At 66.7% G+C, this 56910-nt stretch carries 53 protein-coding genes and 1 rRNA gene (1 of these 54 only partly in view); 29 read left to right on the forward strand and 25 right to left on the reverse strand.

Features of this window, described 5'->3' with window-relative positions; genetic code table 11:
• Positions 1–78: ribosomal RNA gene (gene rrf, locus E1263_RS15320) — 5S ribosomal RNA — on the forward strand; the annotation flags it as partial.
• A 118-nt stretch (positions 79–196) separates the two neighbouring features.
• Here rrf and E1263_RS15325 read toward each other — a convergent pair.
• The 7 genes from E1263_RS15325 to E1263_RS15355 all read right to left on the reverse strand — a co-directional run bounded on the left by E1263_RS15325 (position 197) and on the right by E1263_RS15355 (position 11362).
• The gene (locus E1263_RS15325; RefSeq protein WP_132167976.1) at positions 197–847 is read right to left on the reverse strand and encodes a hypothetical protein; all 651 of its coding nucleotides are present in this window, start codon (positions 845–847) and stop codon (positions 197–199) included.
• 198 nt (positions 848–1045) lie between these two features.
• Positions 1046–2881, reverse strand: a complete 1836-nt coding sequence (locus tag E1263_RS43640; protein WP_132167977.1) for a glycoside hydrolase family 76 protein — start codon at positions 2879–2881, stop codon at positions 1046–1048.
• A gap of 1 nt (position 2882) precedes the next feature.
• Positions 2883–5624, reverse strand: a complete 2742-nt coding sequence (locus tag E1263_RS15335) for an AbfB domain-containing protein (RefSeq protein ID WP_132167978.1) — start codon at positions 5622–5624, stop codon at positions 2883–2885.
• A gap of 108 nt (positions 5625–5732) precedes the next feature.
• On the reverse strand, positions 5733–8849 hold the full coding sequence (locus E1263_RS15340) for a coiled-coil domain-containing protein (protein WP_132167979.1): 3117 nt from the start codon (positions 8847–8849) through the stop codon (positions 5733–5735).
• Positions 8846–9550, reverse strand: coding sequence for a hypothetical protein (locus E1263_RS15345; RefSeq protein ID WP_132167980.1), 705 nt, complete (start codon positions 9548–9550; stop codon positions 8846–8848). Before E1263_RS15345 ends, E1263_RS15340 begins: the two co-directional genes overlap by 4 nt.
• Positions 9543–10175 carry a hypothetical protein gene (locus tag E1263_RS15350; protein ID WP_132167981.1) on the reverse strand — a complete coding sequence of 211 codons (633 nt, stop codon included), beginning with the start codon at positions 10173–10175 and terminating at the stop codon, positions 9543–9545. Before E1263_RS15350 ends, E1263_RS15345 begins: the two co-directional genes overlap by 8 nt.
• On the reverse strand, positions 10172–11362 hold the full coding sequence (locus tag E1263_RS15355; protein ID WP_132167982.1) for a hypothetical protein: 1191 nt from the start codon (positions 11360–11362) through the stop codon (positions 10172–10174). Before E1263_RS15355 ends, E1263_RS15350 begins: the two co-directional genes overlap by 4 nt.
• 296 nt (positions 11363–11658) lie before the next feature.
• Here E1263_RS15355 and E1263_RS15360 point away from each other — a divergent pair, with 296 nt between their 5' ends.
• The 4 genes from E1263_RS15360 to E1263_RS15375 all read left to right on the forward strand — a co-directional run bounded on the left by E1263_RS15360 (position 11659) and on the right by E1263_RS15375 (position 14371).
• Positions 11659–12456: a TrmH family RNA methyltransferase gene (locus tag E1263_RS15360; RefSeq protein ID WP_132167983.1), complete on the forward strand. Its 798-nt coding sequence runs from the start codon at positions 11659–11661 to the stop codon at positions 12454–12456.
• A gap of 39 nt (positions 12457–12495) precedes the next feature.
• Positions 12496–13476, forward strand: a complete 981-nt coding sequence (locus tag E1263_RS15365) for an SGNH/GDSL hydrolase family protein (protein WP_238161261.1) — start codon at positions 12496–12498, stop codon at positions 13474–13476.
• Entirely contained in the window at positions 13473–14111 is a 639-nt protein-coding gene (locus tag E1263_RS15370) for a hypothetical protein (RefSeq protein WP_202868892.1), read from the forward strand. The genes E1263_RS15365 and E1263_RS15370 overlap by 4 nt, the downstream gene beginning before the upstream one ends.
• Before the next feature lie 62 nt (positions 14112–14173).
• Positions 14174–14371 (forward strand): hypothetical protein, encoded by a 198-nt coding sequence (locus E1263_RS15375; protein ID WP_132167984.1) that lies wholly within the window; start codon positions 14174–14176, stop codon positions 14369–14371.
• Here the strand turns inward: E1263_RS15375 and E1263_RS15380 are convergent.
• Genes E1263_RS15380 through E1263_RS15390 form a run of 3 tightly spaced genes read right to left on the reverse strand, consistent with a single transcriptional unit; the run spans position 14368 to position 19279 of the window.
• The gene (locus tag E1263_RS15380) at positions 14368–15276 is read right to left on the reverse strand and encodes a hypothetical protein (RefSeq protein WP_132167985.1); all 909 of its coding nucleotides are present in this window, start codon (positions 15274–15276) and stop codon (positions 14368–14370) included. The genes E1263_RS15375 and E1263_RS15380 overlap by 4 nt on opposite strands.
• A complete protein-coding gene (locus tag E1263_RS15385) occupies positions 15276–16490 on the reverse strand; it encodes an SWIM zinc finger family protein (RefSeq protein ID WP_132167986.1) in 1215 nt (404 codons plus the stop codon). The genes E1263_RS15380 and E1263_RS15385 overlap by 1 nt, the downstream gene beginning before the upstream one ends.
• Positions 16487–19279 (reverse strand): DEAD/DEAH box helicase, encoded by a 2793-nt coding sequence (locus tag E1263_RS15390; protein ID WP_132167987.1) that lies wholly within the window; start codon positions 19277–19279, stop codon positions 16487–16489. Before E1263_RS15390 ends, E1263_RS15385 begins: the two co-directional genes overlap by 4 nt.
• A 133-nt stretch (positions 19280–19412) precedes the next feature.
• Here E1263_RS15390 and E1263_RS15395 point away from each other — a divergent pair, with 133 nt between their 5' ends.
• Positions 19413–20402 carry a zinc-binding dehydrogenase gene (locus E1263_RS15395; protein WP_132167988.1) on the forward strand — a complete coding sequence of 330 codons (990 nt, stop codon included), beginning with the start codon at positions 19413–19415 and terminating at the stop codon, positions 20400–20402.
• Here the strand turns inward: E1263_RS15395 and E1263_RS15400 are convergent.
• On the reverse strand, positions 20368–21702 hold the full coding sequence (locus E1263_RS15400) for a GGDEF domain-containing protein (RefSeq protein WP_132167989.1): 1335 nt from the start codon (positions 21700–21702) through the stop codon (positions 20368–20370). The genes E1263_RS15395 and E1263_RS15400 overlap by 35 nt on opposite strands.
• A gap of 120 nt (positions 21703–21822) precedes the next feature.
• Between E1263_RS15400 and E1263_RS15405 the strand changes: the two genes are divergently transcribed.
• A complete protein-coding gene (locus E1263_RS15405) occupies positions 21823–22020 on the forward strand; it encodes a DEAD/DEAH box helicase (protein WP_132167990.1) in 198 nt (65 codons plus the stop codon).
• A 118-nt stretch (positions 22021–22138) separates the two neighbouring features.
• On the opposite strand, the gene E1263_RS15410 is transcribed toward E1263_RS15405, so the two are convergent.
• Complete coding sequence (locus E1263_RS15410) at positions 22139–23383, reverse strand: MFS transporter (protein ID WP_132167991.1); 1245 nt, start codon at positions 23381–23383, stop codon at positions 22139–22141.
• A gap of 420 nt (positions 23384–23803) precedes the next feature.
• Between E1263_RS15410 and E1263_RS15415 the strand changes: the two genes are divergently transcribed.
• Both E1263_RS15415 and E1263_RS15420 read left to right on the forward strand, forming a co-directional pair.
• Positions 23804–26356, forward strand: a complete 2553-nt coding sequence (locus tag E1263_RS15415; protein WP_132167992.1) for an MXAN_6230/SCO0854 family RING domain-containing protein — start codon at positions 23804–23806, stop codon at positions 26354–26356.
• A gap of 105 nt (positions 26357–26461) precedes the next feature.
• Complete coding sequence (locus E1263_RS15420) at positions 26462–26965, forward strand: hypothetical protein (protein ID WP_132167993.1); 504 nt, start codon at positions 26462–26464, stop codon at positions 26963–26965.
• Here the strand turns inward: E1263_RS15420 and E1263_RS15425 are convergent.
• Positions 26962–27717, reverse strand: coding sequence for a FadR/GntR family transcriptional regulator (locus E1263_RS15425; protein WP_132167994.1), 756 nt, complete (start codon positions 27715–27717; stop codon positions 26962–26964). The two genes, E1263_RS15420 and E1263_RS15425, sit on opposite strands and share 4 nt — an antisense overlap.
• Positions 27718–27921: 204 nt before the next feature.
• On the opposite strand from E1263_RS15425, the gene E1263_RS15430 reads away from it, so the two are divergent.
• From E1263_RS15430 to E1263_RS15465, 8 genes are read left to right on the forward strand one after another with little or no spacing between them, the layout of a single operon-like run.
• Positions 27922–29433, forward strand: coding sequence for an ABC transporter substrate-binding protein (locus E1263_RS15430; RefSeq protein ID WP_132167995.1), 1512 nt, complete (start codon positions 27922–27924; stop codon positions 29431–29433).
• 4 nt (positions 29434–29437) lie between these two features.
• Positions 29438–30388, forward strand: a complete 951-nt coding sequence (locus E1263_RS15435; RefSeq protein WP_132167996.1) for an ABC transporter permease — start codon at positions 29438–29440, stop codon at positions 30386–30388.
• A complete protein-coding gene (locus E1263_RS15440; protein ID WP_132167997.1) occupies positions 30385–31203 on the forward strand; it encodes an ABC transporter permease in 819 nt (272 codons plus the stop codon). Before E1263_RS15435 ends, E1263_RS15440 begins: the two co-directional genes overlap by 4 nt.
• Positions 31200–32153: an ABC transporter ATP-binding protein gene (locus tag E1263_RS15445; RefSeq protein ID WP_132167998.1), complete on the forward strand. Its 954-nt coding sequence runs from the start codon at positions 31200–31202 to the stop codon at positions 32151–32153. Before E1263_RS15440 ends, E1263_RS15445 begins: the two co-directional genes overlap by 4 nt.
• The gene (locus E1263_RS15450) at positions 32146–33003 is read left to right on the forward strand and encodes an ATP-binding cassette domain-containing protein (protein WP_132167999.1); all 858 of its coding nucleotides are present in this window, start codon (positions 32146–32148) and stop codon (positions 33001–33003) included. The genes E1263_RS15445 and E1263_RS15450 overlap by 8 nt, the downstream gene beginning before the upstream one ends.
• Entirely contained in the window at positions 33000–34433 is a 1434-nt protein-coding gene (locus tag E1263_RS15455; protein WP_132168000.1) for an aldehyde dehydrogenase family protein, read from the forward strand. Before E1263_RS15450 ends, E1263_RS15455 begins: the two co-directional genes overlap by 4 nt.
• A 14-nt stretch (positions 34434–34447) precedes the next feature.
• Positions 34448–35248, forward strand: a complete 801-nt coding sequence (locus E1263_RS15460; RefSeq protein ID WP_132168001.1) for an SDR family NAD(P)-dependent oxidoreductase — start codon at positions 34448–34450, stop codon at positions 35246–35248.
• A 51-nt stretch (positions 35249–35299) separates the two neighbouring features.
• On the forward strand, positions 35300–36688 hold the full coding sequence (locus tag E1263_RS15465; RefSeq protein ID WP_132168002.1) for an amidase: 1389 nt from the start codon (positions 35300–35302) through the stop codon (positions 36686–36688).
• Here the strand turns inward: E1263_RS15465 and E1263_RS15470 are convergent.
• Complete coding sequence (locus E1263_RS15470) at positions 36685–37569, reverse strand: NAD(P)-dependent oxidoreductase (protein WP_132168003.1); 885 nt, start codon at positions 37567–37569, stop codon at positions 36685–36687. The genes E1263_RS15465 and E1263_RS15470 overlap by 4 nt on opposite strands.
• Before the next feature lie 111 nt (positions 37570–37680).
• Between E1263_RS15470 and E1263_RS15475 the strand changes: the two genes are divergently transcribed.
• From E1263_RS15475 to E1263_RS15490, 4 genes are all read left to right on the forward strand, one after another.
• Positions 37681–38061, forward strand: coding sequence for a winged helix-turn-helix transcriptional regulator (locus E1263_RS15475; RefSeq protein WP_132168004.1), 381 nt, complete (start codon positions 37681–37683; stop codon positions 38059–38061).
• 6 nt (positions 38062–38067) lie between these two features.
• Positions 38068–39906, forward strand: coding sequence for a ligand-binding sensor domain-containing protein (locus E1263_RS15480; protein ID WP_132168005.1), 1839 nt, complete (start codon positions 38068–38070; stop codon positions 39904–39906).
• 127 nt (positions 39907–40033) lie between these two features.
• Positions 40034–40876: a chitosanase gene (locus E1263_RS15485; RefSeq protein ID WP_272949669.1), complete on the forward strand. Its 843-nt coding sequence runs from the start codon at positions 40034–40036 to the stop codon at positions 40874–40876.
• 29 nt (positions 40877–40905) lie between these two features.
• A complete protein-coding gene (locus E1263_RS15490; protein WP_132168006.1) occupies positions 40906–41883 on the forward strand; it encodes an iron-siderophore ABC transporter substrate-binding protein in 978 nt (325 codons plus the stop codon).
• Here E1263_RS15490 and E1263_RS15495 read toward each other — a convergent pair.
• The 4 genes from E1263_RS15495 to E1263_RS15510 form a co-directional block, all read right to left on the reverse strand.
• Positions 41880–42500, reverse strand: coding sequence for a TetR/AcrR family transcriptional regulator (locus tag E1263_RS15495; protein ID WP_202868893.1), 621 nt, complete (start codon positions 42498–42500; stop codon positions 41880–41882). The genes E1263_RS15490 and E1263_RS15495 overlap by 4 nt on opposite strands.
• 91 nt (positions 42501–42591) lie before the next feature.
• Positions 42592–43452: a L,D-transpeptidase gene (locus E1263_RS15500; RefSeq protein WP_132168007.1), complete on the reverse strand. Its 861-nt coding sequence runs from the start codon at positions 43450–43452 to the stop codon at positions 42592–42594.
• A 139-nt stretch (positions 43453–43591) separates the two neighbouring features.
• The gene (locus E1263_RS15505; protein WP_132168008.1) at positions 43592–44005 is read right to left on the reverse strand and encodes a hypothetical protein; all 414 of its coding nucleotides are present in this window, start codon (positions 44003–44005) and stop codon (positions 43592–43594) included.
• A 2-nt stretch (positions 44006–44007) separates the two neighbouring features.
• Complete coding sequence (locus E1263_RS15510) at positions 44008–44712, reverse strand: SEC-C domain-containing protein (RefSeq protein ID WP_132168009.1); 705 nt, start codon at positions 44710–44712, stop codon at positions 44008–44010.
• 118 nt (positions 44713–44830) lie between these two features.
• Between E1263_RS15510 and E1263_RS15515 the strand changes: the two genes are divergently transcribed.
• Together E1263_RS15515 and E1263_RS15520 are read left to right on the forward strand one after the other, a co-directional pair.
• Positions 44831–45718, forward strand: coding sequence for a LysR family transcriptional regulator (locus E1263_RS15515; protein ID WP_132168010.1), 888 nt, complete (start codon positions 44831–44833; stop codon positions 45716–45718).
• A 50-nt stretch (positions 45719–45768) separates the two neighbouring features.
• The gene (locus E1263_RS15520; protein WP_165956623.1) at positions 45769–47196 is read left to right on the forward strand and encodes a plasmid pRiA4b ORF-3 family protein; all 1428 of its coding nucleotides are present in this window, start codon (positions 45769–45771) and stop codon (positions 47194–47196) included.
• A gap of 45 nt (positions 47197–47241) precedes the next feature.
• Here the strand turns inward: E1263_RS15520 and E1263_RS15525 are convergent, their stop codons facing one another.
• Together E1263_RS15525 and E1263_RS15530 are read right to left on the reverse strand one after the other, a co-directional pair.
• A complete protein-coding gene (locus E1263_RS15525) occupies positions 47242–48216 on the reverse strand; it encodes an aldo/keto reductase (RefSeq protein WP_132168012.1) in 975 nt (324 codons plus the stop codon).
• Between the two features lie 79 nt (positions 48217–48295).
• A complete protein-coding gene (locus E1263_RS15530; protein WP_238161262.1) occupies positions 48296–48733 on the reverse strand; it encodes an SgcJ/EcaC family oxidoreductase in 438 nt (145 codons plus the stop codon).
• Positions 48734–48806: 73 nt separating this feature from the next.
• Here E1263_RS15530 and E1263_RS15535 point away from each other — a divergent pair, with 73 nt between their 5' ends.
• The 5 genes from E1263_RS15535 to E1263_RS15555 all read left to right on the forward strand — a co-directional run bounded on the left by E1263_RS15535 (position 48807) and on the right by E1263_RS15555 (position 52325).
• The gene (locus E1263_RS15535; RefSeq protein WP_132168013.1) at positions 48807–49592 is read left to right on the forward strand and encodes an alpha/beta fold hydrolase; all 786 of its coding nucleotides are present in this window, start codon (positions 48807–48809) and stop codon (positions 49590–49592) included.
• A 232-nt stretch (positions 49593–49824) separates the two neighbouring features.
• A complete protein-coding gene (locus E1263_RS15540) occupies positions 49825–50454 on the forward strand; it encodes a class I SAM-dependent methyltransferase (RefSeq protein WP_132168014.1) in 630 nt (209 codons plus the stop codon).
• Between the two features lie 70 nt (positions 50455–50524).
• Entirely contained in the window at positions 50525–51178 is a 654-nt protein-coding gene (locus E1263_RS15545) for a YdcF family protein (protein ID WP_132168015.1), read from the forward strand.
• A gap of 70 nt (positions 51179–51248) precedes the next feature.
• A complete protein-coding gene (gene ribD / locus E1263_RS15550) occupies positions 51249–51935 on the forward strand; it encodes a bifunctional diaminohydroxyphosphoribosylaminopyrimidine deaminase/5-amino-6-(5-phosphoribosylamino)uracil reductase RibD (RefSeq protein WP_165956624.1) in 687 nt (228 codons plus the stop codon).
• Between the two features lie 9 nt (positions 51936–51944).
• Positions 51945–52325, forward strand: coding sequence for a hypothetical protein (locus E1263_RS15555; protein ID WP_132168017.1), 381 nt, complete (start codon positions 51945–51947; stop codon positions 52323–52325).
• Positions 52326–52328: 3 nt separating this feature from the next.
• Here the strand turns inward: E1263_RS15555 and E1263_RS15560 are convergent, their stop codons facing one another.
• Both E1263_RS15560 and E1263_RS15565 read right to left on the reverse strand, forming a co-directional pair.
• Positions 52329–52790 (reverse strand): NUDIX domain-containing protein, encoded by a 462-nt coding sequence (locus tag E1263_RS15560; protein WP_132168018.1) that lies wholly within the window; start codon positions 52788–52790, stop codon positions 52329–52331.
• Positions 52791–52886: 96 nt separating this feature from the next.
• A complete protein-coding gene (locus E1263_RS15565; RefSeq protein ID WP_132168019.1) occupies positions 52887–53447 on the reverse strand; it encodes an NUDIX hydrolase in 561 nt (186 codons plus the stop codon).
• Between the two features lie 92 nt (positions 53448–53539).
• On the opposite strand from E1263_RS15565, the gene E1263_RS15570 reads away from it, so the two are divergent.
• The gene (locus tag E1263_RS15570) at positions 53540–54295 is read left to right on the forward strand and encodes an alpha/beta fold hydrolase (protein WP_165956625.1); all 756 of its coding nucleotides are present in this window, start codon (positions 53540–53542) and stop codon (positions 54293–54295) included.
• A gap of 31 nt (positions 54296–54326) precedes the next feature.
• Here the strand turns inward: E1263_RS15570 and fxlM are convergent, their stop codons facing one another.
• The 3 genes from fxlM to E1263_RS15585 form a co-directional block, all read right to left on the reverse strand.
• Positions 54327–55538 carry a methyltransferase, FxLD system gene (gene fxlM, locus E1263_RS15575; protein ID WP_165956626.1) on the reverse strand — a complete coding sequence of 404 codons (1212 nt, stop codon included), beginning with the start codon at positions 55536–55538 and terminating at the stop codon, positions 54327–54329.
• Positions 55539–55628: 90 nt separating this feature from the next.
• A complete protein-coding gene (locus E1263_RS15580; RefSeq protein WP_132168021.1) occupies positions 55629–56756 on the reverse strand; it encodes an rRNA adenine N-6-methyltransferase family protein in 1128 nt (375 codons plus the stop codon).
• Positions 56753–56910 carry the end of an MvdC/MvdD family ATP grasp protein gene (locus tag E1263_RS15585; protein ID WP_132168022.1) on the reverse strand. 481 nt of this gene lie beyond the right edge of the window, so the window shows 158 of its 639 coding nt (coding positions 482–639); the start codon falls outside the window, past its right edge; the stop codon is at positions 56753–56755. The genes E1263_RS15580 and E1263_RS15585 overlap by 4 nt, the downstream gene beginning before the upstream one ends.

The raw sequence follows: 56910 nt of genomic DNA on the forward strand, positions 1-56910 counted from the left end.
CCGAACCTGGAAGTTAAGCCCTTCAGCGCCGATGGTACTGCGACCGGGAGGTCGTGGGAGAGTAGGACGCCGCCGGACATTCACACTGTTAAGGGCCACCCCACTGGGGTGGCCCTTAACATTTGTCCAGACACAAAATTGCCCAGACACAAGGTGTCTGGGCTTTCGCTATTTCTGAGGACTTCTGAGCGGCAGGTCAGGCTTCCGGAGCGATGCCCACCAGGGCCGCCGCGGCGCAGATATGCACCGGCGTGAGCTCTGCAGGCGAGACCGGCGCCTGAAGCAACGTGCCGCGTTCGAATGGCGTGAGCTGGATATCGATGCCGTGTGCGCCGGCCACCATGCCACGGACGTACGTGAGCCACCCCATCATCGGAATGCCACGCCGGAACACCCCCGCAGCGGCCGCGAGCTCCGTATTGGCGATGCTGGCCCACTCAGGCTCCCAAATGGACACGACTGCCCGTAGGACCTGAGCAAAGCGATCGGACTGCACAAGCGCCTCATCGTCGCTCCAGTGCAGCGTGACCTGGTCCGACACCGTTGTGAGCGTTCCGCCCATCGACAGATCGAACAGCCACGGCAGGTCGCCAGTGCTCTGGAGATGCAGCCGAGTTGTGCTGGAGCCGTTGGCGAGGACCTTCGTGGTCGCCTCGACCATCTCCTCCAGCGGAACCGAGCCATCCGCTTCCAGGACGTGGTATCCCCAGCGTTCGTCCTGAGTCCAGGCATGGACGTCGGGAAATGCCACAGCGACCGCGGTCAGCGTGCGATCAACCCGTAGCGCGCGCTGCTCCACGGTTTCGTCACGGTGAGCCCACTGAGCGCGCAGCAGCCATGATGCCATCACGCCCTCCGATCGTGAGCCGGCCGATCCTGCGCAGCAGACGGTACGCCGATGGTCGGATGGTTGGCCAGAGTTCCGGCTACTCGGCGTGAAGCGCCGGTGCGGTTCCCTGGAAGTTCCACCCGACCAGTCTGCGGCACCGGTGGGTCGAGGGTGCCCACCGGGGTCCGGTTTTGGTAAATAAGCGTCCGAAGTACCTCAGCTTTTCGGCGTCGCTGCCAGCAGTCCGCCGAGCCCACTCGCCTGGGTCCGCCAATCCCGGACACCGCCGGCGGCCCACCGCTGCCCGAGCCGGTTGAGCGAGTCCCGGTCGTTCTGCCAGATCGAGTCCGCCTGCCGCTGCGCATAAGTCTTGTACGCAGCGTCGCCGGTGCTGTCGGCCAGATCCATCCAGTAGCGCATGAAGATGCCCTTGAACTGCTTCTGGTTGTCATCACAGTTGCCTGCGGCATCGCATGACTCGGTGAGAATCCCGCTCGGACTCAGCACCGTCGACGACATTGCCGCATCGCCCAGCTGCCGAGCCTTTGCCAGTACGGCGCTGTCTCCGGTCGCACGCCACAGTTCGAGCGCACCCCCGATCGCCAGGCCTTGGTTGTACGTCCAGACCGTCTGCCCGTTGTTCGTACAGGACCCAGTCAGACCGTCGTTCACCAGACCGGCCGAGTTGATCATCCCGCTGTTCGTGAACCAGTTCCAGCTGGTGGTCGCACGCTGTAGCCAGATCGAGTCGCCAGGCAGTCGATTGTGCAGGGCAGCGGTCATCCGGACATACAGCCCGATCGTGACTGCGTTCTTGTAGGTCCGCTCGCGGTCCCACCACACGCCGCCTCCACACGAACCGGTGTCCCAGTAGCCGTGGACGTAGTTCGCGATGGTGACTGCCATGTCCAGGTACTTCCGGTCGCCGGTCAGGTCGTACGCCTGGATCCACGCGATCGCCCACCACTCGGTGTCGTCGATCGCCCGGCTGATGAAGTTGCCCTCGAGCGCATCGCCGCTCTTCACACCGGCCGGGAAGACGCCCTTGTTCTTGTCGAACATCTCGTTCACGATCCAGCGCTGATCAGTACGATGGGTCCGCTGCTGGTAGTCCATCACCGTGGTCAGCGCGACCGCCGAGTTCCACCAGCTCGACAGCCACCAGGCGGTATAGGGCTGGTACGAATACATCAGCGCGTCGGCCGCGGCGGCGGTTCGATCTGACGCCGGCCGCGCCCACGCCGTACAGGCTCCGTTTTGGCCTTCGGTGGCTCGGCCGCAGGCGCGGACGACGCCGCCGGACAGCTTGGAGCGTGGATCGGTGGTGGCGAAGAGTTTCGTCTTCGCTGTGGTGGTGCCCGAGCCGGCGGCAACGCGGCCGAGTGAAGAGCCGCCGGGCCAGGAGGCGCCTTCGCTCCAGGAGCGGTCGAGCCAGACCTCGTCGCCGGCGCGGCCGGTGTCGATCGTGCCCCATGCCATCCCGCGGTTGTCGAAATGCACCTTGATACTGCGCCCGGACAGCGTCGCGGACGGTACCGGCTGGTTGTCACCGGACGGGCCGTCGCTGCCGTCACAGGCTGCAGCGCAGACAGACGAGTAGGCCCAAGCGGTGCAATCGACCCCAGCCGCGTCGCCGCAGGCGCGGATCATCCCGCGGCGGTGACCGCCTGGATCGGCCAGGTTGTACATGAGCGTCCGGGTGCCGGTCCAGCCTCCGGGGACCGACGCCTTGCCGAGCAGCCCCTCCCAGGTCGCCCCGCCGTCCCAGCTCCGATCGAGCCAGACGGCGTCGTTGGTGACGCCGTTGTCGATGCTGCCCCAAGCCATCGAGTCCTTGTCTGACACGTGCAGTACGACGCGACGCCCGTTGATCACCTTCTCCGGTACCGGGAAGGTCTCCTGCTGAGCTCGCGACGGATCGAGTGTGTCGCAGGCGACCGCGCAGACCTGCGCCAGCGGGGCTTGAGCCAGTGGGACCGGCGCAGCCTGAGCAGACACCGGTACGGCGAGCGTCGTACTCAGCAGCGCGAATGCGATGAGCAGTGAGCGCATCTCAGCCTCCCAGTCCGGACTGGTTCGTCCAGGTCGCGTCGGCGTTGTAGCTGCCACCACCGTCCCAAGCGTTCGCCCCACTGGCCGTTGCGATATACACCAGCTCACTGGAGTGCCGCACGTAGTAGCTGGGGTAGTTGATCGACTGCAGCGACACGTTCCCCGCACCACCAGCCAGTGGCGGCTGTGCACAGAACGTCGCATCCCGTCGGAACGTATCGCTACCGTCGCTGGTCGCCTTCTGCAGCCGGTAGTTGCTGTGCCGCAGGTACTGACCAGGGAAGTTCACAGACTCGAGCGAGTAACAGGTGCTCTCCGCCAACCCAGCCCGTACGACGAATGTGGAGTCCTGGCGGTCAGCCAGCGCAGAGCCCGCGTCCACCACATCAGTTTGCGCCAGGCTCTCGCGGTGTCGCAGTACTCGGTTGGTATAGCCGGCGGTGGTCACGCGGAACGTACGAGCCTGACCGACCCCTAGATCCGCACCGCTCTTCCACCATGCCGGTATGAGGTTCCACGTCGAGTCATCGCGGAAGGAGCCGCCAGTGTCGCCGTCGATCCACACTTCGGAGTTCCGGTGCCGCAGGTACTGGCCGGGTCGCGCTGCCGATTCCAGCGACGTACCGCCACCGCTGAGACCAGGGCGAGTGCAGAAGGTCGCATCGGCCGCGAAGGTGCCGCCGGTGTTGGCCTCCTTATAGACCCGCTGATCGCGCTGGCGCAGGTACTGGCCCGGGAAGTTCCGCGACTCGAAGGAGAAGCAACTGCTGTTCGACAACCCGGAGCGGACCCAGAAGGAGGCGTCCTGCTTCAGGCTTTGGCTGCTACCGGAGTCGACCACCTCAGTGTTCGCGACTCCACCGGTGTGGCGCAGGTAGCGGTTGGTGTAGTTCGGCGTGGTGACGCGGAAAGACACCAGCTTCCCGGTCGGTAGCGCCGTACCGTTCGCGGCCGCGAGGACCTGTTGATGGACGGCACGCACTCGGGCGAAGTCCATCTTCTGCACTTGGCGGTCATAGGTGAAGAAGCCGTTGATCTCGTCTTCCACGTCGGTCGGCTCGGTGTAGACCGATCCCGACAGCCCGGAGCCGTTGATCAGATCCGGTAGCTGGCTGGTGATCTGGACATACCGGTTCGTCAGGGCATCACTGGTCGGCAGCATCTCGTAGGCGAAGCTGTTCCCGCTCGGCCACTCGTGACCGGGGACGTGCAGGCCGAGCCCGCCGTACTCGCCGAGCTGCAGCACCCGGGTACTCGATGGAGCCCGGGCGATCCCAGGACCGACGTACATATGGTCGTCGATGACGTCGCCGTTGCCGGGGTCGGGATCGGAGTCGCAGCAGTTCGACCCGGAGTTGTGGTTGACGAGTCGGGTCGGGTCGAGGCTCTTGACCAGGTCGGCGATCCGGCCGGCCTGGAACTCACCCCAGCCCTCGTTGAACGGAATCCACTGCACGATCGAGGTGATCTGCTTGTGGTTGTCGATCATCCGGCGCAGCTCAGTCTCGTACCGCGCTTCACCAGTCGCGGATGCATTGCGTCCAGCGACCAGTGACGGCATGTCCTGCCACACCATCAGACCGAGCTTGTCGGCCCAGTAGAACCAGCGGGCCGACTCGACCTTGATGTGTTTGCGGACCATGTTGAAGCCGAGTGACTTCTGCTGTTCGAGATCGAAGCGCAGCGCGGCATCGGTCGGCGCGGTGTAGAGGCCGTCCGGCCAGTAGCCCTGATCGAGAGTGCCGAGCTGGAAAACGAACTTGCCGTTCAGCGTCGGCCGCATGAAGCCGCCGATCATCGCCTTGCCGACCGACCGCATCCCGAAGTACCCGCCGACCGCATCGCTGCCGAGCGTGACCTTGAGGTCGTAGAGGAATGGATCGTCGGGGGACCAGAGCCGAGCGTTCGGGACCGGGACGCGGAATGACGTACCGCTGACACCGGTTGCTTCGCCGACGACCTGACCGCCGGACAACACCTGCGCGCGGACCGATTGTCCGGCGGACGACGCTTGGACGTTCAGGTCGAGTCCGCCGGCGGCGACGTTCGGGGTGGTGTCGAGGCGGGTGATCCAGGTGGCCTGCGTCGGCTCGAGCCAGACGGTCTGCCAGATGCCGGACGACGGGGTGTACCAAATACCGCCGCGGTTCAGCCGTTGCTTGCCGGAGGGAATGTCTTCGGCGTCGACCGGCGCCCAGACGCCGACGATGATCTCGTTGTTTCCCGCGCGCAGGGCCGAGGTGACGTCGTACGAGAAGGCGTCATACCCGCCTTCGTGGGTGCCGAGCAGTACGCCGTTCACCCAGACCTTCGACTGCCACATGACCGCGCCGAAGTTCAGCTGCACGTGTCGCCCGGACCAGCCGGCCGGGACGGTGAAGTTCCGCTTGTAGTACATGCGGTTCTCGTGGCGCATGATGCCGGACAACGCGGACTCGATCGGGTACGGGACCAGCACCTCCTCGGCGAGCGTGCCGCCGATCGGCGGGTTGTTGAGGTTGCTGGTCGGCGCGAACTGCCAGGTGCCGTTGAGGCTCTGCCACTCGGTCCGGGTCAGCTGCGGCCGCGGATACTCCGGGAGTGGATTGGTGACCGAGACCTGATTGGTCCACGGCGTGGTCAACGGTGGTGGCTTCGGGGCGAAGGCCTCGGCAGGCGCCGAGACCAGCGCACTGCTGAGGATCGCGAGAACGATCAGCAGAGTGAGCCGAACGGAGGCATGACGAAGCAGGCCGGAGGTCATCTGTGGTCTCCTCGGGGCGGTAGGAGAGAGCGCTCTCACCCGTCAGTATGAAGGCTCAAGCGACTTAATCAAGAGTGTGGATGATTGTTTCTGTCGGAAAGCGTTTGTCTACGTGAGGGTAGGTGAAGCCATCTCGAGCGTCGGGGTCTTGCCTCGGTAGGACTCGAGCCACGAGCGCAGCAGCTCCACCCGGGCGGAGTACTCCTCGTTGCCCTTGACCACCGGCGCCTGGTTGTAGGCCATGGTGTCCGAGCTGCGGCGCAGCTTCACATACAGCCGCGATGAAGCGAGGGCATACCGCTCCATGTCGTCCTGCAGCGCGCCGATGACCGTGATGTTGCGGTCGCGACCGATCTGCTCGAACAGCGCCACGGCCTCCCGGCGGTGCTGCGACCCGAGGTTGCGGCCGAGCTCGTCGAGGATCAGCAGCAGCGGCCGGTCGGATCCGCCGGCCAGCGCCGCGGCGCAGACCAGCTTGACGGCCTTCTCGTCCATCTGCGCGGTGTTGCCCTTGACGTTGAACGCCGAGAACGGTCCGCCCTCGGAACGGCGCCACTTCGGCGTGACCGTCCAGCGCCACGGCTTGTCCGGCTCGGAGGGCGGGTCGGGCTCGGGGAATTCGAGCTTCGCACCGTATCCGCCGTACTGCTGGTCGAGGCGGTCGAACTCCTGCGACACCAGCCGCAGCCGCGCCTTGATGCCGTCAGCCAGGGACGCGCGGTGGGCGCGAGCCGTGCTCTCGGCCTCGCCGAGACCCTCGCGGGCCCGCTCCAACGCGGCGTTGCGCTCGGCGCGCTGGTTGGCGATCTGCTGTTGCTGCAGGCTGTCGAAGGTTTCGTGCTGCGCGAGGTGACTGCTGAGCGTCCGCTGCAGCGCCGGCACCAGGCCGACCCGGGTGCTGAGCGTGCCGTTCGACCAGCCCTCCGAACCGTTGAGGATCTCCCAGAGCTCGGCCGGGATCTCCTCGCGGGAACGGGCGTTCGGGAAACAGCGGCGGATCACGTCGTCGAGCTGCGTGCAGGCCAGGTGATTCCAGTCGGCCGTGGTCCGGCGCTGGGCGTCGTCGGCGAGTCCTAGCAGGAATTCCTCGGCCTCGGCCGGCGTCGTGCCCCAGGCTGTGATTCGGCTGGTCAGGTCGAGCCCGGTCTGCTCCTCGAGCAGCCGCAACCGGCGGCCAGCGAGGTCGTCGAGGACGCGATCATGATCGCGCCGGGTCGACTCGAGGTTCTTGAGCCGCTCGTCGCGCACCAACTGCTGGCCGGCCGCGGCCTCCGCGGATTCCTTGGCTGCTTGGAGTTGTGGGGCGAGCGAGTCACGATCGGTCTCGTGGCGGTCGATCGTTTCGCGGAGCGCGAGCATCTGCTCCTGCACCGACTCGGCATCGGCGAGAGCGCGGGCGGCCGCCGTACGGCGCTCTGCTTGGTCGACGCGTGCGCGCGCCTGATCGAGTGCCGCCGATGCTGCGCCGCGCGCTTCGGCTGCGGCCTCGACGCGGCGGCGCGCTGCCTCGATGCGCGCGGTCCGCCCGGTCAGTGGCTCGTCGAACTGGCCGACCGCCACGACACCGGCGGCGTCGTCGATGTTCTCCTTCGTGGCACGCTCGGCGAGCGTGGTGAAGAAGGCGTCCAGAGTGAAGCGCTTGTCGGCCGAGGTCGGAACACCCTTGGCCGGTTTGGCTCCGGGCCGATTCGCCAGCACCAGCAGGAATCCGGCGTACCCGGCGTCAGCCAGCGCAGCCGAAGCAACGGCCGCGTCACCGGCGTCGATGACCACAGCCTCCCGGTACGGCGCCAGTCGCGGCTCCCACTCGGAACGAGCCGCTGCTGGCAGGTCGGTGATGTCGGTGAGCGCGCCGCACTCGAGCCCGGCGTTCTCCAGGACTTGCTGCTGAGCGGCGGAAACGGTCTGCCCGCTCTCAGCCTCACGCAGCTCGGCACTCGCGACATCGACTGCGGATCGAGCCGCATGGTCGCGCCCGATGTGCTCTTCCAGCGACTCGCGCGCTTCGGCCTGCTCTTCACCAGCGGCCACCAGGTCGCGACCGTCCGCGGAGCGCCCCGCGTCCAGCAACTTGCGATGCTCTTGACCGAGCCGCTCCAACTGCTCGCGCACTGAGCGCTGCGCCAGATCGAGATCGCGGTCGCGGGCATCCAGCTTGTCTCGCTCCTGGCGGGTCAGCTGGACATCGCGGAGCAACACCTCTTCGTTGCCGAAGGCATCGATCGCGGCATCGACCGCCTCCCGGCGGGCCTCCTGCTCGGCGACCTTCAGCTCGAGCTCACCGAGCTCGTGCTGGATCTCGCCGTTGCGAGCATCACCATCGATCAGGTGCCGCGCGTTGCGGGCCTGCCAGGACTCCTTCGCTGCGGAGAGCGCCTCGCGCGCCGCACCACGCTGCAGGATTCCGGCCTCGACCGCGGCCATCTCCTGCTCCCAACGCTGCAGGTCGGCCGCTGCTTGTTTGGTCGCCTCGCGCTGGGTGTGCTCGGCCGATCGGTGCGCCTGCTCCTGCTCGAGCTCATGATCGAGGCCGGTCAGGGTGGCGATCGCGTTGAAGATCCGGGCCGGGCCGAGCTCGTTGAGCGGCTCGGCGAGCAGGTTCGCTGTCGGGCTCGAGCGGACCGAGGTCGACAAGAACGAGACGCAGCGGACCTGGCCGCCGTACAGGACTGAGGAGAGTTTGTTGGCGTGGAAGTCGGTGCGGCCGTTGGAGTGCGGAAGCGCGGCCCACAAGGCGTCCGCTCCGGCAGCACGCTCGGCCTCGGTCACGCCGTACGGGACGTGGAGGCCGCTCTTCCAGCGCAGGTCGAGATACGACGCCTTGCGGTTGATGCGGATCCAGACGGTGATCGCGGCCGCCTCGATCTCGTCGAGCTCGGTCAGGTCGGGGTCGGAGAAGACACCGACGATGTAGCCGCGGTCGACGTTCGACCAGTTGCCTTCCTGGCCGGCCGCTTCGGCGGTGAACAGGAGCTCGGCCGCGCCCGGGGCGCCGCTGGTGAGCCGCCACTGGTCATCCGCGTGCAGCAGGCTGAGGGCTGCGATCCACGACGACTTGCCGGCGCCGTTCGAGTCGGTCGGGCCTTGGCCGGCCACCGTGACGAGCCCCTGGCCGACCATCGGGATCGGGTGCGTGGAGAGCCGGGACAGGTCGACGACCTGGACACCGAGCAGCACCTTCGACCCGAGGATGTCGAACGGACCGTCCTCCACCGTGCTGCTCATGCCACTCCTTCTTCTTGCTCGGCCCTGCTGTGTTCTGCACTGCTCGATGCGTCGTCCAGCGGGGTCGCCGTCCCGTTGCGGGCCCGGATGGCTTCGGCGATCGGACTGGCTGGGGCTGCGGCCAGGATGAGTTGGTCCTGCAGCCGGCGCCGCGCGGCGGGAGTCAGCCGTTGCAGTTGCGGGCCGGGGATGTAGCTCGGGCCGCCGGAGTGGTCGCCGGACAGCTGGATCAGCCCGGCGGCGCGCAGCCGTTGCAATGCGAGCCGACGCTCTTCACCGCTGATCTTGGTGGTCCGCAGCTCGTCCACTGTCGTTGGCCGGGCCGACTTCCAGCTGTCGCCGGTGAGGATGCCTTCGCTGCGGGGGATTGCGACGGAGTGGATCAGCACGAGAACCAGTACGGCGCGGTCGACGACCGACAACGGCTGCCAGCCCTGCGCGGTGAGCGCTGCGGCGATGTCGTCGGCATACCCGGACGTCCAGTGCGTGCCCTCCACCTGCACGAGCACGCGCCCGATCAGCTTCAGCATCTTCTGCACCTGCCGCCGCAGCGTCACATCCCGCAGCCCGGCCAGCTGCACCTCAGCCACCGGATGCGCCGCATACTGCACCGCACTGAACGCAGCCAGCACCTCGTCGCGCGCCCGGTCGCTCAGATCCTGCAACAACGGATCAAACAACGCATGCTGCAGCTCACTCATCCCCAGCCTCCTGTCCGTCGTCGGAGGCAGGAAGCGGCTCGGCTTCCGACTCGTCGGCTGCTGTGGTGAGGACGGCTGCTGGTGGGTCGGGGAGGTGGCGGCAGAGGTCTCGGAGAGTGGCTTGGTCGGCGGCGGTCCAGTTGATGACGCGGGGACCGAGGCGGACTTCGCCGGCCTTCTCGTTCCAGCGGATCCAGTGGGTCGCGTGCAACCGACGCAGGCTGCCGATGATGAGGGTCAGGTCGCTCGACTGCTCGGCCCGGCCGCGCATTCCGGCGTACACGGCTCTGACCTGCGTCAACGTGCCGATCGCACCCGGCCAGGCGGTACCACTGCGGTCGGTCCAGCAGCAGGCCACGACGATCGACAGCACACGGGCAGTTTCGTTCGGCTGCTCGACAGCGACCGGGGGAGTCCCAAGCTCATCCAGTACGGCGTGGCCTGCGCCCGAGGGCATGGTCGGCACGAGCCAGACCGTGGAACCGTCCGGCTCAGCCGCGCGAGTCAGACCAGCAACCGCAGGCGTATCCGACTCGACCGCGAGTGGACCGGCAGACTGCACCTTGGCCCACCACAGCGCGTTGTAGAGCCGCCGCTCGACAGCCTCCGACGGTTGCGTGCTCATCGGCTCACCTTCCGGAAGACGCCTTCAGTCGCCCAGGGCGTCCCGGCCGACGGGTCGATCCGCATGCCGTCCGACCACACCAGCTCGTAGTCCAGCTCGTCATGCAGATGCGCAGCCGTCAGCTCCGCCAGCACTCGGCGTGCGGTCACCCAGTCGCCCGCATCGTCCACGACCTCGACGATCTCCACCGACGGCCGCCCGGCGAGCACCCGCTCAGCCTCGGCCCGAAGCTCCTCACGATCAGTCGCTGCGGCTGACTCCGGCGCCTCCACGTCCGAAGTCGGCCGGGGCGGCGCCATCCGCGCCGTACCGGATCGGCGGCCGGTCTCGACCGCCTCGACCATGGTCTGCGGTGAAAAGTCCGGCGAGGCTGCGTCGAACAGCAGCCCGTCCAGCACTGCGGCCAGCACATCCGGCTCACTGCCTCGCGTGAACGTCACCCAGGTCTCGCTCGGCAGCAGCCCGAGCGCACGCGTCGTACCGGCTCGCTCCACGAGCCGACCCGCGGCCAGCTGGACAGCATCGGCGTACGCCGCGAGTGACATCCGCAGCGACGTGCACGCTCGGTGCAGCGTCGGCCAGCGGTCGAGAACGATCCGGTGGACCTTCTCAGCCTGCTCGATCAGCCGCTCGTTACCCCAGGCGAGCTGTGCGTTCTCCCGGAGCTGAGCGGTCGTGCTCGTCGACACCAGGATGGCCAACTCGTTTCCGAGCAGCCGGAACACCTTCGTCAGCCGTTGGAGCGACGCAAGCCCCTGGTCCTCGGTCGCCTTCGGGTCGCTGACGCTGTGTGCCTCCAGCGTCAGCAACTGGTGCAGTTCACCCTGACCGCCCTGCACCGACATCCGGCGCAGGAACATCAACATCACGTACGGCGCGAACGCGGCCCGGTGGCGCAACTCGTTCGGACGGTCGACCAGCTTGGTGATGGCGCCGTACTGCCGGAGGACCTCGAAGCGGCGGACGATCACGTCGTGCGGGTAGGAGCGGCAGGCGAGCGTCGCCTGCTCGACGGTCAAGCCGTCGCTCCCGGCCTCCGCGAAGGCGTCCAGGATCGCCTGATCGGCGTCCAGCAGCTCCGGATCGACGATCATCGCCCCGGCCTCGCGGGCGAGCACGGCGAACACCTGCCGGTAGACGCGCAGCACGGCCGCTTCGGCCTCGGCGTCCAGCAATGTCGCGTCCATGCGTACTCCTCCCGTGTGGCGCCGCCCCCGCGAGCGAGCAGCAACCAGAAAAAGGACTCTAGCCATCCACCCCGACAGACCAAAACCGGGCCCGCCGAGCCTGTGGAAAACCTGATGACGACCGTGGCCGGAGCTGCCTACGATCGCGAACATGAAGCAGCATCACCTTGGCTGACGCGGTCCAGGTAGACCGCGTCAGGACCACAACGCCGGAATAGCGGCGTTCACACACCGGTGCGCGACCCACGACAGGGTCCCCGGTGCGCTGCTCAGTTCTCCAGTACGGAGTCCCGCACATGACTGTGCATCCCGCTGCGTCGGCTATTGGCGCTCAGCACCCCGCCGTCCGTGACCTGCTCACCGTCCGCAAGGACGCCGCTCCAGGCCGCATCCTCATCGAAGGCGCGTGGGAACACGACCGACTACTCGCCACTGACACCCAGCTAGAGGCGTTCTTCTGGTGCCCCGAAGCCGGTACGACGTATCCGGTCGACCGGATCGCCGCCCGAGCCACCGACGTCTACCGGATCTCGCCCAAGCTGCTCGACCGCCTGTCCCGCAGGACACGCTCCGACGGTCTGCTCTCGATCGCGCGCCTCCCAGTCTGGGAACCAGACGAACTCCACCTCACCGAGCAGTCACTGGTCCTAGTCGCAGACGGCGTCGAGTACGCCGGCAATCTCGGCACTCTGATCCGGACTGTCGACGCCGCCGACGCGGACTGCTTGGTTCTGACCAGCCGGCGAGCCAGACCGAGCCATCCGGCGGTCTACTCGGCCAGTCGGGGCACCGTTCTGTCCACTCCGGTCGTGGAGTTCGAGGAGATCGCCACTGCGGCGGGCTGGTTGCGCCAGCACGGCTTCAGCGTGCATCTGGCCGATCCGGCGGCACAGGGGAGCTACCGCGAGCCCCAGTACGACGGACCGACGGCGTTCGTGGTCGGGTCGGAGGGCTCGGGGCTGTCGGCTGAGTGGCACGCCCAGGGCTTTGGCGGGGTGTCGATCCCCATGCTCGGCCAGGCCGACTCTCTGAACGTCGCACTGTCCGCCGGGATCCTCCTGTTCGAGGCGCGGGCCTATAAGAACGGGTGGTGAAAGAATGGCGGCCGCAACCGACTAGCAAGGAGTGCAGACGTGCCGTTCGAGCCGGGTGAAGTTGTAGCTCCGTCAGACCCGCGGATCGTGCTGGAGGGCCAGTGGGGTCACCAGCCGGGTGTCGCGATCACCGTGAACTCCGGGTCGCGGATCTCGTTCTCCTTCGCGGGGGAGTGGGTGCAGCTGCTCTTCGACACGACTGGTCTGACGGTCGCACCGCACCTGTGGATCACACTGGACGACGGCGAACCGACTCTGTACCTGGTGGAGGACGCGGTGATCGACCTGTCCGCACCGACTGGTCGCCACAGCGTTGAGGTGGTCGTGAAGGACGTCAACGAGCACGCCAACCGCTGGAACCCGCCGTTCGAGAGCGCAGTGGTCTTCGCCGGTCTGGTGCTCGACGTGAACTCCCGGTTGCGACTCAGCGGCCGCCCGGGCGGACCGCGGCTGGAGTTCTACGGCGACTCGATCACCCAGGGCGTGCGCGCGATCGGCCCGGAGATCGAGTCGGAGGGTGCGGACGGTGCGGTGTCGTACGCGTACCTGACCGCCCGCGCCTTCGGAGCGACGTCGTACCAGGTCGGTTTCGGCCGCCAGGGCATCGTGAGGCCGGGGAACGGCGAGGTGCCGTCGGGCCTGGAGTCCTTCGGCTGGAACTTCGCCGGCTCGCCCGCTGAGCGCGTCGAGGCGCCCGACGTGGTGGTCGTCAACCTCGGGGTCAACGACGAGACGCTGACACCGGAGCAGTACGCCGAGTACGTCGGTCGGGTGCGAACGGCGTACCCGTCGACGACGGTGGTTGCGCTCACCCCGTTCAACGGTAAGCACGCCGACGTGATCGGCTCGGCGGTGAAGTCGCTCGACGACGAGAACGTCGTACTGATCGACTCCACCGGTTGGATCACCGAGGACGATTGCACCGACACCGTCCACCCCTCAGTCGCCGGCCACGCCAAAATCGCTGACCACCTGGTGCCCGCCTTGGAAGCTGGTACGTCGCTGCGCCGCCGCGCGTGATCACGGCCGACGACCTCGACACCGCAGTCACCTGCGTCGTCGACGCTCTACGCTCCACCATCGACCAGGACTGGTCAGCCTCCGCCGGCTCCCTCGACTGGAGCTGCCGCACCACCGCGGAGCACGTCGGCCAAGCCCACCTGCACTGGGCAACCCAACTAGCAGTCGCTGCTCCAACGCAGTACGTCCGCTGGTCAGCCACCGCCCAAGAGCTGGCCCCACCCGCCGGTGTCCTCGACTTCCTCGAAGCCGCCGGCCGCATCCTCGCCCTAGTCGTCCGCTCCACCCCACCGACAGTCCGCGCCTACCACCCCTGGGGCATCGGCGACCCCGAAGGCTTCACCGCCATGGCCTGTGTCGAGTCGCTCCTACACGGCCACGACCTCACATCGACCCTCGGCGAACCCCTCGTCCCGCCTGCCGACCTCTGCGCCCGCCTCCTAGAACGAGCCTTCCCCCACGAGCCCCACCCCACCAACGACCCCTGGCTGAACCTCCGCTGGCTCACCGGCCGCACCCAGATCCCCGGCTCTCCCACACCAGACACTTGGCGCTGGCGCCCAACCCCGTTGGACGAGCACTGGGACCGCTCACCCCAACCAGCCCCCATGCCGTTCACTCCGCTGACCTCGTAGCCCCCTGCGTCGAACTGCGGCGGGTGGGTACCGGTGCGAACCGATCCGAAGGAGGCGACCCCATGGGCGCCGCACTGGCCGTCCCACTCCTGGTAGTCGTCGTACTCGCTGTCGTCTATGTCCTCTGGTCGCTGCTCGCCGCAGCCCGCGGCGCAGCCTCAGTAGCCAAAGACGAGACCACTGGCGAGACCGCCGCTCACCACAATCCCGGCGACCCGGACCACGTCAGCACCACCCCGCCCGACCTCGACCAGAACTAACGCCGGTACGACGGGGTCATCGCCCGCCCCAGCTCGACAAGTGCCGGTCCGCTGTTCTTCCTGGTGGTGTAGCCGGCGACATAGGCGTTCCCGACCCGGAAGGCGAGGTAGATGCCGTCGGTCTGCAGCCAGCCTTCGTCGCCGACCTTCACGGCCCTCGCGGAGGAATTCGGATAGTCCGCGAAGGTGAAGGCCTGATCGGATCCTTGGCCACCGCCCCGAACCAAGATGGTGTCGGTGACCGAGCCCCACTGGCAGTAGAGGTAGCCATCCATCGTTCCGCCGCGGCGGATGACGGCCTTGGCGCCGAGAATCTTCGCTGCTGCAGCGGCGCCGGGTGCGCAGCCCGGCTCGTCGATGGCAGCTGGGTCCGTCGGTAGGCCGTTGGGAAGTTCGGTGATGACCTTGGCCATCTCTTGAAGCTCCGCGAGGGTCGAGCGGTCGCTGCGGTAGGAGGCGCCGTACTCGGTGTCTCCGCGAAGCAGGACCAGACGGTCACCAGTCCGGAAGCCGAGCTGGGGCGCAGCCGCCACAGGATCGAGCGTCCAGGAGCCTTCGCCGAGGTCGCCGTCCATCAGCTTGGTGGCGACGTGGTCACGGCGGTTGTCAGCCTCCTCCTGCTTCCGCAGCCGGACGGCGTCCGCGGCGCTTACTGGCAAGACCGAGAGCGATACGCGGATCATGTGCTGCGGCGCTTCGGTGTCGATCAGTCGGCAACTGTCCGTCAGCGGCACTGCCCCGGACGGCCCCGCTGGTGCGACCTTCCACTGGCCCGCGAGCTTGGGCAGCATGCGTTCGCAGAGGTTGCCGGTGGCTACTACTGGTGTGGGCTCGGGCTTCTTCTCCGCCTGGCACGCGGTCAGGAGCAGTACGAGCGTGCACACCGCTGTGAGAGTTCGACGCATCAGGATTCCAGGAGTTCTTGTGGGTTCGGCGAGGGTGGGCGGCTGAGGGTCCAGTCGCCGAAGTGTTGGTCGAAGCGGTACCAGAGGTTGTCGGGGCCGAGGCGGAGTTGGCGTTTGCCGGCGGTGACTCGGTTGGCTTCGATCGTGGCTTGAGGGAGTAGAGCGGCTGCTTCGGCTAGGGCTTCGGGGTCTGGGGTGGTGGGGGAGTCGGTGGCTGCGGCTAGGCCGCCGGGGCCGGCTTGGCGCCAGGCGGCGGCCCAGCTGGTGAGTTGACGAGCCGGTACGCCGGATCGGTGCGCGAGCTCGGCCAGGTCCGCCGTACTGAGGGTTGCGGCTCGGCGGGCCAGGTCTTGGTCGAAGGTGAGCTCGGGCATGCCGTCGCCGGAGGCTAGCTCCCAGGCGCGTTGGGCGGCGTCGGTTGCTAAGGCGACCAGATCGCCTACGTCGATCTCCGATGAGCGAGGTGGGTCCAGCGCCTGCACTGCCGCCGGTAGTCGCGCGGATCGCAACGGCCGTGGCACGACTGGCAGTGCGCCAACCCGAGCGGCGTACGCAGCACGGGCCGGGATGCCTGGGGGAGCGGCCTTGACCACTGGCGCTGCTGACGACGTGCCGCGGCGGGCGCGGAGCGCGGCTAGCAGATCGTCTTTGGACCGGCCGCGAAGCAGCAGCAACGCAAACGGATCACTGTCGAGCGCGTCGGTGATCACGTAGCAAACAGCTGCCGAGTGCTTGCACGGTACGGCGAAGTCGGGGCAGTTGCAGTGTGTCTTGATCTCGCCCGCACCGGGCAGCAGATCCAGGCCGGTGGCGCGGACGTCGTCGACCACCTCCGGCGGCAGTTCGCCGTCCAGCAGCGCGGCGACTCGCCCGATCTGCGCCGACACGACATCGAGCACGGCATCCCACTCCGCACTTGAGAACGCCTGGATCCGCACGGCCACCTGGTACGGCGTCGTGCGGCTGCCCTGCACGACAGCGTCGACCTCGCCCGGTGTGACCGTCAGCTCCAGCACGCTGCCGCGTCGCGCGTAGGAGCGCCCGCGTGCCAGCCGGTTCGGATCCAGCCGCGCCCGTTGCTCCAACGCCTCCAACCAGGCGCGTCCCCACCACGTCGCACCGAACGGCCGTCGACTACCCGGCCCGCGGGCTGCAGGTAGCCCGGCGTCCTCGCCCTTGTCCCGCCAGCCTCGCCATGGTGTGCGCTCATTCACGGCCGTGCCCTCCCAACAGCAGAAGGGTTGTAGCCACTGGCAGAGCCCGAGCGCGCCGGCCCGGTCGACAATTCGACAAGCTCGGACAGTTCCGCGTTGGAGAGCTCACTCAGCCAAGCTTCGCCCGAGCCAACCACCGCATCGGCCAGCTCACGCTTCGCCGCGATGACCGCGGAGATCCGATCCTCCAACGTGTTCTCCGTGACGAGCCGATGCACCTGGACCGGCCGATCCTGCCCGATCCGGTACGCCCGGTCGGTCGCCTGATCCTCGACTGCCGGATTCCACCAGCGGTCGTAGTGCACGACATGTGTCGCCTGCGTCAAGGTCAGCCCGACACCGCCCGCCTTGAGCGAGAGCAGGAACACCGGCGACTCACCTGCCTGGAACTGCTCGACCATCTGCTCGCGCTTGCGCACCCCGATCCCACCGTGCAGGAACAGCGGCTGCACACCACGCGTCGCCAGATGCGCTTCGATCAGCCGGCACATCTCGACGTACTGGCTGAAGATCAGGACCGACTCGCCTTCGGCCAGGATGACGTCGAGGAGCTCGTCGAGCGCAGCCAGCTTGCCGGACCGCCGCTCCAGCGGACCAGGCTGATGCAGGAACTGCGCCGGATGGTTGCAGATCTGCTTGAGCTGCGTGAGCAGACTGAGCACCAGCCCGCGCCGCTCGATCCCCTCCGAGGACTCGATCTTGGCCAGCGTCTCGGTAGCCACCGCCTGATAGAGCGTCGCTTGCTCAACCGTCAGCGGTACGACGACGTCCTGCTCGGTCTTCGGCGGCAACTCCGGCGCGATCCCGGGGTCGATCTTGCGCCGCCGCAACAGGAACGGCCGCGTGACCCGCGCCAGCCGGGACGTCGCCTCTTCGTCGTGATACCGCTCCACCGGTACGGCGATGTCCTGCCGGAACCGCTCGAGGGTTCCGAGCAACCCCGGCGCTGCCCAGTCCAGAATCGACCAGAGTTCCGACAACCGGTTCTCCACCGGCGTCCCGGTCAGCGCGATTCTGGTTGCCGACGGCAACGTTCGCAGTGCGCGAGCTGTCCGAGACAACGGGTTCTTGGCGTGCTGCGCCTCATCCGCGACGGCCAGCCCCCACTGAACCTCGCCAAGAACGTGATGATCCTGCCGCACCACGCCGTACGTGGTCAGCACCACCTCGTCCGGAGCGAGATCACTCAACGACCGCCCGGCACCATGGAACCGCCGAGTCGGCACATCCGGCGCGAACTTGGCGAACTCGCGCTCCCACGTGCCCAGCAGCGTCGACGGACACACCACCAACGTCGGCCCATGCCCACGACCACGCCGTACTAGATGCAGCGCGATGACCTGAATCGTCTTGCCAAGCCCCATATCGTCGGCAAGGCAACCACCGAGGCCGAGGTCGGTCAGTTGCGCCATCCACGCCACCCCGCGGCGCTGGTAGTCCCGCAGCGTCGCCTGCAGCCCCATCGGTTCTTCGAACGGCGCAGTGTCGTCACCCGAGCGGAGCCGGCTCAGCATGTCGGCCAGCGAACCGACGGCGTCAAAGGCGACCAGCTCACCGCCGACCACGATCGTCCCGGTCAGTGCGGCGCCGAGCGCCTCGGCACCGGTCAGCTTGTGCGTGCCGCCGCGGCGCAGCTTGCGCACGAGGTCGTGATCGACGCGCACCCAGCGCCCGCGCATCCGGATCATCGGCCGCTTCGCCTCGGCGAGCGCAGCGACCTCTTCTTCGGTCAGCTCCTCCCCATCCAGCATCGGCCGCCAGCGGAACGCGACCAGCTCGGTCAAGCTGAAGTCAGGCCCAGTCACAGCTCCCGGTGTGGGGGTCGCGACCGTCCCGCGCACACTCAGCCCACTCGTGAACAGCTCAGCCGGCCAGAGCACCTCAATACCCGCGCCCTCCAACGCAGTGCTGCCCTCAGCCAACTCCTCCAGTGCGTCATCATCAACATCAACCGCTGCGGGTGCAGCGTCTCGCAAGGCTGCTGACAGCGGCGGCCACACCCGAGCCCCGCGCCGCAGTGCCAACAGCAGGTCAGTCTCAGCTCGCTCGCCGAGTGCGGCGAGCACTGCGGCCGGTGCGGTCCACACCTCGGCCACATCGACCAGCAGACTGGGATCCAGCTCGCTGCGAAGCTGCAACACAGCCTGGAAGTCAGAGAGTTCCTCGGCCGGCGGCTCGATCCGCAGGACCAGCCGAGCACCGGCGTCCTCGCTCTGTGCCGTTTCGGCCAGCCACTCAGTCGGTCCGGCGACCTCTAGCGGCTCCACGGCCGCAAACGCCGCTGCACCCGGCCGAGCTGCGACAGCAGCAGCGGGCGTCCGCACCAGCGTGTCCGCGATCGCATCCCAGAACGCTCGCACCAACTGCTCTGGATCGACCAACCGCACCGGCCGCGATCCCTCAAGCGGCAACGCATGCCCGTACGGCGGCATCGCGGCAACCAGCTGTTTCAGCCACCCGCGATCCGGCGGATCCAGTGGGGCTACCCGCCAGCCGCCGTACCCATTGGGGGTGAGGTCGGGCACGAGTCGGCCGCGCGCGATCAGCCCGAGCCCGGCCAATGCAGCCGCTCGCCAGGCCTCCCAACTCGCGGCGCCCGGCACCGGCGACGAGGCCAGCTCGAGCGCCTCTGGAATGGTCAGCAGCCGCGCCCGGACCGTCGTCCGCCGAACCTGCGATCCCTGTGGGAGCACGAGAGTGACGCTTTCGTCGGCACCCTCGACTTCGCCGTACAACGCCAATCGGCCCGCGCGTGGCGGGTCGGCTGGCACGAAGACGGCGTTGAACATGCCCAGCACAGTACGCCGGACGACCGACAACTTTCATGTCGCCGAAGCAAGCCTGTGGACAACTCGGATCGGCTTGACCTCAACCGAGGTTCAGGGACGAGGCTGGGGCCACTCGACGATGAAGGAGCAGGACATGCGTGCAGCAGTGGTGACCGAGTTCGGCGAACCCTCGGTGATCCGGATCCAGGAGTGGCCCGACCCGGTTCCGGCGGAAGGACAGGTCCTGGTCGAGGTCGAGGTGGCCGACATGATCTTCGTGGATGCAGCGATTCGCCGTGGCCACCATGGCGGCTACTTCGACGTCACACCGCCGTTCGTGCCCGGCAGTCGCTTCGGTGGCCGCGTCCGGGCGACAGGCCCCGGGGTATCCGACACGTGGATCGGAAAGACCGTTGTCGGGCGCAGCGTGGACTTCGCCGCCCACGCGGAGCTGGTTGTGGCGGCATCCGACTCACTGACTGAGACCGATCTGAATCTTGAGACCGCGGTCGCTGTGACCGGGGACGGCTTCACGACGCTACTGCTCGAACAGCTGGCCCCAGACCTGCAGGGCAAGGACGTACTGATCACTGCGTCGGCAGGCGGCATGGGACTGCTGCTGATCCAGCTAGCGCATCGCGCCGGCGCACGTGTCATCGCTGCCGCGCGCGGTCAGGCCAAGCTCGACCTCAGCCAGGCACAGGGCGCCGACGTGGTGATCGACTACTCGCAGCCGGGCTGGGAGAAGTCGGTGCTGGAGGCAACCGGTGGCCGCGGCGCCGACGTGGTCTTCGAAGGTGCCGGTGGCGAGCTGGGCACGACAGCCTTCGGTGTGGTCAAGGACGGTGGCTGGTTCTCGGCGCATGGTGCGCCGAGCGGGACCTTTGCCACCTACGACCCGGCTGAGGCCGACCGTCGAGGCATCACGGTGAAGGGGATCGAAGACCTCCGCGTCGACCTCGTCGCCACGACGGTTACCGATGCGGCGGTGCTGCAACGAGCCGCGGCCGGCGACCTGGTCCCGGTGGTCGACCGCGTGTTCGACCTGGATCACGTGGCCGAGGCCCACACAGCCCTCGAGCAGCGCGTACTGCTCGGCAAAGCTCTGATCAGGGTTCGACCGGCTGGTCTGCGTGGTCAGTAACAGCAGGTGGATTCGGCCGGGCCGCGACAATGCGGTTCCGGCCGTCCTGCTTTGCAGTGAGCAAGGCGTTGTCAGCGGCGAGCACTAGCTGGTCCATGGTGTTCGCAACGTCCGGATACACCGCCACACCGATGGAGGCCGGCACACCGGTGATCACCGCGGTCCGATCGGCCGCAGTGTCGACCGACACGTTCAGTGCGCTCAGGCGGTCCCGGATTCGCTCCGCGACCTCGAGTACCTCGGTCTCGGAAGCGCCAGGCAGCAGGACTGCCAGCTCGTCGCCACCGACCCGTGCGACCAGATCGCCCTGCCTGACCTCTGCCCGAACGCTCTGCCCGACAGCTTTCAGCGCTTGATCGCCGGCCGGGTGACCATAGGTGTCGTTGATCTCCTTGAACCTGTCCAGGTCCAGCATCAACAGACCGACCGTGCTGCGCAGCGTCTCCGCCCGCGCCAACTCCACCGGTACGGCGTTCGCCCAGTACGCCGGTGTGGCCAGCCCGGTCTTCACGTCCGTCCCAGCAGCACGCTGGAACTGCGGTAGCAGCAGATCGCGATGCAGCGTCAGCACCGTCACCATCAGGATCGGCACCACCCACGGGTACGACGCCTGCAGCGCACCGACCGCCACACCAAGCCCCAGCCCCGCGACCACCACCAGTTGATCGGAGAGGTCGCCGAGGGCGCTACGAGCCGTGGCGTCCGGGGACGACAGCAGAATCGCGCCGATCACCAGGGCGAAGTTCACCAGCCACCAGGTAGTCGCAGTGCCCAGCACAACAAGCAGTGAGAACGGGCCGGTCGGCACCCGCGGCTCAGCGATCAGCCCGCCACCACGCAGTACGGCGGCAGCCGCGGCGCTGGCCAGGATGAACGTGCTCGCGGAGAACACCTTCCGGTGCGCGATCGTCCGGCCGTAGACGCGAATCCAGGAGTACCCGTACGAGACGACGATCAGTGCGATCACCAGGCTCAGCGGGAGCAGCAGCAGACCGGCGAAGACCCAGAGGCTCTTCAGGTTCGTGTAGGGCGAACTGTTAGCCGCCATCTCGCGTCGCCGTTCGATTCCGCGGGCAGACTCCAGATGCAGGACCGAGGCGGCCGTCAGTACGGCGAAGGCGACCCACTCCGACGGCCTGACGCCGGCTCGGGCGCCGGAGATCGTCGAGGCCAGAGCCAAGGCGGTGATCGCGATCGCGACAGCATCGACACCGAGCACATAGCTCAGCGCCGGGCGTGGCAACGACCAGAGCTTCCATTGGCGGGGTGGCACCCACTTGCTCCGACCGATCAGAATCATGGTGGCCTCACACGGATAGACCTGAGCGGTTATTCCTGAATAGTAACTGCCTGTTCACGCGAGGTCATCCCGGACCGCGCGTTATTCCATCTGGCGGATGGCGAAGGAAGGATCCCCACCATGTCCAAGATCAGCACCGGCAACGAGTGGTTCCACGGCTCAAACAAGCGTTCGGCAGGCGCCGGAAACGAGTGGCTGCACGGCGGGAACGAGTGGTTCCACGGCGGGAACGAGTGGTTCACGCAGAGTGGCAACGAGTGGCTGCACCGGCCCGCCGGGGGCGGCAACGAATGGTTCACCAACGGTAACGAGTGGTGATCCACCGAACCTCCCGGCAATTTCTTTACGAATACTTTACCAAGAGCCTTCCGGGGGTAATTCCCTGAATCCCCGGCCGGCTCGTGAAATACGGCGTACGCCGTATTTGTGCAGGAAATCAGGCAAGGACCGTTGCGGCGGCTTCCGGCCCGGGGCGGCGGGCTCGCGACCAGGCGGTGCCCGCCGCCGCGGCGGCAATCAGACCGACAGTGCCCATCACCCCCAGGGCGAACGACGGTGTCGAGCCTTGCGCGATGAGACCGGCCAGCAGGATGCCGAGGCCCTGACTGCTTCTGAGTGCTGTGCTGGCGACTCCGAACGCCTGACCGCGCTGTGAGTCCGGCACGGCCTGAACGAACGCCGCACTGGTCGGCAGGTGGTACGCAGACGCCATCCCTGACATGCCCCACAGCAGCACTGTCGGCAGCAGGCCAGGGGTGAGGAAGCTCAGTGCCAAGGGGACGCAGGCGAGGGCGGCCAGTGGCCCAAGCAGCCGCATGCGACGTTCTGGAGGCCAGAGGGTGATCAGCCACATCCCGAGAACTGCACCGGCCGGGCTGGCGGCCAGGAGGAGCCCCGCTGCGGTTGGTCCCTGACCGATCTCATGGGCATAGGGGACCGCGAGGCCCTCCACGGTGACGTAGAAGCCGGCGATGGTCGCCAGGAGGACCAGCGTCCGCAGCTTCGGCGTACGGGCGACCAGTGAGAGGCCTGCGGACAGGTCTTGGAAGTAGCCCCGGCGTGGCGCATCAGTGCCACTTGTCGGAGCTGGCCGGCTACGCACTCCGACGGCAATGAGTCCGGCGGAGAGCAAGAAGGTTGCAGAGTCGAGCAGGAGGCCGCCGGATGTGCCGACAGCCACCACGATCGCGCCACCGGCACCGAAGCCGAGCACCTGACTGAACTGCACAACCATGTCGTTGGCGGCCTTGCCGAGCACGTAATGATCCCCGGGCAGTACGGCGGGCAGGGTCGCTGCACGCGCTGCGTTGAACGGCGCCCCGAAGGCCTGCAGTCCGAGCAGAAGCAGGATCACGACCAGTAGTGGTAGCGCCTGAATCGCCATAGCAGCAACGAGAATCGCCCTCGCCAGGTCGGTGATGATCAGCACCGCACGGCGCGGATAGCGGTCCGCGAAGCCCGCGAGCAGCGGACCGAAGAGCAGATCAGGGATGTAGGTCAGCGCATACGTCAGTGCGGTCAGTCCGGCCGACTTCGTCCGGTCGAAAACCAGTACTGACAGCGCCACCCGTGCGAGCTGGTCACCGGCGACGGAGAGCACTCCGGCCAGGAACAACGCCCGGAACTCGGCATGCCCGAAGACATCCCGCCAGCGCGCGCGCCCGACCACCTCGCCCTCCATGGTCGGATCATCACCACTATCCGTAGCCCCACACCTTCTGCGCGTGATCAGAAGGGTTTTCCCGCACGAAACAGGCGTGGTTCAAAGGTTTGCTCGCGGCGCATCAGTGCCACTTTCTGCCCAAAACGGCTACCCAGTGGCGTGAGGTTTGATCAAAGGTTCTATTCTGTAGTTGTTCCGATGCTGGGGTCTGGGCGGGGCGGCCCCGACCCTGGCATCGGACTCTTCTTTGTCCGGGCGGAACCGACAGAAACTGTCGGTGGAGCCCGGTAGCGTTCTTCTTGCCAGGGGCGGCTCCTGGACGTGCTTCCTTCTCCTCACTCCAGGCAAGTAGCGCGTCCGCTCTCCGCCCCTGGCGCCTATGTCTATGACGCCGCCATCCATGACGCAGTGGCTGCGGCGTCCTGCGGGGAGGACGCGATGCAGGAAGTTGCTGCCGTGCTGTTGCGGCGCCGCCGGTTGGTCGATGCAACAACGCTGACCCCGCCCGTGCGCCGGTCGGCCTGGCAATGGGTGCGGCGCCCGCTGACGATCCAGGCGGGCCTGTCCGCGTTGCAGGCCGACCTCATCCAGCGCGGGTTTCTGCTGTCGGTGGGCCTCTACCGGCACTGTGCCGGGTTGTCGGCTCCCGCACTGGCCGGTCTGGGCAACGCACTGCTCGACCTGCTGGACGCTGAGTCCGGTCACGACACCGAGCACGTCCCACTGTTCCGTGGCTTCCCGGACACGGTCCCGGCCGATACCGAAGCCTTCTACATCAACCGCGTCTTCGCCCGGCTGCTCCAGGAGCCGCAGCAGCCCTGTGTGCTGTGCGGGGACACCAAGTCGGTGCATCCGGTCTCGCCCTGCGCGCATCTGGTCTGCCGCCAGTGTTGGGACGGCGAAGACCTCAGCGCCTGCCCGCTGTGCCTGCAGCAGATCGATCCGAGCGACCCGTTCCTGCAGCCGGGGTTCGACGGAGTGCCGCAAGAGCAGGTTCGTTCCGATCGGCTTCGCCTGCTGTCGCTGGCCGGTCCGGACGCGGTGCGCGCCACAGTCGACTCACTGCTGCTCCGCCGGACGCCGCCATCGGCCATGGATCGTTTCGACCTGCAGGTGCTGTTGCCCCTGGCCGAGCTGTCCTGGCTGCCGAATGACATCCCGGTCCGCGAGATCCGAGCTGTGGTGCTCGCACACTTCCTCGCAGAAGAGCCAGCCGTGATCGACCGGGCAACTACGGCGACCGACGTACTGCGGCTGCTCTACGCGCTCATGAACGCCGATCCTGGCCTGCGGACACCACCTGTCCGCCGGACGTCGCTGCCCCGCGCCACACGGCGGCTGGTGCTGGCGCGACTAGACCGGCTGCCGGCCGAGACGCTGATCGAGGACATGCTGCGACACGAGCGCGCGTGGAAGCGCATGGGCGAGGTGCTGCACCCGTTCGAGTTCGCGACGAGGCATCCGCGGGCGGCCCTCGCCTTCGCCGTACTGCGCCGTACCGATCTCGAGGCGGGTACGGCGGCCGGTCGGGCGGTGCTGGGCGAGGCGGCACAGCATCCGTTCGTGCGGTTGGAGGGCGGCCGGCTGGTCATGCGCACGTTCGCGACGCGCGTCGAGGGCGCGTTCGTGGAGGGTCGTCCCGGGCTCGCCCTCGATCTGCTGCGGCAGCGGCCGGGAGAGCTGCTCCGGAGGCTGGTGCAACTCGCCCGCGAGCTACCGGCCGATCAGCACGGCGATCTGCTCGCAGCAGTCGCCGTCGCTATCTCGGATGTGTCGCCGGTGGTCATCACTGCGGCGCTTGGGCAGGTGCGGACGCCACCCGGTGACCTGCGGCTGTTCTTCCCCCGTGGCGGCAGCACCCGGGTCTGGACCACGGTCGACCACAGGGAGCCGCTGCCGTCCCAGCTTGCCGCCGCGCTGTCCGGCGTACTGGTTGGTGAGATGTTGCGGCGGGCCAGTGATCTGCCGCGGTGGCGTCGGGCCTTCCTGGACGAGAACCTTGTCAGGCTGGCTGCTCCGGGCTCGGAGCGCGGTTCGTCTGGCTCACTGCGCCGGATGACGCGGGGGAGCGCCGTGGCGATCCCGCCGGAGGAGTCGCTGCGGTTGTTCCTGCACTGGGTCGAGCCGGAGGGGCAGCGGGTCGACCTGGACCTGTCGGTCGCCGTGTTCGGCGAGGAGTGGGACTTCGTTGGGCTCTGTGACTACACCCGTCTGCGCTTCGACCAGGAGGCGCTGGTGCACTCGGGAGATCTGACGTCCGCTCCGGGGCCTGGCGGCTCAACGGAGTTCGTCGATCTCGACCTGCGTCAGCTCCGCCGCGTCGGCGGGCGGTATGTGCTGCCGGTGGTGTTCAGCTACAACGACGTCCCGTTCGACCGGCTGGAGCGCGGTTTCGTCGGAGTGATGCGGCAGCCCGTCGGACTGTTCGACCCGGCCGCGGTCGAGGAGCGGTTCGACCTGTCCGGCGCGGAGAAGATCCTGATGCCGTTCGGCATCGACCTGCACACCAAGGAACTGCGCTGGTACGACATCAACCTCAGCGCCGCCGGCTACGCGCACGACATCGCGCGGTACGGCGGTCACCTGGCGCTGATGTCGGCCGCCCTTGAGGACGTGTACGGCTCGGGTGATCGGGTCAGCCTCTGGGAGATCTGCTGCTGGCACGCCGCTGCCCGCGCGGACGAGATCGCGGTCAGGTGTGACGACGGATCGGTCGTCGGCTATCTGCGTGATCCCGCCGAGGACGTGACGACGTTCGCCAAGCGACTTATCGCCCGCCTGGAGCCGGACCGGGTGTGGGACGAGGATGCGGCATCGCGAGCAGATTTCGTCGGGGTGCTCAATGGAGACCTCACGCCACGCCCCGGCACGGAGGTCTTCGCGCTGCATCCACGCCTGCTCGACGCCACCACCCTCGCGCTGGTGGACGCGTCGTGGCTGCTGAGTTCGCTGGCTCCGGACAGTCGGGCGCACGCTCCGGTCAACCTGTGAGGTTCCTGAGAGCAGTTTGATAATTCCGTGACGACGGCGCGCCAGATACTACGGACTGGTCGCCAGCAGGAGTACAACAGAAAGTGACTGCGAAGGGAGCCACGAATGACCTACGACGTGGTGGTGCTCATCGAGCGAGAGATGAGTGAGGGCGACGCGCGCCGCGTTGCCGCCCTGCACGCAAGGCACGAAGAAGCCGTCAACTATCACCTACTGGTCTCCAGTCATCCGGAGCGCGGTTTCGGTGGTCCGATGGCCCTACTGGGTACGACGTTCGCCGATGTGGCCGGTATGACCGGTCCACCGGGGAGCGCCCCTGCGGGAACGGCTCTGGCCACCCTCGCCGATCCGGACCTCGACATGGCCTCGGTCATCGAACACAGCGCACGCCAGCTCCGCGGAGCCAGCCGCTATCCAGTGCACGTCTCTATCACCCACGGCGAGGTGCTGCTCGCCCTGAAAACGCTGGTGATGCGCAGCGGCGGTCAAGAGGTCGTGGTGGTCGCCTGGCCAGAGACCGCGGCCAGCTTCCTCTGCTCCGACTGGGCCGCCAAGGCCCGCAAAATTCTCAAGGTACCGAGAGTTCGCATCCTCGAACACGACAGCTAGTCGGTGAGTGCCCGGAGCGCGTCACGTTCGCCTTCGGGCACATAGCCTGCGTAGTAGTCGTACATGTTCTGGCGGGCGATCCGGGCGGCGGCATGTCCGTCGCCGGCGCGGATGGCTTCGACGACCTCGGCGTGGTGCTGCAGCGACTCCAGCATCAGTGCGCGGCTGTTCGGTGCGTGCGCGATCTTGTCGGAGATCAGGCTGAGAACGACGCCGCGCACGACCTCGTTGCACGTCTCAATGAGTGAGTTCCGCGCGATCCGCGCGATCACGTCGTGGAAGGTCAGGTCGGCCTCGCTGAAGGCGGCGAAGTCGACGTCGATCGCGTTCTGCATCGCGACCAGCGTGCCCTCGAGCTCGGCGAGCTGCTCCGGCGTGCGCAGCCGCGACGCGACCTGGATCGCGGCGCCGTCCATGATCATCCGGAAGCTGATCAACTCGGCCAGCGTCAGTTGGTCCACCCGCGCGAGCCGAACCACCTGCTTGCGCAACGCAACCGACGAGAACGGCAGGATCTCGGGCCCATTCGGGTCGCCGGGCCGTGACCGTACGACGCCGTTGCTCTCCAGCACGCGGAGTGCCTCGCGGACTGTCGACCGGCTGACCGCGAACTGTGTGACGAGCTCCCGCTCACTCGGCAGCCGCTGACCGGGCGTGAGATCGCCCCGGGCAAGCGCTTCCTCGACCTGCTCGACGATCCGCTGGTAGGCGCGCACGGGCTGAACCGGCTGGAACCGCGGACCTTCAACCATCCGGCCTCCTCCCATCGACAGAGCCCATTTCGCCTTGACAGACCCTTGCGTAGCGACAAACCTAGTGGCCGACCGATACCTAGTCCACTGGTCAGACCAGTCACAGCTGAACGGCGAAGCCCGCCGTACAGCGTGCCCGGGTCCGGCCGGCGCGGGCCGGGTCGGCAGAATGCGGCGAGAGTCCGGTGATCTGGAGGAGTTCGCGTGAAGTCGTACACCACTCGAGCGGTCGCGTTCGTCGCCTCCGCCGCCCTGCTGGCCCTGACCGCCTGTTCGGCCGGTTCGAGTACGTCGGGTGGTCCGTCCGCCGGCGGTGATCAGTCGCTGTCGCTCGGCCTGGTCGCGGAGCCGGCCAGCCTCGACTTCACCACGACCGACGGTGCGGCGATCCCGCAGGCGCTGCTCGGCAACGTCTACGAGAGCCTGGTCAAGCAGGACGAATCCGGCAAGATCGTGCCGGCGCTGGCGAAGTCGTGGACGGTCTCGCCGGACCGCAAGACCTACACGTTCGACCTGGTCGACAACGCGAAGTTCAGCAACGACAAGCCGTTCACCGCGGCCGATGCGGTCTTCAGCATCAACCGGGTGAAGACGGCGTGGACGACCTCGCTGAAGGCCGCGATGGACGTCGTCCAGGAGGCCAAGGCGCTGTCGCCCACGCAGCTGCAGGTGACGCTGACCAAGCCGAGCAACGGCTGGCTGTTCCGGATGACGACCCGGATCGGTGCGATGTTCTCCGAGACCGGGGTGAGCGCGCTGGCCACGGAGCCGATCGGCACCGGGCCGTACAAGTTCTCGAAGTGGAACCGCGGCGACTCGATCGTGCTGCAGCGCAACGACGCCTACTGGGGGACCAAGCCGTACTTCCAGCAGATCACGCTGAAGTACTTCAAGGACCCGACCGCGCTGAACAACGCGCTGCTCACCGGCACGATCAATGTGATCACCACGGTGCAGGCGCCCGAGGCGCTCACGCAGTTCACCAGCAACGAGAAGTATCAGGTGATCGAGGGGACGACGAACGGCGAGGTGCTGCTGTCGTTCAACAACTCCAAGCCGGTCTTCCGTGACATCCGCACCCGGCAGGCGATCCGGCAGGCGATCGACCACAAGGCCTTGCTGGACACGTGTTTCGCGGGTCGCGGCAAGCTGATCGGGTCCATGGTTCCGCCGACCGATCCGTGGTACGAGGACCTGACCGGCGTCGCGCCGTACGACCTGGCCAAGGCGAAGTCGTTGCTGCAGGCATCTGGCGCGGCCGGCGCCACACTGCGGTTGCGGCTGCCCACTCTGCCGTATGCGACCTCATGTGGTCAGGTGGTGAAGAGCCAGCTGGAGCAGGCCGGGCTGAAGGTGCAGATCGACCAGCTCGAGTTCCCGGCGGCGTGGCTGACCACAGTCCTCAAGAACGCCGACTACGACATGTCGATCATCGCGCACGTTGAGCCGCGCGACCTCGGGTCCGTCTTCAGCCCGACGTACTACACGCGCTACAACGACCCGGAGCTGCAGCAACTGCTGGCCGCAGCCGATGCGGGCGACGAGAAGGCGCAGCTCGACAACATGCGCAAGGCGGGCCGGCGGCTGTCCGAGCAGGCGGCGAGTGACTGGCTGTTCCTGCTGCCGAACCTGATCGTCGCGGACAAGAACCTGACCGGTCTGCCGCAGAACGCGATCACCGAGAACTTCGACCTGTCCCGTCTGGCCCGGTCGTGACACCGTGATTCTTCGCCTGGTCGAGCGCACTGCTGTGCTCTTGGTCAGTCTTGGAGTCAGCTCGGTGCTGGTGTTCGGCTTCCTGGCTGTGCTGCCAGGTGACCCAGCACGGGTCGCTCTGGGCGTGAACGCGTCAGATGAGGCAGTGGCCGAGCTGCGGCGCCAGTTCGGCCTCGACCGGTCCCTACCTGTGCAGTACGTCGACTGGCTCGGCGGACTGCTCCGGGGAGACCTCGGTACGTCGTATGTGTCCAAGGCGGCGATCGGACCCCAGGTGTTCGACCGCCTCCAGGTCACGCTCATCCTGGTCGTGGCCGCGATGGCCATCGCGCTAGTGCTCGCCGTACCGGCTGGGACTGTGATGGCTGCGCGGCATCGGCGGTTGTCTGGGGTGGCGCTCTCTGCGCTGTCGCAGGTGGGTGTCGCTGTACCTGCGTTCCTGGCGGGCATTCTGCTGATCATGGTGTTCGCGGTGAAGCTTGGCTGGCTCCCCGCGAACGGGTGGACTCCACCGGCTCAGGACCCGGCTATGTTCCTGCGACAGCTCGTGCTGCCGGCCCTGTCGCTCGGGCTGGTGCAAGGCGCCGTACTGACTCGGTACGTGCGCAGTGCGGTGTTGGACGTCTTGCGAGAGGACTACCTCCGTACGGCGCGCGCCAAGGGGCTGCGGCCGTTTCCGGCACTGTGGCGACACGGTCTGCGTAACGCCGCCGTACCGGTGGTGACTGTGCTCGGTCTGCAGCTCGCAACACTGCTCATCGGCGCAGTGGTCGTGGAACGCGTTTTCGTCATCCCCGGGCTTGGCAGCCTGCTCCTGGATGGGGTGTCGCAGCGGGACCTGATTCTGGTGCAGGACGTCGTCATGGTGCTGGTTGTCGCCGTACTGCTGGTCAACTTCCTCGTAGACCTCCTGTACGTCGCTCTGGACCCCCGACTGCGGACGGGGACGCGATGAGGCGGCTGAACCCGAGTCTGGTTGCAGGTGGCGTGATCGTCGGCGTGATCGTCGCTACGGCGCTCCTGTCCTTCGTCTGGACCCCGTACGACGCCACGTTCGTCGACCCGTCGGTGCGGTTGGCGACACCGTCCTGGGCGCACTGGTTCGGGACGGACAAGTTCGGACGGGATGTGCTCAGCCAGATCATGGTCGGGTCGCGGACCACTCTGTTCGTCGGTGTGGTCGCAGTGGGCGTGGCCGCGGTGATCGGCGTACCGCTGGGCGTGCTGGCTGCTATGACTCCACGCTGGCCGAGTGAGCTGATCATGCGGACCAACGACTTGCTGCTGGCGTTTCCGGCGCTGTTGCTGGCCATCATGTTCGGTGCGGTGTTCGGGGCGAGCACGCTGACGGCAATGGTTGCCATCGGTATCGCCTCGGTGCCGAGTTTTGCGCGGGTGATCCGGAGCGGTGCTTTGCAGGTGATGCGGACCGAGTACGTGCTGGCCGCGCGAGCTGCCGGCCGCAAGCCCTTCCCGATCGCGCTGCGGCACGTGCTGCCGAATGTGACCAGCCTGGTGACGGTGCAGGCCTCGGTGTCGTTCGCGATCGCCGTTCTCGCCGAGGCAGCGCTCTCTTTCCTCGGCTACGGCACTCCGCCGCCGACGCCGTCATGGGGGCGGATGCTTCAGGAGAGCCAGGAGTTCCTGTTCAGTGCGCCTCGACTGGCGGTCTTCCCTGGCATCGCCATCGCCCTTGCTGTGCTGGGTTTCAACCTTCTCGGTGACGGTCTGCGCGACCGCTTCGACCCGAAGCTCGAGGACCGCCGATGAACGTACTCGAAGTCGCCGGCCTCAACGTGTCCGTCCGCGACACCACCCTGGTCTCCGACGTCGACCTGACGGTCGGGCCGGGGGAGCGGGTCGGCCTGATCGGCGAGTCTGGCTCCGGGAAGTCGCTGACCGCGTTGAGCATTCTTGGTCTGCTTCCCGAAGACGTCGTACCGTCCGGGTCGGTTCGGTTGAGCGGTGTCGACCACGATCTGATCGGCGCTGACGAGAGAGCGCTATCTCGGATCCGCGGTCGCGATCTCGCCATGGTCTTCCAGGAACCGATGACCGCGCTCAACCCGACCATGCGCATCGGCGACCAGATCGCCGAGACGATGCTGATTCACCACACCCATCCCACTCGGAGCGCGGCCCGCGCTGCCGCTGCCGACCTGCTCGACCGCGTGCAACTCCCGGCGGATCTCCTGCGCGCCTACCCGCATCAGCTCTCCGGCGGGCAACGTCAACGCGTCGTCCTCGCGATCGCGCTCTCCAACGATCCCGCGCTGCTGATCTGCGACGAGCCCACCACCGCCCTGGACGTCACCGTCCAAGCGCTGGTCCTCGATCTGATCGTCCAAGGCGTGGTCGCCCGTTCGTCGGCACTGCTCTTCATCACCCACGACTTGGCGGTCGTTGCGACCGTCTGCGAACGGGTCCTGGTCATGTACGGCGGCCGCGTCGTCGAGTCCGGCCCGGTCCACGAAGTCTTCACCAACCCTCGGCACCGCTACACCCAAGGCCTCCTAGCCGCGTCAAACCTAGAAGCGGCAGGTAGTCGCCTCACCACTATCCCGGGCACCGTTCCGGCGGCCGGCCACTTCCCCTCCGGCTGCGTCTTCCGCAACCGCTGTGCCCACGCCACCGACCTCTGCGCCACCACCCCCGCTTGGTCCGGCACCTCCACCACCGGCTACGCCTGCCACCACCCCGCCGGAGCCCCGCATGCCTAACGAACCCGCGCCCAATCACCCCGCCGTCCAGGTGATCGACGTGGTGCGCGACTACCCACGCCCCCGTACGTCGCTCCTCGGCCCGACGCCCGTGGTCCACGCGCTCCGTGGTGTCAGCCTGGAGGTCAAGCAGGGCGAGCGCTTCGGCATCGTCGGCGAATCCGGCTGTGGCAAGTCGACTCTGCTCCGACTCATCGCCGCCCTCGACCGCCCCACCGCGGGGCAAGTAGTTGTCGAAGGCACCGACATCACGACGCTCCCCGAACGTCGCCTGCGCTTCCTCCGAGAGAATCTCCAGCTCGTCTTCCAGGACCCGATGAGCTCCCTCGACCCCCGCATGCGCGTCCGCGACATCATCGCCGAACCCCTCGTCGTACAAGGTCATCCGGCCTCGGGAGAGCGCGTTCGCGAATTGCTGGAAGCGGTCGGTCTGTCCGCCGACGCAGGAGACCGCTACCCGCACCAGTTCTCCGGCGGCCAGCGTCAGCGCATCTCCATCGCCCGCGCCTTGGCTCCGCGCCCCCGCATCCTGATCGCCGACGAACCAGTGAGCGCTCTCGACGTTTCTGTCCGCGCTCAGGTTCTCAACCTGATCTCCGACCTCGTCGACGAACTCAACCTCACCCTGATCTTCGTCTCCCACGACCTCTCCGTGGTCAAACACGTCTGCGACCGCGTCGCCGTCATGAACGCCGGCCAGATCGTCGAAACCGGCCCCACCGCCGACGTGTACGCCGCTCCCCAGCACCCGTACACCCAGCGCCTGGTCTCCGCCATTCCCACCCTGGAAAGAGCGCTCTCCGGCGCTACGACGACCGACCTCCTGCCCTCGAAGGGAGAGACCGCGTGAAGTTCCCGTCCGGCCTGCCGATCGGCGACTCCTGGATCGAAACCCCGACAACCGCCCCGGTGACCTTCCCGTACGACGGTTCCACCGTCGCGGAAGGCCCAGTCGGCACCACCGACCTCGCTCGCCAGGCCCTCGACCACGCCGTCGCCGTCCGCGAATCAGTCGGCCGCCTCCCGTCGCACATCCGCCGAAACGTCTTACAGGCAACACATTCCGCAGTCCGCGCCGAACGCGATGCCTTCATCGATCTACTCGTCCTGGAGACCGGCAAACCCCTCGTCGATTGTCGCGTCGAGATCGACCGCACCCTGCTCACGCTGGAAACTGCGGCGGAAGAAGTGGCCCGTCTTCACGGCGAAACCGTCCCGCTGGATCTTCTGCCCAGCGGCGAAGGACTGCTCGGCTTCTGGGTCCGCAAACCGATCGGCGTCGTTGTCGGCATCACCGGCTTCAACTATCCGCTGCTCCTCGCCGCCCACAAGATCGCCCCAGCCTTCGCCGCCGGCTGCCCGATCATCGTGAAGCCCGCGCCCCAGACACCGCTCGCAACGCTCTGGCTCGTCCATCTCATGCGCACCGCGCTGAACGCCGCGGGAGCACCAGAGAGCGCTCTCCAGTTACTCACCGGCGGCGCCGACGTCGGCGCAACGCTCACCACCGACAGCCGCATTGGAGCCGTCTCCTTCACCGGCTCGGCCACCGTCGGCCACCAGATCGCCCGCGACGCAGCTCCCACCAAAGTCCTCCTCGAACTAGGCTCGAACTCGGCTCTCGTCGTAGCCGAAGACGCAGACCTCGACGCGGCCGCCGACGCCATCATCCGCGGCGGGTACTACGCCTCCGGCCAGGCCTGCATCTCGGTCCAGCGTGTCCTCGCCGTCGAGTCGATTCGCCAACCCCTGCTAGAGAAACTCGGCGACCGCCTCCCGACGATTGTCGTCGGCGACCCTCGCGATCCGGCGACCCGAGTATCTGCGCTCATCGACCCGCGCTCGACCGCTCGCGTCCGCGACTGGGTCGACGACGCGGTCCACGCCGGCGCGACGATCGCCTACGCCGCCGAGGGCGACATCCTCGGTCCGATCGTGCTGACCGACGTACCGGATGGTCAGCAGGCATGGGACGAGGAGATTTTCGGCCCAGTCATCGCCGTGCGATCCGTTCCCGATCTAGAGAGCGCTTTCGCGACCGTGAACGCCTCGCGCTACGGCCTGCATGCCAGCGTCTTCACCGCCGCCCTCGACACGGCCTTCACCGCCATCGACCAGCTCGACGTCGGGGGAGTGGTGATCAACGAGGTCCCCGGCTTCCGCTCCGACGTGATGCCGTACGGCGGCGTCAAGGATTCCGGCATCGGTCGCGAGGGCCCACGCTTCGCGATCGAGGAATTAACCACCACCCGAATGGCGATCATCCGCCCCCGTCCCTGAGAGGTGAACCGGCTGTGACGGACTATGCGAAGCTCTTCCGCCTCGACGGCAAGCACGCGCTGGTGATCGGCGCTGGCAGCGGCATCGGCCGAGAAAGCGCTCTAGCCCTCTCTGCGCATGGCGCCCAAGTCACCTGCGCAGACCGCGATCTCGCCGCGGCCGAATCCACCGCCTCGACCCGAGACCTCACGATCGCCGGCGAACTCGGTGCTCCGGACATCTCGGCGTACCAGCTGGATATCCTCGACGACGACGCGATCATCCGCGCAGCCGCCGAACTCGACCCCGTCGATGTGCTCGTCTTCACCGCGGCGACGAACGTGCGCAAGCGCATCCTCGACTACACGAACGACGAGTTCGACCGCGTCGTGTCACTCAATCTGCGGGCGTCGTTCCAGCTGATCCGTGCCTTCGGCAAGCAGATGGCGGAGCGGGGGAGTGGCAGCATCATCGGCTTCAGCTCGATCCGCGGTACGACGGTCGAGCCCGGGCAATCGGTCTACGCCGCCACCAAGGCCGGTCTCGTCCAACTTCTCCGGACAGCTGCTGCCGAGCTAGGCCCCTCCGGCGTCCGCGCGAACGCGATCGCCCCCGGCGTGGTCGAGACCCCGCTCACCGCACAGATCAAGGCAAACCCCGCCTGGTACGACGCCTATGCGCAGAAGGGAGCGCTCTCTCGCTGGGCGCAACCGAGCGAACTCGCCGGTGCTGTCGTGTACCTAGCCTCGGACGCGTCCAGCTTCGTCACCGGCAGCGTCCTCGCGGTCGACGGCGGCTGGACCGCAGTCGACGGCCGCTTCGACCCGCCCAACTGATCCCACCGAGCTAACCCCCGCCGAGCTGATCCCCGAGTGCCAGGAGCGTCCATGAGTCTCGCCGACCTGACAGCGACCGAGCTGCTGATCCGCTTCCGAGAGCGCTCTCTGTCGCCGGTCGAAGTAATCGAGGACGTCCTCACCCGAGTCGACGAGCTCGAACCCCACCTCCGCGCCACCTACGCCCTCGACCCCGCGGCGGCCCGCATCGCAGCCCGCGAGTCCGAGGCCCGCTGGCGCGATGGCACGGCCGGCGCACTGGACGGCGTACCGGTCACGATCAAAGAGAACATCGCGACCCGCGGAACCCCAGTCCCACAAGGCACTGCGGCCACTGAACTGATCCCCGCCACCGAAGATGCACCGGCGGCCGCTCGCCTACGCGAGGCCGGCGCGGTCATCTTCAGCAAGACGACCATGCCGGAGTACGGGATGCTCTCGTCCGGTGTCTCGACCTTCCACCACCTGACCCGCAATCCTTGGGACGTCTCGAAGACCGCAGGCGGTTCGAGCGCCGGAGCTGCGGCCGCTGCGGCGGCTGGGTATGGCCCGATCCACCTCGGTACCGACATCGGCGGCTCGATCCGTCTGCCCGCCGGATGGTGCGGTCTCGTCGGACTGAAGCCCACCCATGGCCGCATCGCGGTCGGAAATCCCTACCCAGGAAGGGCAATCGGCCCGCTCACCCGCACCGCCGCCGACGCCGCGCTCGCCCTGTCGGTCATGTCCGGCTACGACCCCCGCGACCACACGTCGTACCCGCCGGCGCCCGATAACGCGGTGAGAACACTAGAGAGCGCTCTCCGTCCCGGTCTCCGCGTTGCTCTCCTCCTGGACGCCGGATTCGGCCTTCCCGTCGACCCGGAGGTCAGCGCCGCCGTCTCCGCAGTTGCCGCTCTCCTCGAGAAGGAAGGCGCAATCGTCGAACCGATCGCCCCGATCATCACCCGCGAGATGCTCGACGGTCTCGACCGGTTCTGGCGGATCCGCTCCGCCACCGACATCGCGGCCCTGCCCGAAGAACGCCGGGCCAAGGTTCTCCCGCAGATCCGCGATTGGGTCGCCACCGCCGGCGAACTCACCGGCTCCGACGTCTTCCACGGCTACACCCAGATGGGTGCGATGGCCGCCGCCGTCACCAAGGTCTTCACCTCGTACGACGTCATCCTGTCGCCCGTCGCACCGATTACCGCGTTCCCGGCCGAGCTCGCCTATCCCACCGACGATCCGGCCAAGCCCTTCGAGCACATCGCCTTCACGGTCCCGTACAACATGTCCGCCCACCCGGCGACCACCTTCAACGCCGGTTGGTCGCCGATCGGACTCCCAATCGGCGCCCAGATCGCCGTACCGCATCACCAGGACATGACCGCCCTGGCCTTGGCCGAGAGACTAGATAGCGCTCTCCCCGCCCACCGCCCCTGGCCGACCTCGTTCTAGCGCGGGCTGCGGATGCCGTCGATGATCCGCGTCCAGTTGTCGCCGCCGTGGCCGTCCTCGATCGCCCGGAGGTAGTGCGCCTGCACCGCACGCGGTAGCGCGAGGTCGATTCCGGCCGCCTCGCTCGCGCCGACGATGTGATCAGCGGTCGCGCCCATCATGGTGATCGTGCTCAGGTCCCCAGGATGCTTGCCGGCATCGATGTCCGCGCCGGGGTTCTCGGCGCCTGCCTCCAGCATCGCCGGGATCCCTCGGACCGATCCGAGCAGCTCCGGCAAGGCCTCGGCCGCGGTCACGCCCGCCGTACCGAGGAGTGCGGTTGCGTGCATCAGCGACGACAGCGTGGTCAGGAAGACGTCGAGCTGAGCCTGGTACATCAGCTGCGCGAGACCCGGGTCCGCGCCGAGGAAACGCGGCGTACCGATCAGAGAGAGCGCGCTCCGATGCTGCTCGAAGACCGCAGGAGCGCCGCTGTAGTAGACGTAGGCCTCGTCGGTGCCGACCATCGGGGCGGGGACCATCACCCCGCCGGTCAGAAACGTCGCGCCGTGCTCGGCAGCCCACTCCGCCGCCGAGCGAGTGCGGTCGGGGGTGTCGGAGCTGAGGTTGACGACGGTGCGACCCGCCAACGAACCGACGGCCGGCCCCAGCACGTCGTACATGGCCTGGTAGTCAGTGAGGCTCAGGATGACGAGCCCGCCGGCCTCGATGGCGGCCGCCGGGCTCGCCGCGAGTACGGCGCCGTCGGCCACGACGCCGGTGGCGCGGGCAGGGGTCCGGTTCCAGACAGTCACCGGGTTCCCGGCCGCGAGCAAGGTGCGGGTCATCGCTTGTCCCATCGGGCCAAGGCCGATGATCGTGACGGAGGTGCGGTCGGGCATGAGGCTCCTTGTTTCGTTCGGGTGGTCGCCTCCATGCTCTGCTGTCGCCTAAGCTTCCGGGAAGTACGCACTATTTACTGGGGTACTTACCTTTAGGTTAGTGGGGTTCGGATGACGAAGTCGGCGCGGCAAGGCCCGTACATCTGCGGTATCGACGCGGCACTCGACGTCGTGAGCGGCAAGTGGAAGGGCCTGATCCTCTGGGAGCTCGACGAGCACGGTATCCGCCGGTTCGCTGAGCTGCGGCGCGGGCTGCCCGGCGTGAGCGAGAAGATGCTGACCCAGCACCTGCGCGAGATGGAGCACGACGGCCTCGTCGTACGGACCGTGTACGCCGAAGTCCCGCCCCGCGTGGAGTATTCGCTCACCGACGAGGGCCGCGCGCTGAACGCCGCCCTCGCGCCGCTCGGCCAATGGGGATCATCGCGGATCCGCCGCCAGCAGATCCAGATGGTTGATCACCAGGACGCCGCAGCAATGCCCCGGCCCTGACGCAGGATGGACCTCTATCGTTTCGAGCCGGCCGGCGGCATCATCACGCCGCTCGGACCAGCCGTCACCGGCACTCCACTCACCGGCGCGGCGAACGACGGCCCCGCCCTGGGCTACGTGGTCACCCGTGGCCTCGCACCATGCTCCGTGGCGGAGGTCGAGCTGCAGGGTGAGCCCCGCGTACGGCGGCGAGTGAGCCTGCCGAGCGGCCATGGCGGCTGGGGGATCGCGGCGTCCGGCTCGGCGGTGTTCGTGGGGACTTATCCGACGGCGTCCGTGCATCGCTGGGATCTGCGCTCCGGTGCCGTCACCACCTTCGGCCGACTCGGCGCGGAGGACTTCGTCTTCACGCTGGCCTTGGGTTCCGGCCCCCGCCTCTACGCGGGAACCTATCCCGGTGGAAAGGTGTACGAGCTCGACGACGAGACCGGGATGATCCGCGACCTGGGCTCTCCGTTGCCTTCAGCAACCTATGTCCGCGCGCTCGCGGCCGACGGGGAGCTGATCCACGTCGGGACCGGCTGCCCGGCACGCCTTCTGACGCTGACGCCGGCCACAGGGGAGACGCAGGAAGTACCGATCCCCGAACTGTCCGCCGAGGATTTCGTCTACTCGCTCGCGATCACCGGCGATACCGTTGCCCTGGGCACTGAACCCGGCGGTCTACTGATAGTCCTCGACCGCGGATCGTCGTACCGGGTGATCGAAACCCACGAACGGACGATCGACACGATCGCCATCGACGGTCCCGTGGTCTGGTGCACCGGCAGGCCGAGCGGTTCCCTCTTCCGTTACGACACCACGACTGGGCAGCTCGATCGGGTCTGGACACCGCTGCCGGGGCAAGAGACCCGGAGCCTGGCGGTAACCGCCGACGGCGTGTCCGGAATCTCCGGCGGCGGACAGGCCTGGCGATGGACGGGCCACAGCGCGACAGTCGTCGACCTAGGTCGGCAAGGACTCCCCGCCCATGTCGAGCCGCCGCAATCCCTGTGCACACTGGGGGATGAGGTCCTGGTCGGCGGCAACTTCGGGCTCTGCGTCCATCGGCCGGCCGAGCAGAGCATGCGCCGGTACGTCGTCGATGGCGAACCCAAGGCCATGGTGTCGACCGGTGACGCTGCCTACCTCGCGCTGTATCCCGGTGCCGCAATCTGTCGCTACGACCCCGAGGCCCAGCAGATCAGTCACGTCGGCAAGATCGGTGGCCTCTCGAACCGGCCCCGCGACATCGCCTGGTCACCCGCCCACGACGTCGTACTGGTCGTCACCCGGAACCAGTACGGCCATCGTGGCGGAGCGCTGGCCGTCGTCACGCCGGCGACCGGCGCGATCGAACGGTACGACGACCTCCTCGGCGATCACGCTCTCGCCTGTCTCGCCCTTCGTGATGGCGTCAGCACTGTGATCGTCGGAAGCGAGACGATTGCGGACGGGCTGGACGAGGGGAGCGGGAACGCGCTGATCGCAGGATTCGACCTGGTCGAGCGACGCCTCCTCTGGACCTGGCGCCCACTCGACGACGTAACGCAGTACACAAGTCTCGCCTGGCACCGAGACCTCCTGTACGGCGTAACCCGCGACGGGCGACTGTTCGCGGCCGCACCGGAAGCGCAGCACCTCGTTGCCGTCGGACACGTCGATGCGTCCGAGCCGGGCCGCCTGCTATCGGTCGACGGTCAGCTGTATCTGGCGACGGAGGACGCAGTCCTGCAGATCGAAGCGGACCTGTCGACCTCGACGATCCTTACTGGCCTGGCCAGCGAGTGGCACAACGCACCGCAAATCGCCGCGAACCCAAGCACCGGAGATCTTTACACCTGCGGTCGGTCCGGATCTGGATAGCGCTCTCCCAGCGCACCGACCCACAGCTAATTGCCATCGGCATCGATCAACCCTGGTCAGTACTGGCTTTCGTCTGATAGGAAGCTTTCCTAACAGATGATGTAACCGCTCTCAGAGGGAGACTCCAGTGCGTACCCGCCCCGTATCTGCAGCCTTGGCTGCTGTCGCTCTACTGGCCACCGGCCTGACCGCCTCCGATGTCTTCACACCGGCCGCGCCCAGTGCGCCGGCCTCACCGACTTCGGTGAACGGCGCCGCTGCCCTGGCCGGGCTGGACGACCCAGCCAAGAAGGACATCGCTATGCAGTTGGTGTCCAGCGCGGAGAACTCCTCGCTGGACTGGCGAGCGCAGTACAAGTACATCGAGGACATCCATGACGGCCGGGGTTACACGGGCGGCATCATCGGCTTCACCTCAGGCACCGGCGACATGCTGGAACTGGTCCAGCTCTACACGAACCGCAAGCCCAACAACCCCTTGGCCGGCTATCTGCCCGCGCTGCGCGCAGTGAACGGCAGCGACTCGCTTGAGGGTCTCGATGGGTTCCCGCAGGCGTGGGAAGAGGCGGCGCAGGACCAGGCCTTCCAGCAAGCACAGAACGACGAGCGCGACCGGGGCTACTTCAACCCGGCAGTGCAGGCCGGAAACTCGGACGGCGTCGGCACGCTCGGGCAGTTCATCTACTACGACGCCCTCGTGGTGCACGGCGACGGCAGCGACCCGACCACGTTCAGCTCGATCCGCAACCGCGCCCGCGCCCGGGCCGCGACACCTGCTGATGGTGGGGACGAAACGACGTACCTGCATGCGTTCCTGGACGAGCGGGTGTGGGCGATGAAGCAGGAGCCGGCGCATGAGGACACCAGCCGCATCGACACCGCGCAGCGTGTCTTCCTCAACAACGGCAACTTGAACCTGAACACGCCGCTCGACTGGCACGTCTACGGATCGCCGTACCACATTTCCTGACTGAAATAAGGGCAGGCTAACCTTGCCTCATGCGTAATCTTCGGCCTCAGGGTCTGATTGGTACGGCGGTTGTTCTCGCGCTGGCGGTGGTCGGGCTGGCGGGCTGTGGCGGAGGCGACAAGGATGGCGTCTCCGGCGCGGCATTCTCGAAGGTCGACACCAAGTTCGGCGAGGTGACGATCCCGAGCGAGCCGAAGCGCGTTGTCGCGCTGGGTTGGGGCGATGCCGAGACTGCCTTGGCGCTCGGCGTGCAGCCGGTGGGTGCCAGCGACTGGCTCGCGTTCGGTGGCGAGGGCCTCGGGCCGTGGGTGACCGTGAAATACCAGCAGGCGCCGCAGAAGATCGGGACGCTGGAGCCGGAGTTCGAGAAGATCGCTGCGTTGAAGCCGGACCTCATCCTGGACACGAAGTCGAGTGGCGACCAGGAGCGGTACGACACGTTGAAGGCGATCGCCCCGACTGTCGGCGTACCGACTGGTGGGGACGCCTACAAGGTGTCGTGGGAGAAGCAGACTGAGATGGTCGCCGCGGCGCTGGGTCGGGTGGATCAGGGCAAGCAGCTGATCGCCGACACCAAGACGCGGTTCGCCAAGACTGTTGCCGAGCACCCCGAGTTCAAGGGCAAGACGATCACCCTCGGCTCGCGGACCAGCGATGGGTACGGCGCGTACACCGCCGGGACCGGTCGGGTCGACTTCGTTCAGCGGCTGGGATTCACGAACAACCCGAAGGTGGAGGCCAAGGCCACCGAGGGGTTCTCGATCAAGGTGTCGCAGGAGCAGCTCGATCTGCTGGACGCCGATCTCACCGTGATGGCGCCGATCGGCGTCGATGCCAGCAAAATCACCGATGACCCGCTGTTTCAGAAGGTCCCGTCGGTGAAGGCCGGCCACGTCGTCGTCTTCAACGACAAGACCCTGAGCAGCGCCTTCGCGACCGACTCGATCCTGTCGATCGGCTACGCGCTGGACAAGGTCGTTCCGCTGTTCGCGGCCGCCCTGCGCTAGCCTCGCGCCGCCTCGTCCTGCAGGCCGAGTGCGGTGCTAAGTGTGTTGGCCCACCAGGTTCGCTGGGGGCCAGGTCGCTTTGCTGCGGCCTCGCTGACTCCTGCGCTGCGGCGGAAGGCAGCGCCGTACGTGGCGTCGAGTGCGAGTGCCTGGTGGAGTGCGGCCACGGCCAGGCGGGTGTCACTCAGTGGTGCCGGCCGGCCGGCCCGAGTCCGGGCAGCGTGCAGGATCTGGACGACCGGCTCCAGGAATCCGACGCCCGGGTCTTCCCAGCCGGCTGCGTGGAGTGCGACGGCGAGTTCGGCGTAACCCTGGTCGTAGACGCGGGCGATGGTCCGGATCAGGTCGTTGATGTCGGCCTGGCCGTCTGCCCAGCTGGCAACCGCCTGTTCGACTGCATCGCGGATCCGGCGACCGCCATGGCGTAGGAGTGCGACGAGCAGGTCCTGGCGGCTGCCGAAATGGTGCGCGACGCCGGCGTCGGTCATGCCGATCCGCTTGCCGACGGCGCGGACGCTGACGGCCTCGAGCCCGCCGTCGATGAGGAGTTCCTCGGCTGCTTGCAGGATTGCCCGGCGTGACTCCTCCGGGGCTCTGCGAATTCGAGTGGACGCCATAGACCAGAGATCCTAGTTGCTGTGTCTGGGCTTGCCCGCTAGTCCTTGCGGCCGGTGCCGGCGAGGCCCAGACCAAGTCCGATCACGGCTGTCAGCTGTATTCGTACTTGCCGTACACGGAGACCGTCGTACCGATCGGGGTGTCGGCGAAGATCTGGTTGATCTGGGGTCGCAGGACGCGCACGCAGCGGTGACTTGCCGGGTACGGCTTGATCAGCGAGTTGACGCGCGATCCGTGCAGCGCGATCCCCGGACGATCCTTGAGGAAGTAGATCGAGTCGTACATGTAGGCGTCGTCGTACAGGCTGCTCTCGTGCGCACCGGCCCACTTGCGCCAGACCTTGCCGGTGCGGTTCGGGGTGTCGTACCCGGGAGCGCCGGTCGAGATCCAGACGATCCGCTTGTACTGCTTGTTGACGATTTGGTACAGGATCTGGCAGGTCTTGTTGACGTAGATCCCGTCCGCGCGGGTCGGTGTCGGCTTCGCGGTCGCGTTGATGACCGAGTAGGCCTCGTCCAGCGTCAGACCCTTGCGGGTGATCGGCATGCCGTTCGTCTCGCGCCAAGCACACAACGCCTGCCGGGCTCGCACGGTTATGTCGCCGTCGGGATCGCCGACCGGGTAGCCGAGCTTGTCCAGCTTCTGCTCCACCTTCAACGCGTAGTACTGCGCGTTGTGCGGATTCGTCGGCCTGGTCGTGGGCTTCGTCGTGGGCTTGGCGGTAGGTGTCGTCGTCGGCTTGATCGTTGGCGGCGCGGTCGGTTGCGCGGTCGGCTTGGAGGTTGCTGACGGAGTGCCGGCCGGGGGAGTGCTGGTGCTCGGCGTGCTGGGAGTGGTGCTGGTCGTCGGCGTCCCCGACGGGCTCGACTCGCTGGCCGCCACATCGGAACACCCGGCAACCAGCAGCGACACCACAACGGCAGCAGCCACGACACCATGTCGACGAGACATGATTCCCCTCTCCCTCGAGCACCTCAACGGTCGCAGAGACACGCCCAGTGAGCGCGCAGCGACCCGCCGAGACTAAGGCTGCGGGGGAGTCAACCTCATACCCTGACCGGTCCCGTCACCGAACCGTTGTCAAGCGCCGTCAGAGACCGAGGTCGCGCAGAAACTCCGGCTTGTAGGCCTGCAGGACGACGTACCGGGGGTCCGGCACCTCCATGCCCGCGTTCTTCGCCTCGTCACTGGCCTCGTCGTGCGCACCCACCGGCACGCTCGGATCCGTCCACTCCTGCTCGGAGGCATTCCACCGAGTCACCGTGTACGTCGCCGTCAGATTGTCCCCGGCAACAAGCTCCTTGGCGGTCCGCTCAGCCTCCTGCGCATCCGCAAGCGTCTGCGTGTACAGCAGCATCCGGTTCCCGTCGCGCGTCACCGTGACCTGGCTCCCGAGCCGCTTGCGCGCATCGTCATCCAGATCCAGCGCCCGCACCCGATCCCAGAACGTCAACCCGTGCTCGTCATTGCCCAGCACGACCTCAACCCGAAACTCATCCGCCATGCTCACACCCTACAGACAGCCAGCTCTGCTCCTTCCCGCAACCGGGCAGGCCCCCAAGCCAAACTGCCCTCCGCCAACACCTCCCCACCACAACACCGCTTGTATCGCACGCCTGAGTCACACCAGCACCCCTGATTACGGGCAGGCGGCCAAGCAACCGTCGTCGCGCCGCCGTCCGTGCACTCCAAAGTCCGCTGCACGACGGCGACGCCGCCGCCCCCGCACGTGCGCAAAGCGCGCTCCACCTCTCGGTAGTAGTCGGCGATGCTGTCGGAGGTGATGCGCTGAGGCCATCGTTCCAGCGCGAGCAGCAGTTCCGACCGGCTCCAAACCTCAACCTGTCCTTCTTCCACCTTCGGGGCTCGCAACGCATCGAGAACATCGAAGTACCGATCGACTCGCTCGACCGCCCCGGCCACCGCCAACCGGTCGGTGCTGTCCAACGCGATCCCCAGCGCCCACCTTGCCCGGCGCCGACCGCTCACGAGCACCGATCCCCAGAACGAACAGATCTCCTCCGGGCTCAGCCCGTCGAGCGCACGGGTGTACGAGATCAGTGCCCCCATGTGGTCGCCGCGCTCCTCATGTCGCACGGAAGGTCGCCACCGATCAAGCGCAGGCTCCAAGGCAAGCATCCGCTGGAACGTGCGCAGTTCCTCATCCTCGTCGTAGCAGTCGAAGTCGTCGTCTGTCTGTAAGTCATCCATGCCTGGAACATATGGAGATCACCACCCCGTCCAGCCGATGAGTTTGAACCTGTGGATAACTCCAGCGACAATCTGCACAGGAGAATCTGCTTGTATCGATCGACTAGAGTTCTTAGTCATGGAGCTCAGGCACTTGGAACACTTCGTGGCCGTCGCCGAGCAGAAGCACTTCACGCGGGCGGCTGAGGCGATGTCCATCTCGCAGTCGGGCCTGTCCGCGTCGATCCGGGCGCTCGAGCGTGAGCTCCGGGCCTCCCTCTTCGTTCGCAACACCCGCAGCGTCGAGCTCACCGAGGCGGGACGCGCGCTCCTGTGCGAAGGCCGCCGTACCCTCGCTGCCGCCGAAGCCGCTCGTGACGCGGTCGCCGCCGTACAGGGTCTGCTCCGCGGCCACCTCAGCGTCGGGCTCGAACAGTGCCTCGGCGTCGTCGACGTACCCGCCGTACTGGCGAAGTTCCGCTCCGCCTACCCGGGCGTCGAGATCGAGGTCCGTCAAGGCGGCTCAACCCCCATGCTCGACGAGCTAGCCTCCGGCCGCCTCGACCTGGCCTTCGTCGCCACCTCCGGCGACCCCGTCGACGGCCTGGACCTCCGCCCGCTCTCCCGCGAGCCCATGGTCGTCGTCTGTGCCCCGGATCACCGCCTGGCCAACGGCAAGCCGGTCTCCCTGGACGATCTGGCAGGCGAATCCTTCGTCGACTTCGACCCGACCTGGGGCGCCCGCACCATCTCCGACCGAGCCTTCGCGGCCGCCGGCGTCGCTCATCCGGTCACGATCGAGGTGAACGACGTACACACCCTCTTGGCACTGGTCGCCCACAACCTGGGCGTAGCGCTGGTCCCCGAGCGCATTGCGGCCAAGCGCGGCGACCATGTCACGGTCCCGCTCACCCCAGGCAGCGCCGCCGACTGGCAGGTCTCGGTAGCCGTCCCCACCGGCACCGCCGCCTCCCTGGCCGCCGACGCCCTCCTCGGCATGCTCCCCACCACTGCAGTCCACGCCTGAACGGTCGGCGCTAGGGTTTCAGGGTGGCATCCAACCCTGATCCTCGGCCGGTGTCGGCCATCCCGACTGCTCTGATGGACGAGTTCATGGGCCGTGAGGAGCCACCCCCGTCCCGGCGCGGCCCACGCCGCGACGACGCGGTCACTTATCAGGTGCGGGTTGAGCTCGACGAGACTGAGCCGCTGTTGTGGCGGCGGCTGGAGCTCGCCTCCGACCTCTACTTGAACGAGATCCACGACATCATCCAGACCGCGTTCGGCTGGACCGACAGTCATCTGCACGAGTTCGCCTCAGGTGCGGCTTACTACGATCGGACGAGCGAGCACTACCTGTGCCCGTTCCAGGTCGAGGAAGGCGAGACCGGCGTACCGGAGAACGAGGTGCGCCTCGACGAGGTCCTGGCTCAGCCGGGCGACGAACTCTTCTACCTGTACGACTTCGGCGACGACTGGTTGCACAACCTCAAGCTCGAGTCCGTTCAGCCGCGGGATGAGTCCGCTCCGCGGGCTATTTGCGTCGGCGGCGAGCTTCCGGGGCCGGGCGAGGATTGCGGCGGGGTAGGCGGCTACGAGCTAATCCGTGCTGCCATCGATCCGGATCACCCAGATCACGTTGCGGCGGTCGCCGAGTACGTCAGCAGGTACGGCGATGATGCCGATCCGCGCCCCTACGCCCCGACTCCGTTCGATGCCAAGAGCATCAATCGACAGCTGGTTGCACTCAGCAACAAAGCGGATCTCCCCGGACCGCTCGAAGCCTTCGTCGAAGCGATCCGGCCGCCTTCCAGCCAACGCGAGTTCGAGCAGTTGCTCGCGGGCGCCGAACTGCACGCACCGATCGAGATCGATGATGAAACGGCAACCCGGATGGTCGCGCCGTACACGTGGCTGTTGAACCGCGTCGGTGTGGAGGGTCTCAAGCTGACCAGCGCCGGCTATCTGCAGCCTGAACATGTGAAAGCAGCTATGGCCGAGCTCCATCTGGGAGACGAGTGGATCGGCATGGGCAACCGTGAGGCCCGGACCCCACCGGTCCTGACGCTGCGGGAGACTGCGCAGGCGATGGGATTGCTGCGCAAACACAAGGGTTCGCTCGTCCTCACGCCGCGAGGCCGTGTGCTCCGCCAAGACCCCGTCGCTCTGTGGTGGCACCTGGCCGAGCACATGCCAGTGACATCCAAAGACGCCTATGACGTCCAGGCCGGGCTGATTGCCCTGACTGCGGTCGCCGCGCAATCAACCGGCGACCTGGATCAGATCGTCGCGGACTTGCTCAACGCGATTGGCTGGCGAGCCGAAGATCTGACTCCGGTCACTGTGTCGATGGCGCGAGCGAGCCTCTGGGACACTCTGGCTGTGCTTCGCCGCACCGGAACTCTGGTCCACAAGGGCCGACTCCTCAGCGGGCCTGAAGTGCTGACACCGCAAGGCGTCACGTTCGCAAGAGCCGCGCTGCGCACCTGGCCGCGCGCGACCTGATACGAACCGCCGGTACGCCGACTGTCGGCGTACCGGCGAGGGGCTTCACCAGGCGTAGTCCTCGGGCGCCGTCTTGTAGCCCGGGAAGATCTCGTCGAGCCGCGCCAGCGCCTTCTCGTCGAGCTTCACATCAACAGCCCGTACGGCGGACTCCAGCTGCTCCATCGTTCGCGGCCCCACGATCGGTCCGGTCACGGCCGGCTGGTGCAGCAGCCACGCGAGCGCGACATCGCCCGGCTCATGCCCGAGCTCATCCGCAAACGCCTCGTACTGCTCGATCTGCGGCCGCAGCTTCTCGAGCGCCTCTTTCGAGCGCCCCTCGAGCCGCCGTACCCCCTGGTTTTCCTTGCGCACAACGCCACCCAGCAGTCCACCCTGCAACGGCGACCACGGAATCACGCCAATCCCATACTCCTGCGCCGCCGGCAAAACCTCACGCTCGACATCGCGCGTGATCAGGTTGTAGATCGACTGCTCGCTGACCAGCCCGATGTAGTTCCGCTTGGCCGCGGCCGCCTGCGCCTGCGCGATGTGCCAACCAGCGAAGTTGCTGCTCCCGGCGTACAGGATCTTGCCCTGCTGTACGGCGACCTCGATCGCCTGCCAGATCTCTTCCCACGGCGTCGCCCGGTCGATGTGGTGGAACTGGTACAGGTCGACATAGTCGGTCTGCAACCGCTTCAGACTCGCGTCCAGCGAGCGTCGAATATTGAGCGCCGACAACCGACTCGTGTTCGGCCAGTCCGACTCCATGTCGCCGTACACCTTCGTCGCGAGCACCGTCTTCTCACGGTTCTGCGGGTCCTTCGCAAACCACTCGCCGACGATTTCTTCAGTCCGCCCCGGGTAGATCGACCGCCCGTACCCGTTCGCAGTGTCGAAGAAGTTGATGCCCTTGTCGTGCGCGGCATCCATGATCGCGTGCGAGTCCTCCACGCTCGTGTGCGGCCCGAAGTTCATCGTCCCCAATACGATCCGGCTGACCTTCAGTCCCGTCCGTCCAAGCTGAGTAAAGTCCATACCTCCAACCTCCTCCTCGTTGGCTGACCTGTCCAACAGGAGAATGCACTCAGTTCGATCACCACACGTTCTAAGTGCGCTACTTCCCCGGGGCGAAGACGGGGTGCTTGTCCGTGCTCGCCGTCAACTCATCGTCCGGTACGCCGATGTTCTGGGCGGCCGTCAGCAGCCACTTGCCGTCCTCCTTGGCCAGGATCCACAACGGCGAGCCCACGTCCGGCCCGTCGGGCGTTTGGTAGATCTGACGCAACTTGACGGCGGCAACGTCAGGGCGGATGAACATCAGGTGCTCGAGCTCGAACCTGACCGTCGTGTCCTTCATCGCCCCTGGCAGCACCTGGCGGGTGAAGTCCGAGATCGCGTCGCGGCCGTACAGGCGCTTCCCCCCGCCTGTCGTCCAGATCGCGTCAGACCGGAACAGGTTGAGGAACTCCTCGGGAAGCTCGTTGTTCTGGGCGTGCTCGACCGTGTCGATCACCTGCATGATCGCTTCGATTTCTGTCTCTGTTGTGCTCACCAGCCCACCTTCGTACCTCAACCACGCTTGAGATCAAGAGAGCGCAGTGACCGCCGCGGCTAGGCTCGTCGCCATGGCGATCACCAGGTTCGACGTCGGCGGCTACAAGCTCGCAGCTGAGATCTCGGGGGAGGGCTCGCCAACGGTCGTCTTCATCTCCGGGGCCGGCGGTGGCAAAGACTCCTGGACCGCAGCCATCGCGGCCCTTCAGTCTTCGACAACTCTTCTGACCTACGACCGCGCCGGAATCGGCGACAGCGAAACCCCGGCCGACTCCGCGACGCGCAAACTCGGCGCCTCAGCAGACGAGCTCCACCGCCTACTCGCGGCCACCAACCTCACCGGCCCGTTCATCCTGGTCGGCCACTCGTTCGGCGGACTGATCGCCCTGATCTACGCCGCCCAGCGGCCAGAGAACATCGCCGGCCTGATCCTCGTCGATGCCTCCGACGTCCACCTGAGCCTCGACATGGACGAACCCCACCTCACCGCCGCCGACGGTGACCGCGAAGACCACCTCACGTACGACGTAGTCGCCAGCGTGGACGAAGTCGACAGGAGCAGACGCACCCTCGTCGTACCAACTGTCGTCATCGCCAGCCGCGTAGACCGCTGGCTCGAAGAAGACATCGACCTAGACCGCTGGAAACCCTTCGCCCTCACCGAACTCGACGCCCGCTGGCAACGCCACCACGAATCCCTAGCCACCGACCTCGGCGCCACCCACAAAGTCGCCCGCCAAGGCGGCCACAACATCCAAGCCGACGATCCCACCATCGTCGCTGAATCCATCGACGACGTCATCGCCGCCGCCCGGCTAGTCCATCAAACCGCGCCGCTTGCTCCAGGCAACGACTAGAAGCGGTACCTGCGTAACGCCGTACAGCATGTGAAAAACATAGTGCCGCAACGTTTGCTCCGGGTCGAACGGCAGGAACGGCACACTCACGATCTCTCCACCGATCAGATTCAGCTCGCCCCAGAGCAACGTTGCCCAACAGCCAATCGTCGGTCGGGACCCGCCCTCAGCGTCCTTGGCTGGCCGAGTTGCCATGGCGCGTGGGAACCGATGAGCGCCTAGGGTCGAGGCTGTGAACACGAACTGGTCGAAGTGGCACGACGCCTATGCCAACCCGGGCTCAGGACTGGGAGACCGACTCGCCGCTGTCCGAGCTCAGATTGACCGCCGTCTAGACGAGACCGCCCCGAATCCCGTGCGCGTGGTCAGCGCTTGCGCCGGCGACGGGCGCGACCTGCTCGGTGTTTTGGCCGGGCGCTCGGATGCCGACCGGGTCACCGCCCTCCTGGTCGAGTACGACGCCGAACTGGCCGCCTGCGCCCGAGAGGATGCCAAGGCATCGCCTGCGCGGATCGACGTCCGACAGGCCGATGCGGCGCAGAGCGAGGTTTACTCGGACGCCGGCCAGGCCGATCTCGTACTGCTGTGCGGCATCTTCGGCAACGTGAGCGACGTCGACATCCAGGCGACCGTCGAGGCAGCACCACAGCTCTGCGCGCCAGGGGCCGAAGTCGTCTGGACCCGCCACCGCAACGATCCCGACCTCACCCCTTCCATTCGTGGCTGGTTCGCTGACGCCGGCTTCGAGGAGGTCGCCTTCGTCGCGCCGGACGAGGACCAGTGGTCGGTGGGCGTCCACCGCCTCGCCGCCGCCCCCCGTCCCCTTGAGCTCGGCCGGCACTGGTTCACCTTTATTCGATGACCGCCACTTGTGTTCTTAGTGCAGGGCAACTGACCGATCCGATCGCCGCCCGAAAGTGGAGCTATTTCTCATGGACAAGTGGAGCTGGTTCTCACGGCTAAAACCAGACGCCCAACTGATCTGGGACTACCACCAGATGCATCACGAGCTGCGTCCCACGGATGTGGGAATCGGCCTCGGCAGCCACGACCTAGGCGTCGCAACATTCGCCGCCCACCTCTACAAACAGCGCCTCTTTCCGACCCTGGTCTTCACCGGAGCCAACAGCCGAACGACCCTCACGCGCTTTCCCCGCGGCGAGGCAATCCACTACCGCGAGCACGCAATCACCCTCGGCGTACCCGAGTCCGACGTACTGATTGAGCCCCGCGCAACGAACACAGGCCAGAACATCGCCTTCACTCGCGAGTTGCTAGCCGCAGAGCCCATCGAATCAGTGCTACTGATCTCCAAGCCCTACATGGAACGCCGAGCCTTCGCCACCTGCCAGAAGCTATGGCCAGATGTCGAGGTGACCTGCGCCTCGGAACCCATTGAGCTCGCCGACTACATCGCCAACATCGGCGACCCGAAACTAGTTCTCGACATGCTCGTCGGCGACCTGCAACGAATCATCGAGTACCCCGCACTCGGCTTCGCTATCGAGCAGGAGGTGCCGGACGAAGTACACGTCGCCTACGAACGCCTGATCCAGGCCGGCTACACCAGCCGCCTGACAATCTGACCGCTGAAAGTTTCACGGCCGTTCGAAGGGAACCTCGGTAGTCATGGCGAATCCTCACGAAGAGGCGGCAATGCGTCGGGCCGTTGCGTTGTCAGCCTTGGGGCTCGGCTCAACGAGTCCCAATCCGCCGGTCGGCTGTGTCGTGCTTGATGTCGACGGCAACGTGGTCGGTGAGGGTTACCACCGCCGAAAGGGCGAGGCTCACGCAGAGGTGAATGCGCTGGCAGCGGCGGGGGAGCAGGCACGCGGTGGTACGGCGGTCGTCACCTTGGAGCCATGCAATCACCAGGGACGAACCCCGCCCTGTCGACAAGCACTCATCGACGCCGGCATCGCCCGTGTAGCCATCTCGCTGATCGACCCGACATCGCGTGAAGAGGGCGGAGCGGCGCGGCTCAGAGCGGCGGGGGTAGATGTCGAGCTTGACGTCCTGAGTGACGAAGCCCGCCTGGTCATCGGGCCATGGCTCGAAGCGCTTGCTTCTGGAGTCCCGCACGTCCACTGGGCATACGTGGTCGACAGCGAGGCGCGCGCTGTCGGAGAGACCATCGCGGAAGTGGCAACGTTGCGGGCCGAGTTCGACGCAGTTCTGACTTCTGCCGGTCGGCTTGAGGAGGGAGTCCCTGGCGCGCATTCGCCGAACGAATTCCGGGACGCCGTCCAGCCCGCTGGATATAATTCAGCCACGTCGACGACGAACGTGAGGCGGGTACGGCGCTCAACCGGCGCCGCCTCGCGCAGCGGCGCGAAGGCTTGAAGTCCGCTCATGACTACAAGGAGCATCACGTTGCCGAACGAGCAGGGCCAAGTCTTCCGCGAAGCGTGGATCGCTGGCGTCAAGAAGTACTACCCCGGTGAGCCCAAGCCTGGCTACATCACCCCATGGGACGAAACCCCGGACTGGGAACGCGCCAGCGCTGCCGCCGTCCATGACCAGGTCCGCGCCTTCGTCGTCGCCTCAGACGGCCGCACCAGCAAGCTCACCCGAGCCCAGAAGGGCCGCTTCGTAGCCCTCTGCTGGATCGGCCAGATCTACAAGCACATCCCAGACCCCAAGCCTGCCTACGTAGCCGACTGGGATGACCTCCCCGACTGGCAGCAACAAACCGACGCCGACATCTTCGAGCACATCGAGAGCCTGCGCTAAGGATCAGAGCACGCTCAAGTTGCCGGTGAAATAGTCGCGTAAGCGCAACTGCTGCGTCGGGTGCAGCGACAGTTTCTCGATCTCGGCTGGGAAGAAGTACTCGACGGATGTGGATTCTGAGTCGCCAACCCTGGCCTCGCCGGCGGTTCGGCGTGCGGTGAGGCAGACGTTGAACTGCTGCCGAACCTCACCGTCGGAGTACTGGATGACGTGATTGGGGTCGCTGTAGATGCCCACAATGCCGGTGACCTCCACCGCGATCCCGGTCTCCTCCAGGACCTCCCTACGTACACATGCCGCCAGTGATTCACCAAGCTCCATCTGCCCGCCCGGAAGCGCCCAGTTCCCCGAGTCCAAACGGCGAACCATGAGAACTTTCCCCGACTCCTCGACAACAGCAGATGCGGCCACGACCAGCGAGTTCGGCGTCGGGGCGTCCGGGTCGTTGTAGAAGTCTGTTCTCATGCTTCCTTCACTGCCTTTCTAGGCGCCCCAGCGGTATAGCCACTAGGACGTCGCCGTGGTCGGCGCGCTGGTCGATATCGGGACCTCACCCGTCGATCAGGTAGTTCGGTATGCGATGACGTGTAGCAGACCGACAAGGGATGCGGCGCCGACAATCTCACCGTCGCTGATGCGCCGACGAATCGAGTCGAGTCCGATCCACTCGACTCGCTGCGCCTCGTTGATGTCCTCGGGATCGCCGATGTGGTCGGCGCCATGCGAGACGAACAGCAAGTTCTCGGCGTCCGTCGTACCCACAGATGGTTGGAGTGAGACTAGAGGCTCGACGTTCCTCGGACGCCAACCCGTCTCTTCCTCCACCTCGCGCGCAGCCGTGATGGCCGGGTCTTCATCAGGGTCGACATAGCCGCCTGGCAACTCCCAAACCCAACGGTCAATGATGAAGCGATGCCGCCACAACATGAGCACGTTCTCTTGCTTGTCATCGAGCACGACCATCATCGCGGCCTTAGGCATCCGCAGCACGTACTGCTCGAACTGCACGCCATCAGGCAGCTCAACCGACGCGATGCTCAGCCGCAGGCGGCGGGTCTCGTCGACCACGCGCTCGCCGTGAATCGTCCACTGCGTCGCCTGCTTCTCGCCCTCGGATGTCACGGCAAGACACTACCGATGCACGAGTACTGCCTTCGACTTCCACTCGCGTGAGCCTCTGCAGGGCACTCGGTGTCTGCCGTACGATTGGCGCCATGTCGGCCACCCAAATCGACGTCGGCGGCTACAAGCTGGCAGCAGAGATCACTGGCGATGGCGCACCAACTGTGGTGTTCAGCTCTGGGCTGGGCGACGCGGGTGAAGCCTGGGAAGCGACCATCGCGGCACTGAAATCCTCCGTTCAACTCGTGACATATGCGCGTGCTGGCATCGGCGACAGCGACTCGCTGGCGGATTCGACGCCACGGTCGTTCGGAGCGGTCGCCGAAGAGCTGCATCGGCTGCTGGCGGCAGCAGATATCACGGGTCCCTATGTAGTTGTCGGTCACTCGATTGGTGCCGCGATCGCACAGGTCTTCGCCGCCCAGTGGCCGCAGGAGGTTGCCGGGCTGGTGCTTGTCGATCCGAGCGATGTCCAGTTGTACCTGGACATCGAGAAGCCAAAACTTGTTATGCCTGATGGCGACCGCGACGACCATGCCTCGTTCGATGTGAAGCTCGGCGCTGAAGACGCCGCGGCCAGCAGGCGCTCGCTCAACATGCCGAGTGTCGTTGTCACGAGTCGTGTCGGTCGTTGGCTGGAGTCGAAGACCCCGGATCTCTGGCGACCGTTCAGCCTGGATGCTGTGGACAAGCGCTGGCAAAGCGGGCACCAGGCTCTCGCCGCCGATCTGGGCGCGATGCAGAAGGTGGCCGAGGTAGGCGGACACTACGTGCAGAACGATCAGCCGGAGCTCGTCGCGGCGGCGATCGATGAGGTTGTCCAGCTTGCTGCCAGGCCCAGCCTGTAGCGCGGCAGCAAGTGGGGGCACGGTCGAAAGCTCAGCACATGCTGACGACTAGGCGCGATGCAGTCTTCTCGATCACCTCATGACTCATTGCTGGGTCAAACGAGATGGCCGATGTGGAGGCGTTGGATAAGTATGCCCGCACGGTTGGCTTGGCGCTGCGGTCTTGATTCCAGGCCTCGATCGCCTCGCAGAGCTGTCCGGCGAGATGTCCGCCGTACGGTCCATTTCCGATAGCGCCGAGCTCGAATCTGCCCTCTTGGATCTTTCTGAAAACGAGGTAGGCGAGGCTGCCGTCTTCGGCCAGCGCTGGGCTGCGGGCGGGGATCGCGGGAGTGCACAGGCCGGCGTCGACAGCGGCGCGGTCAGCGGAGATACGGCAGATGCGGCTGTCATGGGCAGTGAGCCGGAGCCAGATGCCGTCGAAGGGTTCCTGAGGCCCAACCAGCACCTCGGACCAGACGGCTTCTTTAGGCTGGTCGAGGACACCGCTCAGTTTTGCCGCGTCGATTGCCTGGTCGCCGTCCCAGTACAAGGTGACCAGACCATCGGCGTCGATGGCGCCGCTGCGCTCACCTTCTTGCCCGATCATGGGCACGAAGCCGCAAAGCTCCATCGAGTCCGATACGAGGGCGTCGCCATCTCGGACGAATGCCACGCTCCGGGTCTGGCCTCGCCAGCGCAGCGGCACAACCAGACGACCGTCGGGAGCCAACTGCTCCCAGAACGCCGGCGTCAGGTCCCAGGCGCCGACAGTGAAGATGATGCGGTCGTACGGCGCGTTCTCGGGCCCCCCGAGTGACCCGTTGCAGGTGATGACCTCGACGTGTTCGTTGCCGGTCGCGTCCAGTCCGCGACGCGCGCCAGCGGTGACCTCGGGATCGATGTCCACCGTCGTGACAGATCCGCCGGGGCCGGTCAGCTGAGCGAGAAGAGCGGCGTTGTAGCCGGTGCCCGCGCCGATTTCGAGGATGCGGTTGCCGGGCTTGACCTGGAGTTGGTCCAGCATCATGGCGACGATGATGGGCGCGGAGGCGCAGCTCAGCGCCGAACCATCGCTAGCACTCTTGGTGATGACCGCGATGTCGGCGTACGCGTCGTCAATGCTGGCTTCGGGAACGAAGTCGTGCCGCGGAACAGTGCGCATGGCCCGTTCGACTGTTGGGTTCGTGGCATGGCCGGCTGCCTTGATGTGGTCGACCATGGCCGCGCGCAGGGCCTCCGGTGAGTTGGTGACGATGATCATTGGTTCCTTTCGCGATACCCAGGCCTTCGTTGGGCGGCAGGCTGATCGTATTTGGGCGGACAGACAGTTTTCGGAGACAGCGATCAGCCGCTACTGCGGGAGATCTACTACTGTCCGGCCATCGGCCGTGACCATGACAATCCACTCCGACAGGTCCGGCTGCCCCGCGTTCAGCCATCGCTCGTGCGCCTGCTCCGCCTCGGCCCAAAGATCACGGGGGCCGATCATGCTCACCGTTCCGTCGTCGACCTGTGCCCAGGACCCATCGGGAGCGTTGAGGTTGATGCTTTCGTCCTGGCTCCACCACCACACGTCGATGCTCTGCCGCCAGAAGTACAGGCGGAATGCCTCATCCTGAAAGACGACAGGTGACAGGCCGGTTTCGCGATCCTCCATCAGGTCGGCTCGGGCTTGGTGCTCCTCAAGGGTCAGCTCGGGAAGCTGGTGCCCGATGTCCGCGAAGTCGGCCACCTTGCGAGCGCTCATGAAGTACCCGCGAGGCGGCATCAGCTTGCCGCTAGCGGTCGTCCCGTCCGCGTCTACGGTGAGCTTGACCCATGCGCCTAGCTCGCTGTTCGACGGTGGCCGCAGATCGGTGAGGATCACTGCGCCCGGCCTGCTCCAACGAATCCAGTCGTACGGCACGTGATCGACAGCGTGAGTCGCAAGTACCCGGTCATGGCGCCGACCGGCCGCGTTCGTCGCCGGGTGATACCCGAGGCTGTCCAGTCGCTCCAGCGCTTCTCGGAGCAGATCCGGGTCGATCTCGACGGTAGTCACCGCATCATCGCCCAGGAGGTGGCAGAGGATCGCAGCGTGGTAGCCAGTGCCGGTGCCGCTCTCCAAGATCGACATACCCGGCTGGACGTCCAGCTCCTCGATCATGTCGGCCATCACAGACGGCATCGAGGAGGACGAAGTCCACACATAGCTGTCCGGCTGGCCCTCAACCGGTTTCGTCTGGGTGATCAGCGGCTGATCGGTGTAGACAGCATCAAGGTAATCGGAATCGGTCCGATCCATTTTGCCGTCCATAACCGCGAATCCGTCGCTGTTCAGCTCGATCCGCAGAAAGTACGGCACGAAGACATGCCGAGGTACGTCGGCGAACGCGGCCTGGAGGCGCGGGTCTGACAGGTGTCCCTTTTCCTTGACCTCGGCAACCATCTCGCGGACCTGACGTTGCCAGGCTTCCGGCTCTACCTCATTGGTTGTCATCTGATCTCCAGAAGGTCTGCCAGAGCCGCCGTCATCGGCAGCCCGGTCTCAAGTTCGAGCCAGTGCCACTGCCCGCCCGTGTTGCACTCATACCAAACCCACGAACCGTCGTGCGCGATGCCGAAGTCAAAGGCTCCGAACAGCAAGCCGAACC

Source organism: Kribbella antibiotica, from assembly GCF_004349055.1.
Taxonomy (GTDB): Bacteria; Actinomycetota; Actinomycetes; order Propionibacteriales; family Kribbellaceae; genus Kribbella; species Kribbella antibiotica.

Excerpts from the sequence above, each read along its gene's own strand:
- E1263_RS15445 (WP_132167998.1), top strand. The coding sequence starts at position 31,200 with ATGAACGTACTCGAAGTCGCCGGCCTCAACGTGTCCGTCCGCGACACC.
- E1263_RS15470 (WP_132168003.1), bottom strand. The coding sequence starts at position 37,569 with ATGCCCGACCGCACCTCCGTCACGATCATCGGCCTTGGCCCGATGGGA.
- E1263_RS15515 (WP_132168010.1), top strand. The coding sequence starts at position 44,831 with ATGGAGCTCAGGCACTTGGAACACTTCGTGGCCGTCGCCGAGCAGAAG.
- E1263_RS15405 (WP_132167990.1), top strand. The coding sequence starts at position 21,823 with ATGTCCAAGATCAGCACCGGCAACGAGTGGTTCCACGGCTCAAACAAG.
- E1263_RS15570 (WP_165956625.1), top strand. The coding sequence starts at position 53,540 with ATGTCGGCCACCCAAATCGACGTCGGCGGCTACAAGCTGGCAGCAGAG.
- E1263_RS15360 (WP_132167983.1), top strand. The coding sequence starts at position 11,659 with ATGACTGTGCATCCCGCTGCGTCGGCTATTGGCGCTCAGCACCCCGCC.
- E1263_RS15390 (WP_132167987.1), bottom strand. The coding sequence starts at position 19,279 with ATGTTCAACGCCGTCTTCGTGCCAGCCGACCCGCCACGCGCGGGCCGA.
- E1263_RS15450 (WP_132167999.1), top strand. The coding sequence starts at position 32,146 with ATGCCTAACGAACCCGCGCCCAATCACCCCGCCGTCCAGGTGATCGAC.
- E1263_RS15475 (WP_132168004.1), top strand. The coding sequence starts at position 37,681 with ATGACGAAGTCGGCGCGGCAAGGCCCGTACATCTGCGGTATCGACGCG.
- E1263_RS15440 (WP_132167997.1), top strand. The coding sequence starts at position 30,385 with ATGAGGCGGCTGAACCCGAGTCTGGTTGCAGGTGGCGTGATCGTCGGC.
- E1263_RS15415 (WP_132167992.1), top strand. The coding sequence starts at position 23,804 with ATGCAGGAAGTTGCTGCCGTGCTGTTGCGGCGCCGCCGGTTGGTCGAT.
- E1263_RS15535 (WP_132168013.1), top strand. The coding sequence starts at position 48,807 with ATGGCGATCACCAGGTTCGACGTCGGCGGCTACAAGCTCGCAGCTGAG.
- ribD (WP_165956624.1), top strand. The coding sequence starts at position 51,249 with ATGCGTCGGGCCGTTGCGTTGTCAGCCTTGGGGCTCGGCTCAACGAGT.
- E1263_RS15525 (WP_132168012.1), bottom strand. The coding sequence starts at position 48,216 with ATGGACTTTACTCAGCTTGGACGGACGGGACTGAAGGTCAGCCGGATC.
- E1263_RS15375 (WP_132167984.1), top strand. The coding sequence starts at position 14,174 with ATGGGCGCCGCACTGGCCGTCCCACTCCTGGTAGTCGTCGTACTCGCT.
- E1263_RS15355 (WP_132167982.1), bottom strand. The coding sequence starts at position 11,362 with ATGGACGCGACATTGCTGGACGCCGAGGCCGAAGCGGCCGTGCTGCGC.
- E1263_RS15395 (WP_132167988.1), top strand. The coding sequence starts at position 19,413 with ATGCGTGCAGCAGTGGTGACCGAGTTCGGCGAACCCTCGGTGATCCGG.
- E1263_RS15410 (WP_132167991.1), bottom strand. The coding sequence starts at position 23,383 with ATGGAGGGCGAGGTGGTCGGGCGCGCGCGCTGGCGGGATGTCTTCGGG.
- E1263_RS43640 (WP_132167977.1), bottom strand. The coding sequence starts at position 2,881 with ATGCGCTCACTGCTCATCGCATTCGCGCTGCTGAGTACGACGCTCGCC.
- E1263_RS15580 (WP_132168021.1), bottom strand. The coding sequence starts at position 56,756 with ATGACAACCAATGAGGTAGAGCCGGAAGCCTGGCAACGTCAGGTCCGC.
- E1263_RS15560 (WP_132168018.1), bottom strand. The coding sequence starts at position 52,790 with ATGAGAACAGACTTCTACAACGACCCGGACGCCCCGACGCCGAACTCG.
- E1263_RS15480 (WP_132168005.1), top strand. The coding sequence starts at position 38,068 with ATGGACCTCTATCGTTTCGAGCCGGCCGGCGGCATCATCACGCCGCTC.
- E1263_RS15335 (WP_132167978.1), bottom strand. The coding sequence starts at position 5,624 with ATGACCTCCGGCCTGCTTCGTCATGCCTCCGTTCGGCTCACTCTGCTG.
- fxlM (WP_165956626.1), bottom strand. The coding sequence starts at position 55,538 with ATGATCATCGTCACCAACTCACCGGAGGCCCTGCGCGCGGCCATGGTC.
- E1263_RS15350 (WP_132167981.1), bottom strand. The coding sequence starts at position 10,175 with ATGAGCACGCAACCGTCGGAGGCTGTCGAGCGGCGGCTCTACAACGCG.
- E1263_RS15500 (WP_132168007.1), bottom strand. The coding sequence starts at position 43,452 with ATGTCTCGTCGACATGGTGTCGTGGCTGCTGCCGTTGTGGTGTCGCTG.
- E1263_RS15465 (WP_132168002.1), top strand. The coding sequence starts at position 35,300 with ATGAGTCTCGCCGACCTGACAGCGACCGAGCTGCTGATCCGCTTCCGA.
- E1263_RS15325 (WP_132167976.1), bottom strand. The coding sequence starts at position 847 with ATGGCATCATGGCTGCTGCGCGCTCAGTGGGCTCACCGTGACGAAACC.
- E1263_RS15420 (WP_132167993.1), top strand. The coding sequence starts at position 26,462 with ATGACCTACGACGTGGTGGTGCTCATCGAGCGAGAGATGAGTGAGGGC.
- E1263_RS15425 (WP_132167994.1), bottom strand. The coding sequence starts at position 27,717 with ATGGTTGAAGGTCCGCGGTTCCAGCCGGTTCAGCCCGTGCGCGCCTAC.
- E1263_RS15555 (WP_132168017.1), top strand. The coding sequence starts at position 51,945 with ATGACTACAAGGAGCATCACGTTGCCGAACGAGCAGGGCCAAGTCTTC.
- E1263_RS15380 (WP_132167985.1), bottom strand. The coding sequence starts at position 15,276 with ATGCGTCGAACTCTCACAGCGGTGTGCACGCTCGTACTGCTCCTGACC.
- E1263_RS15490 (WP_132168006.1), top strand. The coding sequence starts at position 40,906 with ATGCGTAATCTTCGGCCTCAGGGTCTGATTGGTACGGCGGTTGTTCTC.
- E1263_RS15545 (WP_132168015.1), top strand. The coding sequence starts at position 50,525 with ATGGACAAGTGGAGCTGGTTCTCACGGCTAAAACCAGACGCCCAACTG.
- E1263_RS15505 (WP_132168008.1), bottom strand. The coding sequence starts at position 44,005 with ATGGCGGATGAGTTTCGGGTTGAGGTCGTGCTGGGCAATGACGAGCAC.
- E1263_RS15400 (WP_132167989.1), bottom strand. The coding sequence starts at position 21,702 with ATGATTCTGATCGGTCGGAGCAAGTGGGTGCCACCCCGCCAATGGAAG.
- E1263_RS15340 (WP_132167979.1), bottom strand. The coding sequence starts at position 8,849 with ATGAGCAGCACGGTGGAGGACGGTCCGTTCGACATCCTCGGGTCGAAG.
- E1263_RS15345 (WP_132167980.1), bottom strand. The coding sequence starts at position 9,550 with ATGAGTGAGCTGCAGCATGCGTTGTTTGATCCGTTGTTGCAGGATCTG.
- E1263_RS15510 (WP_132168009.1), bottom strand. The coding sequence starts at position 44,712 with ATGGATGACTTACAGACAGACGACGACTTCGACTGCTACGACGAGGAT.
- E1263_RS15495 (WP_202868893.1), bottom strand. The coding sequence starts at position 42,500 with ATGGCGTCCACTCGAATTCGCAGAGCCCCGGAGGAGTCACGCCGGGCA.